54 protein-coding genes and 2 pseudogenes (2 of these 56 cut by a window edge) are annotated in these 56,603 nt (G+C 66.7%); 38 read left to right on the forward strand and 18 right to left on the reverse strand.

Annotation, left to right across the window (positions count from 1 at the left end):
• Positions 1-935, reverse strand: partial view of an Rne/Rng family ribonuclease gene (locus tag RM531_RS00270; RefSeq protein ID WP_311656405.1) — the 5' portion only. Its footprint begins 2,107 nt before the window's first position; only the first 935 of its 3,042 coding nucleotides appear in the window; it begins with the start codon at positions 933-935; its stop codon lies beyond the left edge, outside the window.
• 371 nt (positions 936-1,306) lie between these two features.
• Between RM531_RS00270 and RM531_RS00275 the strand changes: the two genes are divergently transcribed.
• A complete protein-coding gene (locus RM531_RS00275; RefSeq protein ID WP_311656407.1) occupies positions 1,307-2,194 on the forward strand; it encodes an RluA family pseudouridine synthase in 888 nt (295 codons plus the stop codon).
• Positions 2,181-2,873 (forward strand): HAD family hydrolase, encoded by a 693-nt coding sequence (locus RM531_RS00280; RefSeq protein ID WP_311656409.1) that lies wholly within the window; start codon positions 2,181-2,183, stop codon positions 2,871-2,873. Before RM531_RS00275 ends, RM531_RS00280 begins: the two co-directional genes overlap by 14 nt.
• Here the strand turns inward: RM531_RS00280 and RM531_RS00285 are convergent.
• On the reverse strand, positions 2,837-3,436 hold the full coding sequence (locus tag RM531_RS00285; RefSeq protein ID WP_311656410.1) for a Maf family protein: 600 nt from the start codon (positions 3,434-3,436) through the stop codon (positions 2,837-2,839). The genes RM531_RS00280 and RM531_RS00285 overlap by 37 nt on opposite strands.
• Positions 3,437-3,547: 111 nt before the next feature.
• On the opposite strand from RM531_RS00285, the gene RM531_RS00290 reads away from it, so the two are divergent.
• The 5 genes from RM531_RS00290 to clpA all read left to right on the forward strand — a co-directional run bounded on the left by RM531_RS00290 (position 3,548) and on the right by clpA (position 8,361).
• Positions 3,548-4,075, forward strand: a complete 528-nt coding sequence (locus tag RM531_RS00290) for a YceD family protein (RefSeq protein WP_311656412.1) — start codon at positions 3,548-3,550, stop codon at positions 4,073-4,075.
• A 17-nt stretch (positions 4,076-4,092) separates the two neighbouring features.
• Positions 4,093-4,275: a 50S ribosomal protein L32 gene (gene rpmF, locus RM531_RS00295; RefSeq protein WP_311656413.1), complete on the forward strand. Its 183-nt coding sequence runs from the start codon at positions 4,093-4,095 to the stop codon at positions 4,273-4,275.
• Positions 4,276-4,590: 315 nt separating this feature from the next.
• Positions 4,591-5,619 carry a phosphate acyltransferase PlsX gene (gene plsX / locus RM531_RS00300; RefSeq protein WP_311656415.1) on the forward strand — a complete coding sequence of 343 codons (1,029 nt, stop codon included), beginning with the start codon at positions 4,591-4,593 and terminating at the stop codon, positions 5,617-5,619.
• A 119-nt stretch (positions 5,620-5,738) separates the two neighbouring features.
• Positions 5,739-6,065 (forward strand): ATP-dependent Clp protease adapter ClpS, encoded by a 327-nt coding sequence (clpS, locus tag RM531_RS00305; protein ID WP_311656416.1) that lies wholly within the window; start codon positions 5,739-5,741, stop codon positions 6,063-6,065.
• Positions 6,066-6,099: 34 nt separating this feature from the next.
• Positions 6,100-8,361 (forward strand): ATP-dependent Clp protease ATP-binding subunit ClpA, encoded by a 2,262-nt coding sequence (clpA, locus tag RM531_RS00310; RefSeq protein ID WP_311656417.1) that lies wholly within the window; start codon positions 6,100-6,102, stop codon positions 8,359-8,361.
• A 30-nt stretch (positions 8,362-8,391) separates the two neighbouring features.
• Here clpA and infA read toward each other — a convergent pair whose 3' ends face one another.
• Genes infA through RM531_RS00330 form a run of 4 tightly spaced genes read right to left on the reverse strand, consistent with a single transcriptional unit; the run spans position 8,392 to position 10,962 of the window.
• The gene (gene infA, locus RM531_RS00315; protein WP_311654063.1) at positions 8,392-8,610 is read right to left on the reverse strand and encodes a translation initiation factor IF-1; all 219 of its coding nucleotides are present in this window, start codon (positions 8,608-8,610) and stop codon (positions 8,392-8,394) included.
• A 58-nt stretch (positions 8,611-8,668) separates the two neighbouring features.
• The gene (aat, locus tag RM531_RS00320) at positions 8,669-9,424 is read right to left on the reverse strand and encodes a leucyl/phenylalanyl-tRNA--protein transferase (protein WP_311656419.1); all 756 of its coding nucleotides are present in this window, start codon (positions 9,422-9,424) and stop codon (positions 8,669-8,671) included.
• On the reverse strand, positions 9,421-10,575 hold the full coding sequence (locus tag RM531_RS00325; RefSeq protein ID WP_311656421.1) for a GNAT family N-acetyltransferase: 1,155 nt from the start codon (positions 10,573-10,575) through the stop codon (positions 9,421-9,423). Before RM531_RS00325 ends, aat begins: the two co-directional genes overlap by 4 nt.
• 51 nt (positions 10,576-10,626) lie before the next feature.
• Complete coding sequence (locus RM531_RS00330) at positions 10,627-10,962, reverse strand: hypothetical protein (RefSeq protein WP_311656423.1); 336 nt, start codon at positions 10,960-10,962, stop codon at positions 10,627-10,629.
• A 160-nt stretch (positions 10,963-11,122) separates the two neighbouring features.
• Between RM531_RS00330 and RM531_RS00335 the strand changes: the two are divergent.
• The 6 genes and pseudogenes from RM531_RS00335 to RM531_RS00360 all read left to right on the forward strand — a co-directional run bounded on the left by RM531_RS00335 (position 11,123) and on the right by RM531_RS00360 (position 17,443).
• A pseudogene (locus tag RM531_RS00335) lies at positions 11,123-13,462 on the forward strand (DNA translocase FtsK).
• Between the two features lie 71 nt (positions 13,463-13,533).
• Positions 13,534-14,166: an outer membrane lipoprotein periplasmic chaperone LolA gene (gene lolA / locus RM531_RS00340; RefSeq protein ID WP_311656425.1), complete on the forward strand. Its 633-nt coding sequence runs from the start codon at positions 13,534-13,536 to the stop codon at positions 14,164-14,166.
• Positions 14,163-14,552: a VanZ family protein gene (locus RM531_RS00345; RefSeq protein ID WP_311656427.1), complete on the forward strand. Its 390-nt coding sequence runs from the start codon at positions 14,163-14,165 to the stop codon at positions 14,550-14,552. The genes lolA and RM531_RS00345 overlap by 4 nt, the downstream gene beginning before the upstream one ends.
• Positions 14,553-14,580: 28 nt before the next feature.
• Positions 14,581-15,861 carry a replication-associated recombination protein A gene (locus RM531_RS00350; protein WP_311656879.1) on the forward strand — a complete coding sequence of 427 codons (1,281 nt, stop codon included), beginning with the start codon at positions 14,581-14,583 and terminating at the stop codon, positions 15,859-15,861.
• Positions 15,862-15,947: 86 nt separating this feature from the next.
• Positions 15,948-17,315: an L-lactate MFS transporter gene (locus tag RM531_RS00355; RefSeq protein ID WP_349255363.1), complete on the forward strand. Its 1,368-nt coding sequence runs from the start codon at positions 15,948-15,950 to the stop codon at positions 17,313-17,315.
• Entirely contained in the window at positions 17,312-17,443 is a 132-nt protein-coding gene (locus tag RM531_RS00360) for an MFS transporter small subunit (RefSeq protein ID WP_311656430.1), read from the forward strand. The genes RM531_RS00355 and RM531_RS00360 overlap by 4 nt, the downstream gene beginning before the upstream one ends.
• Here the strand turns inward: RM531_RS00360 and RM531_RS00365 are convergent.
• Positions 17,436-18,107 carry a haloacid dehalogenase type II gene (locus RM531_RS00365; protein ID WP_311656432.1) on the reverse strand — a complete coding sequence of 224 codons (672 nt, stop codon included), beginning with the start codon at positions 18,105-18,107 and terminating at the stop codon, positions 17,436-17,438. The genes RM531_RS00360 and RM531_RS00365 overlap by 8 nt on opposite strands.
• Before the next feature lie 97 nt (positions 18,108-18,204).
• Between RM531_RS00365 and serS the strand changes: the two genes are divergently transcribed.
• Positions 18,205-19,491 carry a serine--tRNA ligase gene (gene serS / locus RM531_RS00370; RefSeq protein ID WP_311656434.1) on the forward strand — a complete coding sequence of 429 codons (1,287 nt, stop codon included), beginning with the start codon at positions 18,205-18,207 and terminating at the stop codon, positions 19,489-19,491.
• Between the two features lie 6 nt (positions 19,492-19,497).
• Here serS and cysB read toward each other — a convergent pair whose 3' ends face one another.
• Complete coding sequence (cysB, locus tag RM531_RS00375) at positions 19,498-20,478, reverse strand: HTH-type transcriptional regulator CysB (RefSeq protein WP_311656436.1); 981 nt, start codon at positions 20,476-20,478, stop codon at positions 19,498-19,500.
• A gap of 110 nt (positions 20,479-20,588) precedes the next feature.
• Here cysB and cobA point away from each other — a divergent pair.
• Positions 20,589-21,356, forward strand: a pseudogene (cobA, locus tag RM531_RS00380) (uroporphyrinogen-III C-methyltransferase); the annotation flags it as partial.
• Between the two features lie 174 nt (positions 21,357-21,530).
• Here cobA and RM531_RS00385 read toward each other — a convergent pair.
• Entirely contained in the window at positions 21,531-22,202 is a 672-nt protein-coding gene (locus RM531_RS00385) for a Bax inhibitor-1/YccA family protein (protein ID WP_311656440.1), read from the reverse strand.
• Positions 22,203-22,262: 60 nt separating this feature from the next.
• Here RM531_RS00385 and RM531_RS00390 point away from each other — a divergent pair, with 60 nt between their 5' ends.
• Positions 22,263-23,168 carry a DNA/RNA non-specific endonuclease gene (locus tag RM531_RS00390; protein ID WP_311656881.1) on the forward strand — a complete coding sequence of 302 codons (906 nt, stop codon included), beginning with the start codon at positions 22,263-22,265 and terminating at the stop codon, positions 23,166-23,168.
• Between the two features lie 10 nt (positions 23,169-23,178).
• On the opposite strand, the gene RM531_RS00395 is transcribed toward RM531_RS00390, so the two are convergent.
• Both RM531_RS00395 and RM531_RS00400 read right to left on the reverse strand, forming a co-directional pair.
• Entirely contained in the window at positions 23,179-24,060 is an 882-nt protein-coding gene (locus tag RM531_RS00395; RefSeq protein WP_311656441.1) for a polyprenyl synthetase family protein, read from the reverse strand.
• Complete coding sequence (locus RM531_RS00400; RefSeq protein WP_311656443.1) at positions 24,060-24,317, reverse strand: exodeoxyribonuclease VII small subunit; 258 nt, start codon at positions 24,315-24,317, stop codon at positions 24,060-24,062. The genes RM531_RS00395 and RM531_RS00400 overlap by 1 nt, the downstream gene beginning before the upstream one ends.
• Positions 24,318-24,442: 125 nt before the next feature.
• Here RM531_RS00400 and parE point away from each other — a divergent pair, with 125 nt between their 5' ends.
• The 3 genes from parE (at position 24,443) to RM531_RS00415 (ending at position 28,847) form a co-directional block, all read left to right on the forward strand.
• On the forward strand, positions 24,443-26,332 hold the full coding sequence (gene parE, locus RM531_RS00405; RefSeq protein ID WP_311656444.1) for a DNA topoisomerase IV subunit B: 1,890 nt from the start codon (positions 24,443-24,445) through the stop codon (positions 26,330-26,332).
• Positions 26,333-26,349: 17 nt separating this feature from the next.
• Positions 26,350-28,581 carry a DNA topoisomerase IV subunit A gene (parC, locus tag RM531_RS00410; protein WP_311656445.1) on the forward strand — a complete coding sequence of 744 codons (2,232 nt, stop codon included), beginning with the start codon at positions 26,350-26,352 and terminating at the stop codon, positions 28,579-28,581.
• Positions 28,582-28,706: 125 nt separating this feature from the next.
• Positions 28,707-28,847, forward strand: coding sequence for a hypothetical protein (locus RM531_RS00415; protein ID WP_311656446.1), 141 nt, complete (start codon positions 28,707-28,709; stop codon positions 28,845-28,847).
• A 192-nt stretch (positions 28,848-29,039) separates the two neighbouring features.
• Here the strand turns inward: RM531_RS00415 and RM531_RS00420 are convergent, their stop codons facing one another.
• From RM531_RS00420 to relB, 3 genes are read right to left on the reverse strand one after another with little or no spacing between them, the layout of a single operon-like run.
• A complete protein-coding gene (locus tag RM531_RS00420; protein WP_311656447.1) occupies positions 29,040-30,302 on the reverse strand; it encodes an acyl-CoA dehydrogenase family protein in 1,263 nt (420 codons plus the stop codon).
• A gap of 54 nt (positions 30,303-30,356) precedes the next feature.
• The gene (locus RM531_RS00425) at positions 30,357-30,623 is read right to left on the reverse strand and encodes a type II toxin-antitoxin system RelE family toxin (protein ID WP_349255364.1); all 267 of its coding nucleotides are present in this window, start codon (positions 30,621-30,623) and stop codon (positions 30,357-30,359) included.
• Positions 30,607-30,840, reverse strand: coding sequence for a type II toxin-antitoxin system RelB family antitoxin (gene relB, locus RM531_RS00430; RefSeq protein WP_311656449.1), 234 nt, complete (start codon positions 30,838-30,840; stop codon positions 30,607-30,609). Before relB ends, RM531_RS00425 begins: the two co-directional genes overlap by 17 nt.
• A 168-nt stretch (positions 30,841-31,008) precedes the next feature.
• Between relB and htpX the strand changes: the two genes are divergently transcribed.
• Positions 31,009-31,875: a protease HtpX gene (gene htpX / locus RM531_RS00435; RefSeq protein WP_311656450.1), complete on the forward strand. Its 867-nt coding sequence runs from the start codon at positions 31,009-31,011 to the stop codon at positions 31,873-31,875.
• Between the two features lie 22 nt (positions 31,876-31,897).
• Here htpX and RM531_RS00440 read toward each other — a convergent pair whose 3' ends face one another.
• Complete coding sequence (locus RM531_RS00440) at positions 31,898-33,922, reverse strand: EAL domain-containing protein (protein WP_311656451.1); 2,025 nt, start codon at positions 33,920-33,922, stop codon at positions 31,898-31,900.
• Complete coding sequence (epmB, locus tag RM531_RS00445) at positions 33,919-34,983, reverse strand: EF-P beta-lysylation protein EpmB (protein ID WP_349255370.1); 1,065 nt, start codon at positions 34,981-34,983, stop codon at positions 33,919-33,921. The genes RM531_RS00440 and epmB overlap by 4 nt, the downstream gene beginning before the upstream one ends.
• Before the next feature lie 61 nt (positions 34,984-35,044).
• Here epmB and efp point away from each other — a divergent pair, with 61 nt between their 5' ends.
• Both efp and epmA read left to right on the forward strand, forming a co-directional pair.
• A complete protein-coding gene (gene efp, locus RM531_RS00450; protein WP_311656453.1) occupies positions 35,045-35,608 on the forward strand; it encodes an elongation factor P in 564 nt (187 codons plus the stop codon).
• A 42-nt stretch (positions 35,609-35,650) separates the two neighbouring features.
• Positions 35,651-36,610 (forward strand): EF-P lysine aminoacylase EpmA, encoded by a 960-nt coding sequence (epmA, locus tag RM531_RS00455; RefSeq protein WP_311656454.1) that lies wholly within the window; start codon positions 35,651-35,653, stop codon positions 36,608-36,610.
• Here epmA and asd read toward each other — a convergent pair.
• Positions 36,607-37,464 (reverse strand): archaetidylserine decarboxylase, encoded by an 858-nt coding sequence (gene asd, locus RM531_RS00460; RefSeq protein ID WP_311656456.1) that lies wholly within the window; start codon positions 37,462-37,464, stop codon positions 36,607-36,609. The genes epmA and asd overlap by 4 nt on opposite strands.
• A gap of 199 nt (positions 37,465-37,663) precedes the next feature.
• On the opposite strand from asd, the gene prmB reads away from it, so the two are divergent.
• From prmB to RM531_RS00475, 3 genes are all read left to right on the forward strand, one after another.
• Positions 37,664-38,608, forward strand: a complete 945-nt coding sequence (prmB, locus tag RM531_RS00465) for a 50S ribosomal protein L3 N(5)-glutamine methyltransferase (RefSeq protein ID WP_311656457.1) — start codon at positions 37,664-37,666, stop codon at positions 38,606-38,608.
• Positions 38,609-38,611: 3 nt separating this feature from the next.
• Positions 38,612-39,709, forward strand: a complete 1,098-nt coding sequence (gene aroC / locus RM531_RS00470; protein WP_311656458.1) for a chorismate synthase — start codon at positions 38,612-38,614, stop codon at positions 39,707-39,709.
• Positions 39,710-39,939: 230 nt separating this feature from the next.
• On the forward strand, positions 39,940-41,148 hold the full coding sequence (locus tag RM531_RS00475; RefSeq protein WP_311656460.1) for an MFS transporter: 1,209 nt from the start codon (positions 39,940-39,942) through the stop codon (positions 41,146-41,148).
• Here RM531_RS00475 and RM531_RS00480 read toward each other — a convergent pair.
• A complete protein-coding gene (locus tag RM531_RS00480; protein WP_311656461.1) occupies positions 41,100-41,966 on the reverse strand; it encodes a LysR family transcriptional regulator in 867 nt (288 codons plus the stop codon). The genes RM531_RS00475 and RM531_RS00480 overlap by 49 nt on opposite strands.
• A 133-nt stretch (positions 41,967-42,099) precedes the next feature.
• Here RM531_RS00480 and leuC point away from each other — a divergent pair, with 133 nt between their 5' ends.
• The 13 genes from leuC to RM531_RS00545 all read left to right on the forward strand — a co-directional run.
• A complete protein-coding gene (gene leuC / locus RM531_RS00485) occupies positions 42,100-43,503 on the forward strand; it encodes a 3-isopropylmalate dehydratase large subunit (RefSeq protein WP_311656463.1) in 1,404 nt (467 codons plus the stop codon).
• 65 nt (positions 43,504-43,568) lie between these two features.
• Positions 43,569-44,210 (forward strand): 3-isopropylmalate dehydratase small subunit, encoded by a 642-nt coding sequence (leuD, locus tag RM531_RS00490; protein WP_311656465.1) that lies wholly within the window; start codon positions 43,569-43,571, stop codon positions 44,208-44,210.
• A gap of 34 nt (positions 44,211-44,244) precedes the next feature.
• On the forward strand, positions 44,245-45,321 hold the full coding sequence (gene leuB / locus RM531_RS00495; RefSeq protein ID WP_311656467.1) for a 3-isopropylmalate dehydrogenase: 1,077 nt from the start codon (positions 44,245-44,247) through the stop codon (positions 45,319-45,321).
• A 30-nt stretch (positions 45,322-45,351) separates the two neighbouring features.
• Entirely contained in the window at positions 45,352-46,377 is a 1,026-nt protein-coding gene (locus tag RM531_RS00500) for an aspartate-semialdehyde dehydrogenase (RefSeq protein ID WP_311656469.1), read from the forward strand.
• A gap of 171 nt (positions 46,378-46,548) precedes the next feature.
• A complete protein-coding gene (locus RM531_RS00505) occupies positions 46,549-50,046 on the forward strand; it encodes a FimV/HubP family polar landmark protein (protein ID WP_311656470.1) in 3,498 nt (1,165 codons plus the stop codon).
• Between the two features lie 24 nt (positions 50,047-50,070).
• The gene (gene truA / locus RM531_RS00510; protein WP_311656471.1) at positions 50,071-50,871 is read left to right on the forward strand and encodes a tRNA pseudouridine(38-40) synthase TruA; all 801 of its coding nucleotides are present in this window, start codon (positions 50,071-50,073) and stop codon (positions 50,869-50,871) included.
• A gap of 52 nt (positions 50,872-50,923) precedes the next feature.
• Complete coding sequence (locus tag RM531_RS00515) at positions 50,924-51,550, forward strand: phosphoribosylanthranilate isomerase (protein WP_311656472.1); 627 nt, start codon at positions 50,924-50,926, stop codon at positions 51,548-51,550.
• A gap of 1 nt (position 51,551) precedes the next feature.
• Positions 51,552-52,763 carry a tryptophan synthase subunit beta gene (gene trpB / locus RM531_RS00520; protein WP_311656473.1) on the forward strand — a complete coding sequence of 404 codons (1,212 nt, stop codon included), beginning with the start codon at positions 51,552-51,554 and terminating at the stop codon, positions 52,761-52,763.
• A complete protein-coding gene (gene trpA / locus RM531_RS00525) occupies positions 52,760-53,590 on the forward strand; it encodes a tryptophan synthase subunit alpha (protein WP_311656475.1) in 831 nt (276 codons plus the stop codon). The genes trpB and trpA overlap by 4 nt, the downstream gene beginning before the upstream one ends.
• Entirely contained in the window at positions 53,587-54,462 is an 876-nt protein-coding gene (accD, locus tag RM531_RS00530) for an acetyl-CoA carboxylase, carboxyltransferase subunit beta (protein WP_311656477.1), read from the forward strand. Before trpA ends, accD begins: the two co-directional genes overlap by 4 nt.
• Positions 54,459-55,718 carry a bifunctional tetrahydrofolate synthase/dihydrofolate synthase gene (gene folC, locus RM531_RS00535; protein ID WP_311656479.1) on the forward strand — a complete coding sequence of 420 codons (1,260 nt, stop codon included), beginning with the start codon at positions 54,459-54,461 and terminating at the stop codon, positions 55,716-55,718. The genes accD and folC overlap by 4 nt, the downstream gene beginning before the upstream one ends.
• Positions 55,706-56,392 (forward strand): SPOR domain-containing protein, encoded by a 687-nt coding sequence (locus RM531_RS00540; RefSeq protein WP_311656481.1) that lies wholly within the window; start codon positions 55,706-55,708, stop codon positions 56,390-56,392. Before folC ends, RM531_RS00540 begins: the two co-directional genes overlap by 13 nt.
• 62 nt (positions 56,393-56,454) lie before the next feature.
• A protein-coding gene (locus RM531_RS00545; RefSeq protein ID WP_311656482.1) for a CvpA family protein crosses the window boundary here: on the forward strand, positions 56,455-56,603 show its start. Its footprint extends 397 nt past the window's final position; 149 of the gene's 546 nt are visible here — the first part of the coding sequence; its start codon is at positions 56,455-56,457; its stop codon lies off the right edge, out of view.

The raw sequence follows: 56,603 nt of genomic DNA on the forward strand, positions 1-56,603 counted from the left end.
CCGGCGCCGCCGGTGGAGCGGGCCGAGTTGATATCGATGCTGGTCAGCGCTTCGGTGTGGTCGATGATCAGCGCGCCGCCGGAGGGCAGCCGCACTTCCCGCTGGAAGGCGGATTCGATCTGGGATTCCACCTGGAAGCGGGAAAACAGCGGCGTTTCGTCGCTGTAGAGCTTGAGCTTGGGCAGCGCCTGGGGCATGACCTGCTCCATGAACTCGCGCCCGCTCTCGTAGATTTCCGGCTGATCGACGATCACCTCGCCGATGTCGTCGCGCAGGTAATCGCGCAGTGCCCGGATGATGACGTTGGATTCCTGGTAGATCAGGAATGGCGCCTTTTTTTCCTCGGCAGCCTTGCCGATGGCTTCCCACAACTGCGCCAGGTAGTCCAGGTCCCACTGCAGTTCCTCGGGGGACCGGCCAACGCCGGCGGTGCGCACGATCACGCCCATGCCGCTGGGCAGTTCCAGTTCCGAAAGGGCCTCGCGCAGGTCGGTGCGGTCGTCGCCGGCAATGCGGCGGGACACGCCCCCGGCGCGCGGGTTGTTGGGCATCAAGACCAGGTAGCGGCCGGCCAGGCTGACGAAGGTGGTTAGCGCAGCGCCCTTGTTGCCGCGTTCCTCCTTCTCGACCTGGACGATGAGCTCCTGCCCCTCGCTGAGCACCTGCTTGATGTCGACCCGGCCGCTGCCGGGGTCGTTCTTGAAGTAGCCCCGGGCCACTTCCTTCAGCGGGAGAAAGCCGTGACGGTCGCCGCCGTAATCGACAAAGGCGGCCTCCAGGCTGGGCTCGACGCGGGTGATGCGGCCCTTGTAGACGTTGGCCTTGCGCTGTTCGCGCGAGCCTACTTCAATATCAAGGTCACGAAGTTGCTGGCCATCCACGATGGCCACGCGCAGCTCTTCGGGCTGCGTGGCGTTGATCAGAATACGTTTCATGAAAGCGGATCTCGGTCGGCGCTCGACCCCGAGTCGGATAATCGGCCGCCCGGCCGACCACGATGCCCTCGGGGGCGGCGGCCAGGCGTTTTGGTGCACAGGGGGAGCGCATGAAAATTACGTTCGTTGTCTTTCGTTTGAGCACGAGACGCGACTGAGTCAGCAGCGCGCCATGCTAATCTTGCGGGACTGCGGCGCCAGTGCGCGGCAGCGGCGCTTGATCGAATCACGGTCACCTGGCCGAACCTCTTCACGGCAGCCGTTGGCGGCGTGCCAGCGGCGCGAGGCAGGGCGGTTGACCGGGGGAGTGTAATCTGCAAGCGACAACCCCTCAAGTACGACATGCTCGGGTCGATTCCGAAGACGCCGGCATGCGGCTCGACAACTTCCTGATGCGCAGCCTGCGCGACGTGCCCCGATCGCATATCTACCGCATCATTCGCAGCGGCGAGGTGCGGGTCAATCGCGGCCGGGCCAAGCCCGCCACCCGCTTGAATGACGGCGATGACGTGCGCATTCCGCCGGTTCGCGTGCCGGAGCGAAGCGACCCCGGACGCCCGCCGGACCGGCTGATGCAGGCCGCGGTCGCGTCGATCGCCGAGGAAACCGAGGATCTGTTGCTCCTCAACAAGCCGGCGGGCCTGAGCGTGCATGCCGGCACCGGCATCCGCTTCGGCCTGGTGGAGTTGCTGCGCACCGCCCGCGACGAACCGCGGCTGGAGCTGATTCACCGTCTCGACCGGGATACCAGCGGCTGCCTGTTGCTGGCCCGGAACCGGCGGGCACTCAACGACTGGCGGGCCGCCTGGCGCGACCATGCCGTCGACAAGGCCTATCTGGCCCTGTTGACCGGGGTCTGGCGGGGCGGCGAGCGAGTCGTGGATGCGCCGCTGGTGCGGGACCGGGAGCAGGGCGGCGAACGCATGAGCGCGGTTGATGCGGCCGGCCGCAGTGCCCACAGCCGGTTCGTGCCGCAGCAGCACTTCGCCGATGCCACGCTGGCAGCCGTATACATCCGCACCGGCCGCACCCATCAGATCCGGGTACATGGGGCCCACATCGGGCATCCGGTGGCCGGCGACGACAAGTACGGCGATCGGCCCGCCAACCGGGTCCTGCGCGCGGCCGGGCTACCGCGGCTTTGTCTGCATGCCTGGCAATTGCAGCGGCCGGATACCGGTCATGCATGGACGCTATCGCCGCCCGAGGATCTGGCCGTCTTCCTTCAGCAATTGAGTGCCCGCGATGACGCCTCCTGAACTCATCATTTTCGATTGGGACGGCACGGTCATGGATTCGGCCGCCGAAATCGTGATGTCAATGCAGCGGGCGATTCAGGACATCGGCCTGCCCGAACGCGATGCCGACCGGATGCGGGAACTGATCGGGTTGGGATTGAACGATGTGCTGGCGCGCCTGTTTCCTGAGATGGAGGTCGACCGGGTCAAGGCATTGCTGACCGCTTACCGCCGGCGATACACCGCGCCTGGCGGAGAGTCGCGGCCGTTTGCCGGTGCCGAGGCGGCGATTGCCGACCTGCATGGCCGTGGCCACTGGTTGGCGGTAGCCACCGGCAAGAGCCGCCGCGGACTGGATCGCAACTTCCGGGAGACCGGCCTCGGGCAGTATTTCCGCTTTTCCCGCTGTGCCGACGAAACCACGCCCAAGCCGGCGCCCGACATGCTCGAGGACATTCTGCTGCAATCCGCCACCATGCCGGATGCGGCGCTGATGGTGGGTGATACCGAATACGACATGCGCATGGCGCGCGATGCCGGGGTCGCCGCGGTCGGGGTGGCCTGCGGCGTACACGACACGGACCGGCTGATGACGGCCGGCGCGCTGGCGGTGATTCCCGATGTGGCGGCGCTGCCGGCGTGGCTGACAGCGCGTGCCGATGGTCAGGCGATGGCGGTCGGGTCCGCACCGGGTGAGTAGCCCGCCGCCCGCAGCATGCGGCAGAGCGTGATCAGCGGCAGGCCGATCAGCGCGGTGGGGTCGTCACTGCGAATATGCTCCACCAGGCTGATGCCCAGGCCCTCGGCCTTGATGCTGCCGGCGGTGGCCGTCACCGCTTCCAGGTCGACGTAGCGGGTGATTTCCGCGTCATCCAGGGCGCGGAAACGGGTTTCCACATTGATCACGGCAGTCTGCGGTGTGGTATCGGGTGCCAGCAGGCAGAGCCCGGTGCGGAAGATCACGGTCCGGCCCGCCTGCTGGCGGAGCTGGGCAATCGCCTGTTCGCGGCTGCCGGGCTTGCCGAGTACCAGGCCGTCCAGGTCCGCTACCTGATCGGAACCGATTACCGCCGCACCGGGACGTCGCGTGTACACGGTCTCCGCCTTCTCCCGCGCCAGCCGTGCCACCAGGTCGGTGGGTGCCTCGTCCGGCTGTGCGGTTTCGTCGATATCTGCCGGCTCCACCGAGAACGTCAGCCGTAGCCGGGCCAGCAGTTCGCGGCGGAACGGAGAAGCGGATGCCAGGATCAGCGGCGCCGTCATATCGGTGTCGGGAGCAGTGTGTGGGGTGGCGTAGTCAACGGCGCGGTGGCGAGCCTGTCAAGCGGTGCATGTCTTTGACTTCGGGTGGTTGGACGTCTATTATCGCGCGCCATGACGACCTCCTCGCGCCTGCCGGACCGCGTGGACCCGCGGCGACTGGCCGCCACTCAGGCCCGGCTCGAGGGGCACTGGCCGCTGGCGGATCTGCCGCGACTGGCGTCATCCCTGTACTGGCTCCGGGATTCGGCTGTCACGGCCGACGCCCGGCTGGTGCTGGATTTTGGCGAGGACGAACAACGGCGCGTGGTCATGGATGGCCAGCTTTCCGCCACGGTGCCGCTGGTTTGCCAGCGATGCCTGGCGAGCGTGGCATGGCCGATTCATGTCACCGTACGGCTGACGATGGTGCGTGACGATGAGGCGGCGGCCGAGGTGCCGCGTGATCGTGAGCCGCTGGTGCTGGACGACGACAGTCTGGCGGTGGGCGCGCTGGTCGACGACGAACTGATTCTGGCGTTGCCATTGGCAGCGCATTGCAACAACAACGACTGCTCGCGCAGCGAGCCGGCGCCCCGCGAAGGCGGCAAGCGCCCGGACAACCCGTTCGCCGGACTGGCGGACTGGAAACGCGGCAACTGAATTCGGGAGATAGAGCCATGGCCGTCCAACAGAACCGAAAGACCCGCTCGAAGCGGGGCATGCGGCGCGCCCACGACGCGCTGACCAACCCGACCCTGTCGGTGGATCCCACCAGCGGCGAGACCCATCGCCGTCATCACATCACCAAGGACGGCTTCTATCGCGGCCGCCAGGTGATCCAGCGCAGCGACGAGGCCTGAGCCGCGGATCGCGTGTGCCGGCGTACCTGCCGGCGACCTGAATCATGAGCGCCGGCAGAAGCCATCTCAAGCACCCGCGTGAGCCGCGTTGCTGCCCAAAATCGCGCCAGGCAAGGCGCGTGGCGCCGGCCCTAGCACTCCTAGGGCCAAGCCGCGCAACGCCGCATGGCGTGATTTTGGGCGCAACCCTTCGGGACGGGGCCATTGGGCCGCACTGCGGCGTTGCGGCTCGCTCATGTGGTAGGACCACACGTCGCTCCCCGCGCCTTGCATTGCAGCCCAATGGCAGCCGTCGCGGCCACGGGGGTGTTTGAGATGGCTTCTACGATCGCAGTGGATACGATGAGCGGGGACCAGGGCTACAAGGCCGCGGTCCCGGCCGCACTGCGCAGTCTCGATAAGCATCCGGACCTGTCCCTGATTCTGGTCGGGGACCAGGCGCTGCTCGAGCGCGCCCTGGCGGAACACAAGGTCAAGACCTCCGATCGACTGGTAATCCAGCATGCGTCGCAGGTGGTCGACATGTGGGAGGCTCCTTCCAAGGCGCTGCGCAGCAAGAAGGACTCGTCGATGCGCGTGGCGGTGGATCTGGTCCACACCGGGCGTGCCTGCGCCTGCGTGTCGGCCGGCAATACCGGGGCGCTGATGGCCACGGCACGCTTCGTGCTCAAGACGCTGCCCGGCATCGACCGGCCGGCCATCATCTCGCCGATTCCCTCGCGCAACGGGCACACCCTGATGCTCGATCTGGGCGCCAACTCCGAGTGCACCCCCGAACAGCTGTTCCAGTTCGCCGTCATGGGGTCGGTGCTGGCCTCCGCGGTTCACGGCATCGACAACCCGCGTGTCGGTCTGCTCAATATCGGTGCCGAGGAAATCAAGGGCAATCCCCAGATCCAGTGGGCTGGTCGGCTGCTCAGCGGCAGCAAGCTCAACTACATCGGTTATGTCGAGGGCAACGACATCTACGTCGGTGATGTCGACGTCGTAGTGTGCGACGGCTTTATCGGCAACGTGGCGCTGAAGACCAGTGAAGGCCTCGGCAAGCTCATCGCCCAGTTCCTGCGGGAGGAGTTCTCCCGTCACTGGGGCACGCGGCTGGCGGGCCTAGCGGCAATGCCGGTGCTCAAGTCCTTCCGCAAGCGGGTTGACCCCCGCAACTACAATGGGGCGAGTTTCCTGGGCCTGCAGGGCATCGTGATCAAGTCGCATGGTGATGCCGATGCGATCGCCTTCCACAGCGCGCTGGAAACGGCCCTGCTCGAGGTGAAGAACTCGGTACCGCGGCGTATCAGCAACCTGCTGGCCTCGGTGCTGGGCGAGGACGCGGAAGCCATTCAGTAGCGGCCCGGAACGTTTGCGCCCGCGGCGCGTCCAATACCGCGTGATCACGCCCGACCGCGCCACCGCGATTGATACAATACGGGCCTGTTCCGTAGCCGCCAGAATCCCGCCATCTGCCCATGAGCAACAGCACGCCGAAGCAACCCGACGGCGACGTCGGTGCCGACGTCGAGGAAGCGCCGCCGGAAACCCGGCAGCCGCCGCTTTACAAGGTGGTGATGCACAACGACGACTTCACCCCGATGGAATTCGTGGTGGAAGTCCTGCAGGGCTTCTTCAAGCTCTCGCGCGATCAGGCGATGCAGGTCATGCTGACCGTGCATACTCGCGGCAAGGCGGTGGCAGGCACCTTTTCGGCCCAGATCGCCGAGACCAAGACCGCCCAGGTCAACGACTACGCCCGTGCCCACCAGCACCCGCTGTTGTGTACTATGGAAAAGGCTTGAACCGGATGCGCCAACCGCGCAAGGATTCCCCGCAATGCTGAGCCAGGAGTTACAAACCGCCCTCGACGCGGCCTTCATGACCGCGCGGCGCGCCAGCCACGAGATGCTCACCATCGAGCACCTGCTGCTGTCGCTGCTGGACAACCCGGGTGTGGTCGAGGTGTTGCAGGCCTGCAGCGTGGACATGACCCGTCTCGAGCAGGAACTGCGCGCCTACATCGACACCCACGTGCCGGTGGTCAGCGACGCCGAGGATCACGAGGTTCAGCCCACCCTCGGTTTCCAGCGGGTACTGCAGCGAGCCGTGTATCACGTGCAGTCTTCCGGCAAGAAGGAAGTCAGCGCGGTCAACGTGCTGGTAGCGATGTTCTCCGAGCAGGACTCGCATGCGGTGTATCTGCTCAACGAGCAGGGCATCACGCGGCTGGATGTGGTCAATTTCATCTCCCACGGCATTTCCAAGATCGGTTCCGAAAGCGACGGCGACGAAGCCGCGGCCGAGAAGGAAGGCGAGGGCGCCGAGGAAGACGGCAAGAGTCCGCTGGAGCAGTACACCACCAATCTCAACCGCAAGGCCGCGGAAGGTCGCATCGACCCGCTGATCGGCCGCGAGAACGAGATCGAGCGGGTGATCCAGACACTGTGCCGGCGCCGCAAGAACAATCCGCTGCTGGTGGGCGAGGCCGGCGTGGGCAAGACCGCCATCGCCGAAGGCCTGGCACGCCTGATCATTGAAGACCGGGTGCCGCCGATCCTGGCGGACGGCACCATCTATTCGCTGGACCTGGGCGCATTGATCGCCGGCACCAAGTACCGCGGCGATTTCGAGAAGCGCCTCAAGGGCGTGCTGGCGCAGCTGGGCCGCAAGAAGGGCTCGATGCTGTTCATCGACGAGATCCACACCGTGATCGGGGCCGGCGCGGCCTCCGGCGGGGTGATGGACGCCTCCAATCTGATCAAGCCGCTGCTGGCCTCGGGCGAGCTGCGCTGCATTGGCGCCACCACCTATCAGGAATTCCGCGGCATCTTCGAAAAGGACCGGGCTCTGGCCCGGCGCTTCCAGAAGGTGGACGTGCCCGAGCCCAGCGTACCCGACACGGTGCAGATCCTGCGCGGGCTCAAACCCCGGTTCGAGGAACACCACCAGGTCCGCTACACCCACACCGCGCTGGAAGCGGCCGCCGAACTGGCCTCGCGCCACATCAACGACCGCCATCTGCCGGACAAGGCGATTGACGTGATCGACGAGGCCGGTGCGCGTCTGCGTCTGCGCCCGAGCACACGCCGCCGCAAGACCGTGCAGGTGCACGATATCGAGGACATGGTCGCCCGCATCGCGCGTATCCCGCCGAAGAGCGTATCCCGCTCCGACCGCGACGTGCTCAAGACCCTGGATCGCGACCTCAAGCTGGTGATCTTCGGTCAGGACGAGGCCGTGGATACCCTGTCCGGCGCGATCAAGATGGCCCGTTCCGGGCTGGACAATCCGGACAAACCGATTGGCTCGTTCCTGTTCGCCGGCCCCACCGGCGTGGGCAAGACCGAGGTCACCCGGCAGCTGGCCCTGCATCTCGGTGTGGAGCTGATCCGCTTCGACATGTCCGAGTACATGGAGCGGCACACGGTGTCGCGCCTGATCGGTGCGCCGCCCGGCTATGTCGGATTCGATCAGGGTGGCCTGTTAACCGAAGCCGTCACCAAGCAGCCGCACTCGCTTGTTCTGCTTGACGAAATTGAAAAGGCGCACCCGGATGTCTTCAACCTGCTGCTGCAGGTAATGGACCACGGCAAGCTCACTGACAACAACGGCCGGGAAGCGGATTTCCGCAACGTGATCCTGGTGATGACCACCAATGCCGGGGCCGAGGACATGGCCCGCCGGTCGATCGGGTTTGCCGAGCAGGATCACTCCACCGATTCGATGGAAGTGATCCGCCGCGCCTTCTCGCCCGAGTTCCGCAACCGGCTGGATTCGATCATCCAGTTCCGCGCGCTGGGCGACGACGTGATCGGCCGGGTGGTGGACAAGTTCATCCTCCAGTTGGAGGCCCAGCTGGAGAGCCGCGGGGTCACGCTGGAAGTCGATGCCGACGCCCGGGCATGGCTCGGCCGGCGCGGTTACGATCCCAAGATGGGTGCCCGCCCGATGGCGCGCGTGATCCAGGACAACATCAAGAAACCACTGGCCGAGGAACTGCTGTTCGGTCAGCTCACCGGTGGTGGCAGGGTGGTCGTGCACGAGCGTGACGACCAGCTGGATCTGGAGGTGATTCCCCGGGAGACGGTCAGCGCCTGAGAGTGCTGTAATCCCCGGGGGTGGCGCGTGTCAGCGCCCGCGGTAGGTAATGCGACCCTTGCTCAGGTCGTAGGGCGTGAGCTGAACGGTGACGCTGTCGCCACGCAGGATGCGGATGTAATGCTTGCGCATCTTGCCGGAGATGTGCGCGGTCACCACGTGACCATTCTCCAGCTTCACCCGAAAGGTGGTGTTCGGCAGGGTCTCGACGACCGTGCCTTCCATTTCAATGTGTTCTTCCTTGGCCATTGCCTCGTTTGATTCATGCCGGGAAAGCGCGCGATTATCCGGCAAAGCGCGCCGCGGTTCAATCATTTACGGCATGATCGGGCAGGTGGACGCGGCCAGCGGGCACGCTAAGGTCGAATTGCCAGGGTCCGGCCGGCATCGGCTGACTGCCATAGCGCCGAACCAGATCGAGAAATTCCGTGCGCGGCATATCGAACGCGCCCATTCGGTACAGGTGCGGTGATCCCACCTGGCCGTCGATGATCGGAAAGCCCCAGCGGGCCAGTTGCCGCGCCAGCAGCGTCAGGCAGATGCGCGAGGCATTGGGCTGGCGCGAAAACATCGATTCGCCGTAGAACACCCGCCCCAGCGCTACCCCGTAAAGCCCGCCGGCCAGCTGACCGTGGCGCCAGAACTCGATGGAATGGGCCAGCCCTCGCTGGTGCAGGGCGCGGTAGGCGGCGCGCATGTCCGAGCCCAGCCAGGTGCCGGGGTTGTGACCGCGAGGCGCGGCGCAACCGTCCAGCACGGCGCTGAAATCGGTATCCAGCGTGACCGCGAAGTCGGCCTGGCGAATAATGCGGGCCAGACGCCGGCTGACGTGAACCGCGTCGGTGGCGAAGACCGCGCGCGGATCGGGTGACCACCAGAGGATGGACTCCTCCGGGTTGTACCAGGGAAAAATGCCGCGCCGATAGGCGTTGACCAGCCGCGTGGGTGACAGGTCGCCGCCCATGGCTAGCAGGCCGTTGGGCTGATGCAGCGCCAGCGCGGGGTCCGGGAAACCGGCGTCCGGGTCGGCGGGATCCAGCCAGTACAGGCGCAGGTTGGTCATGCCGCGGGCTGCCCGGCATCGGGAAAGGCGCAGCGGCGGCGCTGTTCATCCTGGTAATCCGCCATCATCCGGCGTTCCCGCTGCAGGAAATCGGCAATCGCCTGGCGCAGCCGCGGTTCACGGATCAGATGGGCGGAATAGGTTGCCACCGGTTCGAAGCCGCGCCGGATCTTGTGCTCGCCCTGCGCGCCGGCGTCGAACCGCGCCAGGCCGTCGCGGATGCAGGTGTCGATGCCATGGTAATAGCAGGTCTCGAAATGCAGGCCGTCGATATCCTCGACGCAGCCCCAGTGACGACCGTAGAGCGTGTCGCCGCCTCGCATCATGAAGGCCATGCCCAGCGGCTGATTGCCGAGCCGGGCGATGGCGTAGTGCACCTGATCCGGCATGGCGACGGCGAGCTGACGAAAGAAGACGGGTGTGAGGTAGGGCAGCTGCCCGCGAATGCGATAGGTGCGGGCGTAGGCCGCGTAGAGCCAGTCCCACAGGTCTTCATCGATATCACGCGGGTGCCAGTGCTCCACCACCACGCCGGCGTCGTGCAGTTTGCGTCGTTCCCGACGGATTTCCTTGCGCCGCCGGGCGGGCAGCGTAGCGAGGAATGCGTCGAAATCGGCGTAGTCGCGGTTGAACCACTGGAACTGGCAGTCACGACGCAGCAGGCCGCCGGCGGCTTCCAGCGCGCGGATATCGGCGTGATCAGCGAACAGCAGGTGCAGTGACGAGGCCTCCTGCGGGCCCGGCTGGATATGGTCATCCAGGGTCGCCGCCAGTTCCGCGCGATCGGCCTCGTGACGGGCGAGTAGCCGGGGGCCTTCCACTGGCGCGAAGGGAATCGCGCAGACCAGCTTGGGATAATAGTCGAGACCGCACTGGCGGTAGGCCTGCGCCCAGGCGAAGTCGAACACGAATTCGCCGTAGGAATGCGCCTTGCGATAGGCCGGCGCGGCCGCCACCAGCCCGCTGTCGTCTTCCAGAATGATGTGCTCGGGTGCCCAGCCAGTGCCGGCACCGACGCTGCCGGAATCTTCCAGCGCCCGCAGGTATTCGTGCTGGATGAAGGGATAGTCACCGTGGCCGGCCGCCCGGACCAGCCCGTTCCAGGTGTCGGCATCGACGTCGCGAATGGAAGTGAGGCGTCGCAGGGACACGGGGGCATGGCAGGACATGCCCCCGTTTCTAACCCCGACCGGTGACCGAAATCAATTCAGCACGTACTGACCGGGCACCTGATGGCGCAGCGCGAACTGCACGCAGGCTTCGTGTTCAAAGGCGCTGACGCGGTGGGTATCGTTGTCCAGCGCGTCGGCTTCGGTCATGCGCCCATCGCCATCGAACCGGATCAGCGCGCCGGTGGTGTACACCCGCAGTTCGCCCTGCGCGGGCTGATTGTCGTCATACGCCACCTGCAGATAACGCAGGGCCTTGTCGGCGTACTGAGGCAGTGGCGTGAGGCCGCTGGCCACGCGTGCCGCCTCCTGCTCTGAGAACTCGTCCACTCGGCCGTCCGGGTCCAGTAGATAATGTCGGGTTGCCATGGTCGATTCACCTTGGTTTGTGACCATACTCATGCCCTGAATATGCGCCCTTCGTACGCCGGTTCAAGGCAAGACCACCGCCGCACGTTATAATTAACGGCATGGGATCGCGCCCTTCAATGCAGCCGGTTCGGCAGGCCGGAAGCCGCCGGGGCACGTGATGGTGGCCCGGTCCCGCAACAGCAAGGCCCCGGCGCCGGCAAAGCCGGCCGATCAGTCCTGGTACCGGCAACGGCTCGGTCGGCTGCTGCGCGAGGCGTCGCTTTTTCTGGCCGCCGCCTGCACCCTGTTCTTGCTCGCCGCGCTGATCAGCCACAGCCCCACCGACCCGGGCTGGTCGCGACTGGCCGGCGATACCGTGGTAAGCAATGTCTTTGGCCGCCCGGGCGCCTGGTTCGCCGATGTGCTGCTCAGCCTGTTCGGCTACCTGGGGTTCGTATTCCCCTGGCTAATTCTCTATGCCGGATGGCTGGCCTATGCCGGCGGCCGCCAGCCGGTGGGCGACGCGCTCAGCATCACGGTGCGCGCGGTGTCCCTGATGCTTTGGCTGACGGCGGGCTGCGGCCTGGCCTCGCTGTCGCTGGCCGGCGGTGCGGGGCTGCCGCAGGGCAGCGGCGGCATTCTCGGCGCCTCGGTCGCCGGCGGTCTGCAGGCGGTTCTGAATACCGCGGGCGCCGCCTGGCTGTTGATCACCCTGTTCATCATCACGCTGTCCACCGGACTGGGCTTTTCCTGGCTGACGGTAACCGAACGGGTGGGGCGCTGGGTGCAGTCGGCGGCGGCACGAGTGGCCACCGCTATGGCGGGCCTGTGGCAGGCCCTGCGCAAGTGGCAGGAAACGCGTCGCCGCAAGCCGCCGGCGCCGCCGGTCACACCACCCGCGCCGACCAAGACCAAGCCCCGGCGCCCGCCGAGTCTGGGTCCATCGAAATCGAAGCCGGACAGCACGCAGCTGGACCTGCCGATGGACGCACAGGACAGCGACGAACCTGCGGTGCGCTTCGATCCCGAGCGCGACGATCCGCTACCCGGCCCCCAGTTGCTGGATCCGGCCCGTGCGGTGGTGTCGGGCTACGACGAGGCGGCTTTGCAGCGCCTGTCCGAGGAACTGGAACAGCATCTGGCCGATTTCGGGGTCCAGGCCAAGGTGGTCGGCGTGCAGCCGGGGCCGGTGATTACCCGCTTCGAACTGGATCCGGCGCCGGGCGTCAAGGTCAATCAGTTCACCAATCTGGCCAAGGATCTGGCGCGGGCGATGTCGACCACCAGTGTGCGCGTGGTGGAGGTGATCCCGGGCAAGTCGGTGGTGGGGCTGGAAATTCCCAATCACGAGCGGGAAATCGTGGCGCTGCGCGAGATTCTGGAATCCACCCGCTACACCGCGTCGGTGTCGGGCGTCACCCTGGCACTGGGTAAGGATATCGGCGGTGGGCCGGTGACCGCCGATCTGGGCAAGATGCCGCATCTGCTGGTGGCGGGCACCACCGGGTCAGGGAAGTCGGTGGCGATCAACGTGATGATCCTGTCGATTCTCTACAAGGCGTCGCCCGAGCAGGTTCGCCTGATCATGATCGATCCCAAGATGCTGGAGCTGTCGGTCTACGAGGGCATTCCGCACCTGCTGGCGCCGGTGGTCACCGACATGAAGGAGGCCGCCAACGCCTTGCGTTGGTGTGTGGCGGAAATGGAACGCCGCTACAAGCTGATGGCGGCGCTGGGCGTGCGCAATATCGCCGGCTTCAACCGCAAACTGGAAGAGGCGCGCAAGCAGGGCAGGCCCATTATTGATCCGCTTTTCAACGGCGGCGAAGGAGAGGAGGCACCGGAACTGGAGGCGATGCCGGCGATCGTAGTGATTGTCGACGAACTGGCTGATCTGATGATGGTGGTCGGCAAGAAGGTGGAAGAGCTCATCGCCCGCCTGGCCCAGAAGGCCCGTGCCGCCGGCCTGCACATGATTCTGGCCACGCAGCGCCCGTCAGTGGACGTGATCACCGGCCTGATCAAGGCCAACATCCCCACCCGCATCGCCTTCCAGGTGGCCTCCCGGGTGGATTCCCGCACCATTCTCGACCAGCAGGGGGCGGAAAGCCTGCTCGGTCACGGCGACATGCTGTTCCTGCCCCCTGGCACCGGCCTGCCGACCCGCGTCCACGGGGCCTTCGTGGACGACCACGAGGTGCACAAGGTGGTGGAATTTCTCAAGCAGACGGGTGATCCCGACTACAACGAGGCGATCCTCAGCGGTGCCGCCGACGGTGACGATAACGGCGGTGGCATCGACGGCGGCGACGCGGAAGAGGATCCGCTCTACGATCAGGCCGTGGCGGTGGTCACCGAGAGCCGCAAGGCCTCGATCTCCTACGTGCAGCGGCGCCTGCGAGTGGGTTACAACCGCGCCGCGCGGCTGGTGGAGCAGATGGAAGTGGCCGGCATCGTGGGTCCGGTGGAGGGCGGCGGCAGTCGCGAGGTCCTGGCCCCGCCACCGCCAAAGGATTGAGGTTGTTGTTCAGGATTGGTTCAGATCATCGGCGTACGCTGGGCGCCATCGAGTTATCCCGGAGTCAGTTGATGCGATATCTGCGCCTTGTTTTTCTGGTAGTTATGGCCGTGGCCATGCCCGCCCACGCCGGCGAGGGCGAGGACGCGCTCCAGGCGTTCTATCAGAACGTCGACACCCTGCGGGCGGACTTCGAGCAGGTTCAGGTCGACGAGGACGGCGCGACGATCCAGCGCACCGCCGGCGAATTCCTGCTGGCACGCCCGGATCGTTTCCGCTGGAGCTACCGCGAGCCTTACGAACAGATCATCGTCAGCGATGGCGACGCGTTCTACTTTCATGATGTGGACCTGTCGCAGGTGACAGTGCGTGATGTGGACCGCAGCCTGCGCGCCACGCCGGCCCAATTGCTGGCGGGCGGCAAGGCGCTGGAATCGGCGTTCCGGATCGAGGAGGCGGGCCGCCGCGACGGACTGGCGTGGGTGACTCTCACGCCGCGCGAGGGCGACGGCGATTTCACCGAAATCCGGATCGGGTTCGATGGCAGCCGTCCGGCCCGCATGGAACTCGACGATCAACTGGGCCAGACCACGCAAATAAAGTTCACCGATGTCGTGGTGGATGCCGAGATTGCGCCGGCTAGGTTCACGCTCGAGATTCCCGATGACGCAACCGTGGTGGACGGGCGCGGCGAGGGTCAGTGAACGATACCGACCGACCTGGCGCTTTCTGGTGGTGGCTGGGGCTCGCCGGCTGCGGCCTGCTTCTTGTGCTGGCCCTTGCGCCCGGTACCCCGGGGCCGTCTTTCACCTACGGCGACAAGGTCGGTCACCTCGCGGCGTTCGCGTTGCTCGGCGGGTGGTTCGGGGCCTTGCGGCGTGACGCGCTGCCCTGGATCGGCCTGGCACTGCTGGCCTATGGTGGCCTGATCGAACTGCTGCAGGGCCTGACCCCCAGCCGTCTTCCCGAATGGGGGGATCTATTGGCGGATCTGGCCGGCATCGTGCTGGGCATTCTGTTATTGAGCACCGGCATGCAGCGCGTGATGGTCGGGCTGGAAAGAGGTCTTAGTGAGCGCCGCCGCCGATAACACGGCCGGCCGGCCGCTGGCGGACCGTATGCGTCCGCGCGAACTGGCGGACATGGTCGGTCAGGCGCATGTGCTGGGGGAGGGAAAGCCCCTGCGTCGGGCATTGGCCGCCGGTCGTCTGCACTCCATGATTCTCTGGGGTCCCCCGGGTACCGGCAAGACCACGCTGGCCAGACTGCTGGCGGGCGAGGCCGGTTACCGTTTCCGGCAGATTTCGGCCGTGATGGCCGGGGTCAAGGACATTCGTGCGGCGGTTGCCGATGCCCGGGCAGCGCTGGATGACGGTGACGCGCCCACGCTGCTGTTCATCGACGAGGTCCATCGCTTCAACAAGGCCCAGCAGGATGGTCTGCTGCCGTTCGTGGAGGACGGCACGCTGGTGCTGGTGGGCGCGACCACGGAAAATCCGTCGTTCGAGGTCAATAACGCGCTGTTGTCCCGGTCCCGTACCTACGTGCTGCGATCGCTGACTGCCGCGGATCTGCGCCAGCTAATCGATCGGGCGCTGACGGACGACCAGCAGGGACTCGGTGCGCGCGGGGTGGCGATGACACCGGCGCTGCGTGATCAGCTGGCCGAGCGTGCCGACGGCGATGCCCGGCGTGCCCTGAATCTGCTGGAACTCGCCGCCGATATCGCCACGGACGTGGATGGCCGAATCACGATCGCCGAGGCCGATCTGGCAGAAGTTCTTCGCGAAGGCCTGCGGCGTTTCGACAAGGGCGGCGACGCTTTCTACGACCAGATATCGGCCCTGCACAAATCGGTGCGGGGCACCGATCCGGATGCCGCCATATACTGGTTCTGCCGCATGATCGATGGTGGTTGCGATCCCCGCTATCTCGCCCGCCGGATAGTTCGCATGGCCAGCGAGGATATCGGCAATGCCGATCCGCGCGGCCTGCGGCTGGCGCTGGACGCCTGCGAGACTTACGAACGGCTCGGCAGCCCGGAAGGCGAACTGGCGATTGCCCAGGCGGTGATCTTTCTGGCCTGCGCGGCCAAGAGCAACGCCGTCTACAACGCCTACAAGGCGGGGCTGCGCGCCGCCAGCGAGCACGGCAGCCTGGAAGTGCCCATGCATCTGCGGAATGCGCCGACCGGCCTGATGAAGGATCTGGGTCACGGTGCCGGGTACCGGTATGCCCACAACGAACCTGGCGCCTACGCGGCGGATGAAACCTACCTGCCGGACGCGTTGATCGGCAACCGTTACTACGAACCGGTAGACCGCGGCCTCGAGGGCCGCATCCGGGCCAAGCTGGCGACATTGCGCGGCGAGGGCGGAAACAGCGAGGATAGCCCTTAGTAACGACCGGCGGCGTTACCGCCGGAGCAGTCATGCGCGTGGGGTAGCCGGCCGCGGCAGACAAGAACCGACAGGGGGAGCAGCTGATGGCAGGTTTTCTGGATCGCGAGCGAACGGTGGCCGGGCCCGGTTTCAATCGCTGGATGGTGCCGCCGGCCGCGCTTTGCATTCATCTGTGCATTGGTCAGGTCTACGCCTTCAGTGTCTTCAATCTGCCGATGACGCGGCTGATTGGAGTAACCGAATCCGCCCCGGGTGACTGGAAACTGACCACGCTGGGGTGGATTTTCAGCATTTCGATAGTCTGTCTGGGCCTGGCCGCCGCGTTTGCGGGGAGCTGGCTCGAACGAGTGGGGCCGCGCAAGGCCATGTTGCTGTCGGCAACCTGTTTCGGTGGTGGCTTCCTGGTATCCGCCCTTGGCATCTGGCTGCACGTCATCTGGCTGGTTTACCTGGGGTACGGCGTGCTTGGCGGTATCGGCCTGGGAATCGGTTACATTTCCCCGGTTTCCACGCTGATCAAGTGGTTTCCCGATCGTCCCGGGATGGCCACCGGCATGGCCATCATGGGTTTCGGCGGTGGCGCCATGATCGGCTCGCCGCTGGCGGTTGGACTCATGGCGTTTTTCTCCGGGCCTGAATCGGTGGGCGTGGCGCCGACCTTTGTGACGATGGGGCTGATCTACTTCACCTTCATGACGATCGGTGCGCTGCTGGTTCGCTTGCCGCCGGAAGGCTGGCTGCCCGCGGGATATCAGCCGCCGGCCGAGTCCGGCAAGCTGATCACGACCGCTCATGTGCACGTGGACGAAGCGCTAAAGACGCCGCAGTTCTACCTGGTCTGGATGGTGCTGTTCCTTAACGTGAGTGCCGGCATCGGGGTGCTCGGGCAAGCTTCGGCGATGTCGCAGGAAATGATGCCCGGCAAGATCGAGGCAGCGGCGGCGGCAGGCTTTGTCGGTTTGCTCAGCATCTTCAACATGGCCGGTCGCTTCATCTGGGCATCGGCCTCGGATTATCTCGGACGCAAGAATACTTATCTGGTTTTCTTCGCCCTCGGCATGGCGCTTTACGCGGCGGTGCCGCCAGCCGCGGCCATGGGCAGCGTCGTGCTGTACGTGCTCTGCTATTGCGTGATCATGAGCATGTACGGGGGAGGCTTTGCCACGGTGCCGGCCTACCTGAAGGATCTGTTCGGCACGATGCATGTGGGTGCGATTCATGGCCGCCTGCTTACGGCCTGGGCTGCAGCTGGCGTGATGGGCCCGGTATTGATCAACTATATCCGCGAGTTCCAGATAGAGGCCGGAGTACCCAAGGCGCAGGCCTATACCGTGACCATGTACATCATGGTGGGGCTGCTGTTCCTGGGATTGATCTGCAATGCTTTGATTCGTGCGGTGGACAGCCGCCATCACCATAGCGAGCCCGACACCGGTGGGAGCCGCTTATGAGTTCGCGAAAGGCCGATTCGACGACAACACCGACCTGGCAGTTGGTGGCAGTGTGGACGCTCGTGCTGGTGCCGATGGGCTGGGGAGTCCTGGAGACGCTGGCCAAGGCGGCCCAGCTCTTCAGTTGATCCCAAGCAACTGCTCAGCCAGGTGATCGAGATCCCGGGCGACCAGGTCGGGGGTCTCTCCGGCGCGGTGACAGACCGTCTCCTGCCGGCTGATGTATGCGCCCGCAAAGCCGGCTCGCATGGCGCCGGTGATGTCCCAGTCGTGGGCTGCCACCATGCACAGATCGGCCGGCGCCGCCGCCAGGGTTTCGACCGCATGGGCATAGACGGCCGGGTGCGGCTTGAAGCGCTGCACCGCGTCCACCGAGAGAATGTGCTCGAAGTACCGGTCCAGACCGGCACGCCGCAACTGCTCGTCGACGGTGGCCTGGGCCGAGTTGGTCAGCGCCGTCAGCCGCAAGCCGGCGTCAGCCAGGCGCGCCAGTCCTGGCGCCACGTCGGGGTGGGGCGGTAGCTCACGGATAGCGGTCGACACCGCACGGTAGTCGTCGGCCGACAGGGTGCGGCCGTGGCTCGCGGCAAGCGTTGCCAGACTCGCGGCCCCCAGCGCGGTGAAGTCGCGAAAGGCTCCGGTCAACGACGTCACCATCGACCAGCGCAGCAGCAGCGCGAACCACTCGCGGCGGACGCCGGCGTCGCCGAACAGGTCCGCGAACAGCGGGTCCAGCGCTGCCAGATCCAGCAGCGTTTCGTTGACGTCGAAGACCAGCATGCGGGGTGTCATGCCGTCAGCCTAAGCCCGTGAGCCCGGCAGGTCCACACTGCAGCGCGCAGTCTGTGCCCCTATAATGCGCGCCGATCCCGCAACCGCCCGAACGATCATGCTCGATGCCCGTCTGCTGCGCCAGGAACCCGATCAGGTGGCCGCCGGCCTGGCCCGTCGCGGCTTCACTCTGGACGTAGCCCGGCTCGCATCGCTGGAAGACACGCGCCGCGAGCTGCAAACCCGGACCGAAGAACTGCAGGCCGAACGCAATCGGCGCTCCAAAGCGATCGGGCAGGCCAAGGCCGCGGGCGAGGATATCGCGCCCCTGAAGGCCGAGGTCGCTGGGCTGGGTGATCAGCTCGACGCCGCCAAGGCCGAGCTTGAAACCCTGATGGCCGAGCTCGACGAGCTGCGCTGGTCGCTGCCGAACCTGCCGCATGAAAGCGTGCCCGCGGGCGACTCGGAGGACGACAATGTCGAGCAGCGCCGCTGGGGCGAGCCCCGCCAGTTCGATTTCACGCCACGCGATCACGTCGATCTGGGCGCCGGGCTGGCGATGATGGATTTCGAGGCCGCCGCCAAGGTAACCGGCGCGCGCTTCGTGGTGCTGCAGGCCGATCTGGCCCGTCTGCACCGCGGGCTGATCCAGTTCATGCTGGACAAGCACACGCGTGAGCACGGCTACCGTGAGGTCTACGTGCCCTACATCGTGTCGGCGGAAAGTCTGCGCGGCACCGGCCAGCTGCCCAAGTTCGGGGATGACCTGTTCCGGCTGACCGATCCCGAGGATTACTACCTGATTCCCACGGCGGAAGTGCCGGTGACCAACCTGGTGCGGGACCGCATTCTGGATACCGAGACGATGCCGCTGCGCTTCGTCGCCCACACCCCCTGTTTCCGGGCCGAAGCCGGCGCGCACGGCAAGGACGTGCGCGGCATGATCCGCCAGCATCAGTTCGAGAAGGTGGAGCTGGTGCAGGTTGTCGATCCCGCCAGCTCCTACGACGCCCTGGAACAGCTCACCGGCCACGCGGAAGCAGTGCTGCAGGCGCTGGAACTGCCCTACCGGGTGGTCGCGTTGTGCGGCGGCGATCTCGGCGCGTCGGCCGCCAAGACCTACGATCTGGAAGTCTGGCTGCCGAGCCAGGAGACCTATCGCGAAATTTCCTCCTGCAGCAATTTCGAGGCTTTCCAGGCTCGCCGCATGCAGGCCCGTTACCGCGATCCCGAGACAGGCAAGCCGGCACTGGTGCACACGCTGAACGGCTCCGGGGTGGCCATCGGCCGGGCGCTGGTGGCGCTGCTGGAAAATCACCAGCAGGCGGACGGCAGCATCGCCATTCCGGCAGCGCTACAGCCCTACATGGGCGGTGATACGCAGCTGGCCCCGGCGGCTGACTGAGTCCGCCTACTCGCGCGGCAGCTCCGGCTGTAGTTCTTGGACCAGGCGGCGGTAGCGGTCGCCGGGGTGATACTCGATGGCGCGTTCCACGACATCCGGCGTCAGATGCGGCGCGAACATACCGATGAAACGGGTCATGTAGGCGCGCAGATAGGTATTGCGCCGGAAGCCGATGTGGGTGGTGCTGTATTCGAACAGGTGACTGGCGTCCAGGCGGACCAGGTCGCTGTCTTCCTCCGGGTCATAGGCCATGTTGGCCACGATGCCGATGCCCAGTCCCAGCCGCACATAGGTCTTGATCACGTCCGCGTCTACCGCCGTCAGCACCACATCCGGTGACACCCCGCGGGTGATGAAGGCCCGGTCGAGTTGCGACCGCCCGGTAAAGCCGAAGGTATAGGTGATCAACGGGTGCTCGGCCAGCGCCGGAATGGTGAGCTTTTCCACCGACGCTAGCGGGTGATCCGGCGGCACCAGTACGCAACGGTTCCAGTGGTAGCAGGGGAGCATGATCAGCTCTTCGAAATGCTCCATGGCTTCCGTGGCGATAGCGAAATCCACCTCGCCATCGGCGGCCCATTGGGCGATCTGCGGTGGTGACCCCTGGTTCAGATGCAGTGACACCCGCGGATAGCGCTTCTTGAAGCCCTGGATGGTGGCCGGCAGGGCGTAACGTGCCTGCGTGTGGGTGGTGCCGATCGACAGGTCGCCACTGTCCGCTGACTGGAACTCGTCAGCGGCCCGGTGGATGTTGTCTGCCTCGTGCAGCATGCGGCGGGCCACTTTCAGGATTTCCTCGCCGGCCGGGGTGATCCGGTCCAGATGCTTGCCGTTGCGCGCGAAGATTTCCACGCCCAGTTCTTCCTCCAGTAGCCGTATCTGCTTGCTGATGCCGGGCTGGGAAGTATTCAGATACTCGGCTGCTGCCGTGATATTGAGGTTGCGGCGGGCCACCTCGTGGATGAATTGGAGCTGACGCAGTTTCATGACGGTATAATATACCCGCAGGTTATCTGGACGAAAATGGTTATTCTCTTTTTGATTGACGTCGCGACATCCCGCACGGGCTCTCCGGCTGCTTGTGATGCATGAACGAGATGGGTGAAGTCTGGCTGGTGGGTGCCGGTCCCGGCGATCCCGATTTGCTGACCCGCAAGGCCGCGCGGCTGCTCTCGCAGGCGGATGTCGTGCTGTATGACAGCCTGATCCAGCCCGAGCTCCTGGCCGAGATACCGGCGCATGTCGAGCGGATCCACGTGGGCAAGCGGGCCAGTCGCCACACCCTGCCGCAGGACCGTATCAACGGCCTGATGGTGGAACTGGCCCTGGCCGGCAAGCGGGTGCTGCGCCTCAAGGGCGGGGATCCGTTCGTGTTCGGCCGCGGCGGCGAGGAAATCGCCGAATTGGCTGCCGCCGGTATTCCGTTCGAAGTGGTCCCCGGCGTGACCGCGGCCCAGGGCTGCGCGGCCTATGCCGGTATTCCGCTGACCCATCGTGACTGTGCCCAGCGGGTGCAGTTCATTACTGCTCATCAGCAGAGCGGCGGCGAGCTGCCGCTGGATTGGCCTTGCCTCGCCGGGCCGGATCAGACCCTGGTGTTCTACATGGCGCGCAACACGTTGCCGACAATCTGTGCCCGGCTGATCGAACACGGGTTGCCGGGCGACTGGCCGGCGGCATTGATCGAGGACGGTTCAACCGCGGCCCAGCGCGTGATCGAGGCCGACCTGACCCGGCTGCCGGCGGCGGTGGAAGCCGCCGGTGTCAGCGGCGCCAGTCTGTTGATCGTGGGGCAGGTGGTGCGCCTGAGGGCGCAGCTGGACTGGTTCGATCGGAATCGCGGGTCAACCGCCGGGACCGCATAGTGACTGGCATTGCCGTGGCTCGGGCCGGCGTCATAAATGGCGCGTTACAACGAAGCGCCATTTTCGCAGGATCCGCGGAAGCGGTCGTGGCGATCCTCTCGACACCGAACACAAACAAAAAAGGCCGGCGCGTTGGCGCCGGCCCTTTGTTGGCAACGTGACGCGTGCGTCGGTCTATTCTTCGCCCATGAACGCACCCAGCAGATGCAGCAGGCTGAGGAACAGGTTGTAGATGGATACGAACAGCGTGACTGTGGCGCTGATGTAATTGGTCTCGCCACCGTTCACGATCTCACCGGTCTGGTAGAGAATCAGCCCGGACATGAGCAGCACGAACAGTGCGGACACCGCCATCGACAGCGCGGGAATCTGGAAGAATACCGCGCCCAGACCGAGCACGAATGCCACCAGGATGCCTACGAACAGCGCCCCGGCCCACTGGTTGAAGCGGCGACCGGAGACGATCGCGTAGCCGGACAGGCCCAGGAAGATGGCGCCGGTGCCGCCCATGGCCGTCATGACGATCTCGCCGCCGTTGGCGAACGCGCCCATGTAGGCGTTGAGAATCGGCCCGATGGTGTAGCCCATGAAACCGGTCAGGGCGAATACGGTGACCAGGCCCCAGCCGCTGTTCTTGGTCTTTTCGACGGCAAACAGCAGGCCGAAGTAGCCCACCAGGGTGATGATCAGGCCCGGATGCGGCGCGTTGATCGCCATTGCCGTGCCGGCCACCGCCGCCGAGAACAGCAGCGTCAGCGACAGCAGCCAGTAGGTATTGCGCAGGACCTTCGCGGCTTCCGGGGAAGCCTGTACCTGTCCGAGTGACGCCAAGCGCTCGTTAGCCATTGTTTCCAGTTCCTCGTCGTATTGCGTTGCACCCGAGGATACCATTACCGGGTGCACGCGATGGTAACTTCATTACGCCGTCTGACCGCGCTTGCCCGCGGGGGTTCACGGCGGCTTCTGGGCGTCGGCCTGCTGGTGTCCGCCATCGGCTGCGGCCAGGGTGGGGAGGCGCTGGCGGGTCCCGGGTTGCCGGGTGGACTGCCCGAGGCACCGGGCGTTACCGGCGGCGTCGAGATTCTCAACAATCGCGGATTCGTGGTCGGGTATGCCGGTCACCGGGGCGCGCCGGTGTGGGTGGTCTACCAGGCCCGACCGATCGGCGAGCGGCGGCATCTTGACCGGCCGCGGTTCGAGACCGATCCGCGCGTGCGCCGCACCGTCGAGTACCGGGATTTCACCGATACCGGCTTCGACCGCGGGCACATGGCGCCGAACTACCTGATCAGCAATCTCCACGGTCCGGCGGCGCAGCGGCAATCGTTCCTGATGACCAACATCGTTCTGCAACGCCCCCGGCTCAATCAACTGGTGTGGCAGCGGCTGGAGGAAATCGAGGCCGATCATCTGGCGCCACGCTGGGACGAATTGAACGTTGCCGTGGGTCCGGTGTTCGATGCTGACCGGGCCTGGACCGATTCCGGCGTGGATGTACCGGATGCCTTCTACCGCATCTGGCTGGATCGCACCGCCGACGGGTTGCGTGCCCTGGCGCTGCTGGTGCCGCAGGATGTTCGGGGCGATGAACGGCTCGACCGTTTCGTGACCAGCGTGGACAAGGTCGAGTCGCGGACCGGACTGGATTTCTTCCCGGGCCTGCCGGATGCGGTGGAAAAGGAACTGGAAGCGTCTGCGGCGGACCCCGAGAACTGGGGATTTGCATCGCTGGCCTGTTTCCCCGCCCGCTATGCGAACAACTGGCAGGGCAAGAATGGCATTCGGCTGGAATTCGATCGCTGCGACGACTGACCCGCTGCGGTCAGTGCTCCCGCTCGATCACCCTTTGCGCCAGCCAGTGCAGGCCGTCCGCTCGCTCGTCGAGACCGGCCAGCGACGCCCGCGCCTCCGAGATCAGCTCCGCCGCCCGTTGACGGGCCGCCGACAGGCCGATCACTGAGGGGTAGGTCGGTTTCTGTCGCGCGCGGTCGGCGCCGCTCTGCTTGCCCAGGGTGCTGGTATCGCCAAGCTCGTCAAGCACGTCATCCTGGATCTGGAACGCGAGGCCCAGGCACTTGGCATAGTGATCCAGGCCGGAAAACTGTTCCGGTGGCAGCGCGGCGCCTTCGCAGGCCAGCAGCACGCACACCCGGATCAGCGCGCCGGTCTTGTGGATGTGCATAGCCTCGACTTCGGCCAGATTCAGGCTTCGGCCGGTCGCAGCCAGGTCCATGGCCTGGCCGCCGGCCATCCCGCGGGAACCCGAGGCCACGGCCAGGCGCGCCACGCGGGCGGCACGCACCGCGGAATCTGCGGTTGCGTCCTGCGCCAGCAGCTGGAAGGCTAGGGTCAGCAGGCTGTCGCCCGCGAGGATGGCGGTGGCCTCGTCGAACGCCCGATGGCACGTGGGTTTGCCCCGGCGCAGGTCGTCGTCGTCCATCGCCGGCAGATCGTCGTGAACCAGCGAGTAGGCATGGACCATCTCCACCGCCGCGGCGGCGGCATCCACGCGGTCGTCCGGCGCCCCGACGGCCCGGGCCGTGGCGTAGACCAGCAGCGGCCGGAGGCGCTTGCCGCCGCCCTGCATGGCGTAACGCATGGCCTCGTGCAGGCGCGCGGGATGCTGTCTGGCCGGCGGGAGACAGCCATCGACCACCTGATCCAGCCGCTGGCGGTAGTCGGCGACCGCGTCCGCGAACGACATCAGGCGTCGGGGTCCTCGAACGCGCCCAGCCGGCCGCCCTGGTCGTCCTCGAGCAACTGCTCTACCCGCAACTCGGCGCTTTTCAGCGCGGCCTGGCAACGGCGCGCCAGCGCCACGCCCTTTTCGAACCGCGCCAGGGATTCCTCCAGCCCGATCTCGCCGGATTCCAGTGACTCCACCAGCGATTCGAGCTCGTTCATTGCGGTCTCGAAGGCGGCGAGTTCGTCGTTCTGGTCCGGGCTTTCGGGGTCGGTCATGCGCAGCAGCGGTGGGGGTGGTATCGGACGAATTGTAACGGTTGCGGGTCGAGCGGGGGAGGGCGAGCTTGCCGCGCGGTCGGGCTTGGCTTAACGTCCCGCGCCAGTCAACCCACGCGCCTGTCATGACCAACAGCTACGACGCCGCCGCCATCGAAGTCCTGTCCGGCCTGGATCCGGTGCGCAAGCGGCCCGGCATGTTCACCGACACCGCCCGGCCCAACCATCTGGCCGCCGAGGTGGTGGACAACAGCGTGGACGAGGCCCTGGCCGGCCACGCCAAACGCGTCGACGTGGTGCTGCATGGCGACGGTTCGATGTCGGTGACCGATGACGGGCGCGGCATGCCGGTGGACCTGCACCCCGACCACGGCGTGCCCGGCGTGGAGCTGATCCTCACCCGGCTGCACGCGGGCGGAAAGTTCTCGCACAAGCAGTATCGCTTTGCCGGCGGTCTGCACGGGGTGGGGGTGTCGGTGGTCAACGCCCTGTCCACCCGGCTGGAGGTGCAGGTATGGCGTTACGGCAAGGCCTACGCCATCGGTTTCGCCGGCGGCGAACCGGCCAGCCCGCTGACCGAGACCGGCACCGTCTCCCGCAACCGGCGTGGTACCGCGCTTCGTTTCTGGCCGGACCCGAACTATTTCGACAGCCCGCGTTTCGCGATCCCGCGCCTTACTCATCTCCTGCGGGCCAAGGCGGTGCTGTGCCCCGGCCTGACCGTCACCTTCACCGACGAGTCGGCCGGCGACACCCAGACCTGGTGCTATCAACAGGGTCTGGCCGAGTACCTCACCAGCGAGCTGGGCGAGGCGGTGCGCCTGCCGGATGAACCCTTCGGCGGCAGTTTCGAGGCCGAACGCGAAGCGGTGGACTGGTCCCTTACCTGGCTGCCCGAAGGCGGCGAAGGGCTGTTCGAGAGCTACGTCAACCTGATTCCCACCGCCGGCGGCGGCACCCACGTCAATGGCCTGCGCGCCGGGCTCACCGAGGCGCTGCGCGAATTCTGCGAGTTCCGCAGCCTCACCCCGCGCGGGCTCAAGATCACGCCCGAGGACGTCTGGGACGGCTGCAGCTACGTGCTGTCGGTGAAACTGGCCGACCCGCAGTTTGCGGGCCAGACCAAGGAAAGACTGGGCTCGCGCGCCTGCGCGGCATTCGTGTCCGGCGTGGTCAAGGACGCCTTCTCGCTGTGGCTCAACCGGCATTCCGAAACCGGCGAGGCCCTGGCCCAGCTGGTGATCGGCAATGCCCAGCGGCGGGTGAAATCGGCCAGGAAGGTTACCCGCAAGCGCGTGGTGTCCGGCCCGGCATTGCCCGGGAAGCTCACCGACTGCGTGTCCGATGATCCGGCCCGCACCGAACTGTTCCTGGTGGAGGGCGACTCCGCCGGCGGCTCGGCCAAGCAGGCGCGGGACCGCGATTTCCAGGCGGTGATGCCGTTGCGCGGCAAGATCCTCAACGCCTGGGAGGTGGACCCCGGCGACATCCTCGCATCGAACGAAATCCACGATATCACCGTGGCCCTGGGCGTGGACCCCGGCGCCCAGGATCTTACCGGCCTGCGCTACGGCAAGGTCTGCATCCTGGCTGACGCCGATTCCGATGGCTTGCACATCGCCACCCTGTTGTGTGCGCTGTTTCTCAAGCATTTCCGGCCGCTGGTGGAAAAGGGCCATGTGTTCGTGGCGATGCCCCCGCTGTATCGCATCGACGTCGGCAAGGACGTGTTCTACGCCCTGGACGACGAGGAACGCGAGGGCCGGCTGGACCAGATCCGCGCGGAAAAACGCAAGGGCAAGGTCAGTGTCACTCGCTTCAAGGGCCTGGGCGAGATGAGCGCGCTGCAGCTGCGCGAAACCACCATGGCGCGGGAAACCCGCCGGCTGGTGCAGTTGACGGTGGAATCCGCGGATGTGGACGAACTGATGGACATGCTGCTGGCCAAGAAGCGCGCCGGCGATCGCCGCGCCTGGCTGGAAGCCAAGGGCCACGAAGCCGAACTGCTCGACTGAGGCAATCAACCGACCCCATGACCGACCAGAGCGAGTACGAAGCCGAACGCCAGGCCCTGAAGGCCTTTGCCGAGAAGGCGTACCTGAATTATTCCATGTACGTGATTCTCGACCGGGCCCTGCCGCACGTCGGCGACGGCCTGAAGCCGGTGCAGCGGCGCATCATCTATTCAATGTCCGAACTGGGCCTGTCGGCCGCCTCCAAGCCCAAGAAGGCGGCGCGCACCGTGGGCGACGTGATCGGCAAGTTCCATCCCCATGGCGACGCCGCCTGCTACGAGGCCATGGTGATCATGGCCCAGCCGTTCACCTACCGGTATCCGCTGGTCGACGGGCACGGCAACTGGGGCACGGCGGACGATCCCAAGTCGTTCGCGGCCATGCGCTACACGGAATCGCGGCTGTCGGGTTACGCCAGCCTGCTGCTGTCCGAGCTGGGACAGGGGACGGTGGACTGGGCGCCGAATTTCGACGGCACCCTGGACGAACCCATGACCCTGCCGGCGCAGCTGCCCAACGTGCTGCTCAACGGGGGCACCGGTATCGCCGTGGGCATGGCCACCGACGTGCCGCCGCACAACCTGCGCGAAGTGGCGGCGGCCTGTGTACATCTGATTCGCGAGCCCAAGGCCGACCTCGACACCCTGTGTCAGTACATCCAGGGCCCGGATTTTCCGACCGGCGCGGAACTGATTTCCCCGCCCGAGGAAATCCGCGAGGTGTATCGCACCGGCAACGGCAATCTGCGCCTGCGGGCGGTGTGGGAGTCCAATGAACACGGCGAGATCGTGATCACCGCGTTGCCGTATCAGGTGTCCGGCGCCCGGGTGCTGGAACAGATCGCCGGGCAGATGGCGGCCAGGAAGTTGCCCATGGTCACTGACCTTCGCGACGAGTCCGATCACGAAAACCCCACCCGCCTGGTCATCGTGCCCCGTTCCAGACGAGTGGATGCCGAGCAGCTGATGGCGCACCTGTTCGCCACCACGGCGCTGGAAAAGGGGTTTCGCACCAATCTCAACATGATCGGCCTGGACGGCCGCCCGCAGGTGAAAAATCTGCGCGACGTACTCACGGAATGGCTGACCTACCGCACCGAAACCGTCCGCCGGCGTCTGCAGTACCGGCTGGACCAGGTGATCGACCGCCTGCACGTGCTGGAAGGTCTGCTGGTCGCCTATCTCAACATCGACGAAGTCATTGCCATCATCCGCTACGAGGATGACCCGAAAAAAGCGCTGATGGATCGCTTCAACCTCACCGGCGTGCAGGCCGATGCCATCCTCGACCTGCGCCTGCGTCACCTCATGCGCCTGGAGGAACAGAAGATCCAGGGCGAACGCGATGAACTCGAACGCGAGCGCAAGAAACTCGAGGCCACGCTCGGGTCGAAAGCAAAGCTCAACAAGCTGATTGCCGGCGAAATCGAGGCGGCGGCCGAGAAGTACGGCGACGACCGCCGCACGCAACTGGTCGAACGCGGCGAAGCCCGGGCCCTGGATGAATCCGATCTGCTGCCCAGCGAGGCGATTACCGTCGTGCTGTCTCACCAGGGCTGGATCCGTTCGGCCAAGGGGCATGAGACCGATCCCGAATCGCTGAGCTACAAGAGCGGCGACGAATTCCTGGCCGCGGCGCGCGGGAAGTCCAATCAACTGCTGTCCGTGCTCGACTCCACCGGCCGCAGCTACAGCCTGGCCGCCCACAAGCTGCCCTCGGCCCGTGGGCAGGGCGAACCCCTGACCGGTCGGCTAAGCCCCGCGGACAGCGCCACCTTCGTGGGCGTGATGATGGGCGACGCCGAGCAACGCTTCGTGCTGGGTTCGAATGCCGGCTTCGGCTTCGTCACCAGGCTGGGTGAACTGGCCTCGCGCAACCGCGCCGGCAAGGCCGCGCTTTCCGTGCCCAAGGGGGCTGTCGTCCTGCCCCCGTTAGGCCCCATCGATGCCGGCGATCAGGAACTCTGCCTGATCACCGCTGAAGGCCGCATGCTCTGCGTCGGCCTGGATGAACTGCCCGAACTGGCCAAGGGCAAGGGCAACAAACTGATCGGGGTGAAAGGCGACGACGCCGTCACTGCCTGGTGCGCGCTACCCGCCGACGCCACGCTGGTGCTCTACAGCGGCAAGCGGCATCTGAACGTCAAGCCGGGCGACCGGGACAACTACCGCGGTGCGCGAGCCAGTCGCGGCCGTTTCCTGCCACGCGGCTTCAGGCAGGTTCACGCCGCAGAGTCCGGGATTCCCTAGGACGGTTACCTGGCATCGCCGCGCGCCCGTTCCTCCCCGGCGACCTGCCCACCGGCTTTATTTTTCCCGGCCCGGTTTCCGACTCGCGATTAGGACTAGACTGACCCGAACCACAGGAGGTGGTCATGGCCAGGGTCAATTACAAGTTCAACAAGCAGCAGCGCGTCGCCGACAAGCAACGCGTGCAGGAAGAGAAACGCAACAAACGGCTCGAACGGCGGCAGGCGCCGGCGAGTGCGCCTGACACAACCGGGGAGTCGTCATGAGCAAGGGTCTGGACCGCAAGAAGGGCGAGAAGAAGAAACCGACACGCACGCTGAAGGAAAAGCGGGCGGCCAAGGCGGCCGCGCGTGGCAAGGACGGCAAGAGCTTTCTCGACTGATCTCGTCCGGTTGCCGCCAGGTGCGGCGGCCGTTCGTGTATCAGCTGCATTGCCCTGACGCCCCGAAACCCGTGCGTCAGGCTTCGCCCAGCACGGTTGCCATCGGGTCGTAGCCGTCCCGCCGCATGAGTTCGTGCAGGCGCCGGCGACGGATGCCCATGTTGCCGCCGTCGTAGACCGGAAAGCAAAGGGCGTCCTGCAGCAGGCCGGCCAGCGGGGTGGTATCGGTATAGCTGTCCACGCCGACCAGGCGCATGGCGTCGTAGACCACCTGCACGCAGGTTTCAGACGCGAAGATCTTGGTCATGGTGGGCAGTTCCTCGGCCGCGCCGTGGGTGCGGTCGAGTTCCACGCAGGCTTTCCAGGCCATGTAGCGGCAGGCTTCCAGCCGGGTCTTCATGTCCACCAGCATGTAGCCGGCGTTCTGGTGGTCGATTACCGGCACGGCGCCGCCGCGTTTCTGGGTGGTGCAGAAGTCGTGGGCGAACTCGAAGGCCGCCCGCATGACCCCGACGCAGGCGGCGCCGATCAGGCCAGCGGTCCAGGAAAAAGTCTTGTACTTGATCTCGATGCCGTCACCGGGCTGGCCCAGGATGTGTCCCAGCGGAACCCGCACGTTGTTGAAATGCATGATCGGCGAGACCACGCCGCGGTGGCCGGGGGAGTCGTGGTAGCCGACGATCTCGATGCCGGGGGTGTTGCCCGGCACCATGATGATGGCCAGGGATTCCTGGGGCGGCACGTCCCGGTTGCCGGCTTCATCCGCCCGGCAGACCACCGAAAACAGGTGGGCGCCCTTACCGTCCCACCCGCTGCCGTTGGTGGTGTACTGCTTCCTGCCGTTTATAACCCATTCGTCGCCCTCGCGGTGGGCGAAGGTCTGCATGCCCGCGCCGGGGTCGGGGCAGTCGAAGTTGGCGGCGCCGCCGACGTCCGAGAAGGCCAGGGCAGCCAGCCGGTTGGCCGGATCGGCGACGATGTCGGGCAGGAAACGCTGCTTCTGCTCGTGAGTGCCGTGCAGCAGCAGCGGCTGCAGGCCCAGACCCACCGCGAGCATGGTGGAGGGCACGCTCACGTCCACCGCCATCAGTTCCTCGGCGGCAATGGCAAGGTCGATGTTGGAGAATCCGGCGCCGCCGTATTCGGTGGGCAGCAGGGCATGGATGAACCCGGCCTCGGCCACCTGATCGAAGAAGGGCTTGGTGGCGAAGAAGCGCTGCTCCGGTCGATCGTGCCCAGCCATGGCCGGGCGTACGCCGGATAGCACGTTCTGCGCGAAGGCCCGCGCGTCGGCCTGCAGCTTGAGTTGTTCGGGGGTGAGGGTGAAGTCGATTGCCACGTGCGAAGCCTTGCGTTTGCCTGAGGTTGGCCCAGCTTAGCGCGCCGGCAGCGGTTAGCGGTAAATCTCCCGGCGATGGCCGATCCGGACCACCAGCACCCGCAGGATATCGTCTTCGATATGGCAGATGACGCGGTAGGCACCGACCCGGTACCGCCAGTATTCGCGGTGCTCGCCCTGCAGCGGTTTGCCGTATTGGCGGGGATCGTCAACGGTTGCCAGCTTTCGGGCCAGGTACCGAGTGATGCGGCGCGCGTGCTGGGGGTCCAGTTTTTTCAATGCTTTTGTCGCACTGCTGGAAAGCTCAATCCGCCAGGCCAAGCTCCCGCTCCAGCTCATCGAGGCTATACGTGGTTTCGGCGCCGCTTTCCAGTCGGTCCATGACCTGATCGGCCAGATAGATATCTTCCAGATCGTCCATGTAGTTCACGACTGCTTCGCGGACATAGAAAGTCTTGGTGCGGCCAGTCAGTGTGGCAAGCCGTTCCAGTCGGGCGTGCAGTTCGTCCTCGGCCCGGAAGTTGATCATGCGACTCATGGTAAGACAGCATAAATGATTGACGTGTAAATCATAGTGTGTCGATCGAGTCTGTCAAGCCGCCTTGGTGGGCGTGATGCGACGACCGGGCGAATGCTGGGCGTCTTGAAACTGTTATCCGTCGCCGCTATCTAAACCTCAGTTCGTCCTCCCGGAGACTTCCTCACGATGAAACGCATTCTCCTGTTCCTGGGCACCAATCTGGCCATCCTGCTGGTGCTGTCGGCCTTCATTCAGATTTTCGGGCTGGATCAGTGGCTGGCCGAGAAGGGCGTCGGCAATACCACCGGCCTGTTCGTGCTGGCAGCCGTGTTCGGCATGGGTGGTTCGTTCATTTCGCTGGCCATCTCCAAATGGATGGCCAAGCGCATGATGGGCGTGCGCATTATCGAGAATCCGGCCAATGCCGCCGAGCAGTGGCTGGTGCAGACGGTGCAGCGCCAGGCCCGGGCCGCCGGCATCGGCATGCCGGAGGTGGGCGTGTTCGAGTCACCGGTGATGAATGCGTTTGCCACCGGCATGAGCCGCAACGACGCCCTGGTGGCGGTCAGTACCGGCCTGTTGCAGAACATGGACCGTGACGGCGTGGAGGCGGTACTGGCCCACGAGGTTAGCCATATCGCTAATGGCGACATGGTGACCATGGGGCTACTGCAGGGCGTTCTGAACACCTTCGTGATTTTCTTCGCCCACATCGTGGCGCGCATGCTGATGCGCGACGAACGCGGCGGCGGTCTGGCCTATTTCGGCGTGGTGATTGCGCTCGAGATCGTGTTCGGGCTGCTGGCCAGTATCATCGTGGCGGCGTTCTCGCGCTACCGCGAATACCGGGCCGACGCGGGCGGTGCCCATCTGGCCAGCCGGCGCAAGATGATCAGCGCGCTGGAATCGCTGCAGAAGACCTACGGCCAGAGCGACATGCCCAAGGAAATGGCCGCGTTCGGCATCTCCGGCACGCTCGGTCATGGCCTGAAGAAGCTGTTCGCCAGCCATCCGCCGCTGGAGCAGCGGATTGCGGCCTTGAAGCAGGGCTAGGCCGGCCGGTTCTCGCCGGCGATCAGGCCTCGGCGGTATCGGGTTCGTGAACGCGACGACCCTGGATGAAGTTGATGCCGTGCTGCCACAGCCGGGCCATGCTGTTGGCGTCCTGCACATGGCCGGCCACGATCCGCATGCTGGCGGCCCGGGCGGCAGCGACGGCCTGGGTCAGCGCCTCGTCGCCGTCGCCGACCAGGATTTCAGTCTGATCGGCGTCCAGGCGAACGAAACCCGCCCGTAGATCGGCCGCGAGCCGGCTTGCGTCGGGATGGTTGGCGTAACCGTCAATGGCCACACCGAGCCCCAGGGACTGGCAGGCGCTGGCCAGCGTCTGGGCCTGACGCGGCGCGGCCGCCACGTCGGTTTCCTGCAGCACGAACCAGACCTTGCCGGACGCGTCCTTGCGGCCGCGTGCCTGGGTGCCAAGCCATTTGGCGAAGGCCTCCGCCTGCTGCACCGACGCCGCGGATAGCGGCAGGAAAATCTCGCCCCCCGCCTCGCCTTGTGTGCGAGCCAGGACCTGCGTCGTTGCCCAGCGATCGATGTCGGAAAGCAGTCCGGCGGCTTCCGCCTGTTCGCGAAACTCGTCAAAGCGCAGCGGCCGCCCGTCGCCGCGGTTCCAGCGAAGCAGGGCGTCGTAATGGGGGCCGGTATCACCTTCCAGACTGGTGATTTCCAGGTAGGCCAGGGCCAGTTGGTCGTTCGCGATCGCTGCGCCAAGGGCTTCGGCGCGATCCGTGGTGGACGTCGGTTGCTCGGATTCGACACCGGTGGCCGGCGCGGCATCGCGCTTGCCCAGCCGGTCCACCTGATTGCCGGTGCGGTCGGATAGCTGAAGTGCCAGCCGCGCGGTTCGAAGGAAGCGCTTGGCATCGTCGCCGTCGGCGGCCAGCGCGGCCACCGCGATGCTTGCCGTCACTGAGGCGGTCTGTTGATCCTCGCCGAAGGCTTCCCGGGCGATGGCTTCGCGGATGGTTTCCGCCTGTTCGGTCAGCGCATCGGCGTTCTCGCGGTGCATCAGCAACGCCAGGCCCGGTGCCGCCAGCCGGAAGCCGTGGTCGGAATCGCCGAGCAGGCTGAGGGTGAAAGCGAACACCTCGTCGGCGATGCGATCGGCGGCAGCCGGTCCCAGACGATCCTGCAGGCCGGCGAAGTCGTCCAGATGCAGGCAAAGCAGCCCCGGGCTGCCGGCATCGTGAGGCCGCAAGGACTGGAGCGCCTGGTATAGCGCCTGCCGTCCGGTGGTGATCGGATCGCGCGGAACCGGGGCGGTTTCATCCGGCGGCGTGACCAGCAATTCCACCCGGCCCGGCTGATCCCCGGTGGCGGGGCGACAGCGCACGGACAGGGTGACCGGGCTGTCGTCCATGCGCTGGCCGGTAATCGTGAGCAGCGGCGGGGCGCTGGTGCCCTGCGCGCAATCCTTTAATGTTTGTTTGACGGTGGGACGGTCATCCGGGTGCACCAGGTCCATCAGCGGCACACCCGCCAATTCCTCGGTGTCGGGAAAGCCGAACAGGCTTGCGAACTCGTCGTTGACCTGCTCGAAGATGCCGTCGTCGATCACCGCCCGGGCCTCGCGGCTGTCCGCGATCAGCGCATCCAGGCGCCCGCGGCAGTCCGCCAGCTGGGCCTGCAGCACACTGGCCTGGCGCATCCGTTCGGCCTCGCGAAGATGGCGGGTCAGCACCAGTTCCAGTAGATCCGGGTCGGCGGGGTCGACCGCATCGCGGGCGCCGGCGCGCAGCAGCTCGGTCCGGCGTCTGGCATCGGCCAGGGCGATCAACGGCACGCGGGGTGCGGCATTCACGCATAGCCCGAGAATCCGGTCCAGCGCGGCCGAATCGTCGGCGGCGCAGGCGATCAGCGCGGGGTCGTGATGGGTGAGCTGATCACCCAGCGCGCCGGCCTGCTCGAGCCAGGCCACGGTGACGTTCTCGCCGGCCGCCCGCAGGGCGTTGCGCAGGGTTTCCGCGCTGTTTTCCCGCGGGGCGATCACCAGAATGGTGGCCGATGACGGGGCGGCGGACGGCGCGGCACTCACGTTGCAGTATCTCCCGGAGCGGCATCCATGCCGATGATTGTCTTGCTGGCCCGGCCGGCTTCTTCCAGCGCCAGATGCGGCACCAGGTAGCCCGGCAGGCGGGCGGAAAGCTCGCGGTAGAGGCGCTGCGCCCGTTCGCGCGGTACGTCGAAATGGGCGGCACCCCGAACCCGGTCGAGCAGGTGCAGATAGTAGGGGATCACGCCCTGCGCGAACAGCCGTTCGCTCAACGCCGCCAGCACCTCGGCATCATCGTTGACGCCGGCCAGCAGGACCGCCTGGTTGAACAGCGTGGCGCCCGTTCCCTGTAACCGGCGCAGGGCCAGGCCGGTATCGGTGTCGAGTTCCTGCGGATGATTGACGTGCACCACGACTACCGTCTGCAGCCGGGTGTCACCCAGCCAGGCCAGCAGCGCATCGTCCACGCGCCCCGGGATCACGATTGGCTGCCGGGTGTGCAGACGCAGTCGCTCAATGTGGGGGATGCGGTCCAGAGCCCGGACCAGTTCCGCCAGTTTGTGATCGGCCAGGGACAGCGGATCGCCGCCGGACAGGATCACCTCGCGGATGCTGGCGTCCGCGCGCAGCTGCTGCAGCGCCCCCCGCCACTGCTGGCGTGCCGCATTCTCGTCGGCGTACGGGAAATGCCGGCGGAAGCAGTACCGGCAGTGCACGCCGCAGGCACCGGTGGCGATCAGCAGGGCCCGGCCGGCGTACTTGTGGATGATGCCGTCGCCTCTCAGGCTGGCCAGATCGCCGACGGCGTCGAGATCGTAGCCGGGTACGTCGTCGCCTTCCGCGCCCCGCGGCCAGATCTGGCGCAGCAGCGGGTCGTCCGGGTCGCCCCGGCGCATTCGGGCCACGAACGGTCGGGGCACGCGCAGCCGGAACAGCTGGTTCCCGGTCGCGGCCCCCGCGAGCCCGGACGCGGGCAGGTCCAGCATCGTCAGCAACTCCCGCGGATCGGTCACCGCGTCAGCCATTTCCCGCTGCCAGGCGGGCGGGCTTTGGGATAGACTACGCGGCCGGCTGCCGGCGGGCGGGGCGTCTTGCGTGAGCATGACGGCAGTGTAGAGCGCCGGCCGGCGTGTCTCCAAAACTTTTGTCAACGGACTACCCAAGATGGCGACTTTCAGCACCAACCAGTTCAAGGGCGGCCTCAAGATTCTGCTCGACGGCGATCCCTTCACGATTCTGGAAAACGAGTTCGTCAAGCCGGGCAAGGGGCAGGCCTTCAACCGTGTCAAGGTGCGAAACCTCAAGACCGGGCGCACCATCGAACGTACCTTCAAGTCGGGCGACACGGTCGAGGCCGCCGACGTGATGGAACTGGATCTGCAATTCCTCTACTCGGACGGCGAGTTCTGGCACTTCATGGAGCCCAACAGCTTCGAACAGCACCAGGCCCCCGATGCGGTGGTGGGCGAGGCCGGCCAGTGGCTGCGCCCGCAGGATGAATGCAAGGTCATCCTCTGGAACAACGAGCCGCTGTCGATCGAGGCGCCGAACTTCGTGAGCCTGGCCGTGAGCCAGACCGATCCGGGCGTGCGCGGCGACACCTCCAGCGGCGGCAGCAAGCCGGCCACCCTGGAAACCGGCGCCGTGATCCGCGTGCCGCTGTTCATCGAGGAAGGCGAGGTGCTCAAGGTGGACACCCGCAAGGGCGAATACGTCTCCCGCGCCTGATTGCCGGGCACCGCCTCCGGTGCCCGCCACCCCGACTCCGTCGTGACCGAGCCGACCTGGCAGCCCTCCGCCACCCCGGAAACGCTGCGTCGGCGCGCCCGGCTGCTGGCCGACATCCGCGCGTTCTTCGCACGCCGGGACGTGCTTGAAGCCGACGTGCCGGCGCTATCGGCCGCGGCGGCCCAGGAACCGCAACTGGACAGCCTGGCCTGCGGCGACGCCGGCTGGCTGCATACCTCGCCGGAATTCGGTCTCAAGCGCCTGCTGGCAGCCGGCATCGGGCCCGTCTATCAGTTATCTCACGTATTCCGGGCGGGCGAGACCGGTCGCTGGCACAACCCCGAATTCAGCATGCTGGAATGGTACCGGCCGGGCTGGGGCTATCCGGCCGTTCTGGCGGAGACCGAGGCATTGCTGGTCGAACTCGGGGCGCCGCCGCTGGCGCGAGTCGGTTTCGACGAGGTATTCACGCGGCTGACCGGCCTCGACTGGCGCCGGGCTGGCGCCGACGAACTGCAGCAGCGGGCCGCCGGGGCCGGTCTGGCCCCGGAATCCGAGCCCGCGGGCCTGGATGACGCCCGGCGGTTCGAGTTCTGGCTAGATGCCCTGGTCGGGCTGGTGCTGGGGCCGGATCTTGGCCGGTCGGCACCTTGCGCCGTCTGCGACTGGCCGCCGTCACTGGCCGGACTCACGCGGATTCGGCCGGGGGCGATGCCGGTGGCGGAACGTTTCGAGATCTACTGGCAGGGCGTGGAGCTGGCCAATGGCGGCACCGAACTCACTGACGCCGCCACGCTGCGCGAGCGATTCGACCGGGATGCCGCCACGCGCCGGGCGCTCGGCAAGCCCTGTCTGCCGGTCGACCGGGCGCTGCCGGCCGCGATGGATGCCGGGTTACCGGACTGCGCCGGCGTGGCGCTGGGCGTGGACCGGCTGCTGGCACTCCTGCTCGGCTTCGACTCGCTTGCGCCCGCGTTGCCCTTCGCGGCCGATCGCTCTTAGGCGCCCGGGGTCAAGTGACCCAGTGACTGTCCCATGCGCACCGGCGCGTCGGGCTTCAGATGCGACGCCCAGTCGGCGGCGCCGGCACCCAGCAGCAGGATCACGGTCGATCCCAGGTTGAACTGGCCCATTTCATCGCCGCGGCCCAGGCGGGTGGCGGTGTTTTCCACCGGCCAGTCGGTCACGCCGCCGCTGCGCCGGTGTGGCGGTGTGACCGTGCCCGACCACACGGTCTCCATGCCGCCCACGCAGAACGCGCCTACCAGCACCACGGCCATCGGTCCGGCGGCGGTATCGAACAGGCACACCAGGCGCTCGTTACGGGTGAACAGGCGGCTGATGCCGCGCACGCTCATCGGATTGACGCCGAACAGCCGGCCGGGGACGTAGCGGGTCTGCCGCAGGGTGCCGGTCAGCGGCATGTGCACGCGATGGTAGTTGGTGGGCGCGAGGTAGATGGTGGCAAATCGACCGCCCAGAAACGGGGCCGCGGCGTCGGCGTCGCCGAGCAGTTCGGCGGCCGAATAGGTCATGCCCTTGGCCTGCAGCAGCCGATCGCGCTCCAGCTCGCCGAACTGGCCGAGAGTGCCGTCCACCGGGCTGGCCACGCCGGCCGGGTCCTCGGGCAACGGCCGGGCAGCGGGCTTTAACGCTCGGGTAAAGAAGGCGTTGAAACTCTCGTAGGCCAGCGGATCCCGCATCACCGCCTCACTCAGGTCGATCCGGAACAGCTTCATGAAGGCCCGGATCAACAGATTCTTGAGCGGTCGGTAGCGGCTGCTGGCAATACTGTGCATCAGCCGCGAGAGCAGGCGAGTAGGAAGCAGTTGCTGGAGCAGGGCGAACGGGTGCATGGCGTGGATCGGAGTGCGAGGAAGATGACTTGCCGGCGGCGGCGAAACGAGCAGGCGCAACCGCCGAAAAGCAAGCGAAATCGGTGCATTGTGGGCGAGTTTAGCCCATAATGTGACGCCTCTGTCGCCCGCCGTCCGCGGCCTCACCGGCCCGGCGATACGGCCGGGCGGCGTTCCATTCTCCGGCCGGAAAGCATCCATGGACCCGTCTCGGCTCGCCGCGCACCTGACCACCATCCGCGATCTCATCCGCTGGGGTGGCTCGGCCTTCAATCGTGCCGGGCTGGCCTTCGGTCACGGCAGCGACAACGCGATGGACGAGGCGCGCCATCTAGTGCTGCATTCCCTGGCGCTGCCGGTCGACGTGGCCGACGATTATCTGTCCGCCCACGTGACGCCCGAGGAAGCCGAGGTGGCGCTGAATCTGCTGCAGCGGCGTATCGACGAACGCCAGCCGGCGCCTTATCTCACCGGCGAAGCCTGGTTCGCCGGGCTGCCGTTCTTCGTCGATCAGCGCGTGCTGGTGCCCCGGTCGCCGATTGCCGAGATCATCGAGGCGGAATTTCAGCCCTGGCTGGACGATCGCGAACCGCTGCGCATTCTGGACGTGGGCACCGGCAGCGGCGCCATCGCCATTGCCTGCGCGATGGCATTTCCGGATGCCGAGGTGGTGGGCACGGATGTCAGCGAGGACGCGCTGGCGGTGGCGCGCCGCAATGCCGAGCGCCACGGGGTGTCGCCGCGCATGCGCTGGCGCATTGCCGATCTCTACGACGGGCTGGACGATGAGGCGCCGTTCGATCTGATCGTGACCAACCCGCCGTACGTCAGCGGCGAGGAGATGGACACGCTCGACCCGGAGTATCGCCACGAGCCCACGATCGCGTTCTCCGGCGGCGGTGACGGGCTGGATCTGGTCGAACGGCTGATCTTCGCCACCCCGCCGCATCTGGCGCCGGGTGGATTGTTCGTGCTGGAAGTTGGACACACCTGCTTCGCGCTGGAGCAGCGCTGGCCCGAAATGCCGATCGAATGGGTGGAACTGGAGCGCGGCGGCCTCGGCGTGGGCGTGCTCGAAGCCGACGATCTGGACGCCTGGGTGGCGCATTGCCACGAATGTGCGGCCAGCGCAACGGGGGAATAGCCCATGGCCGGAAATACCTGGGGACGTCAATTCACGGTGACCAGCTTCGGCGAGAGCCACGGCCCGGCGATCGGCTGCGTGGTGGACGGTTGTCCGCCGGGACTGGCGCTGACGGAAAGCGATCTGCAGACCGACCTGGATCGTCGCCGGCCGGGGCAGTCCCGCTACGTCACTCAGCGCCGCGAGCCCGATCAGGCCCGCATTCTGTCCGGGGTGTTCGAGGGCGAGACCACCGGCACCCCCATTGCGGTACTGATCGAGAACGAGGATCAGCGCTCCCGCGATTACGGCAAGATCCAGCAGGTGTTCCGCCCCAATCATGCGGACTACGCCTACATCCAGAAATACGGCCGGCGCGATCATCGCGGCGGCGGCCGCTCCTCGGCCCGGGAAACCGCCGTGCGGGTGGCGGCCGGGGCGATTGCCCGCAAGTATCTGCGCGAGCGCCTGGGCATCGAGATCCGCGGCTGGCTGGCCCAGATGGGCGATATCCACCTGGACTGCGTGGCGCCGGACACGGTCAACGACAACCCCTTCTTCTGTCCCGACCCGGACCGGGTCGCCGAGCTGGAAGCCGCGATCAACGTGCTGCGCCGCGACGGCGATTCGATCGGCGCACGTATCGTGGTGGAAGCCACCGGGGTGCCGCCCGGCCTGGGCGAACCGGTATTCGAGCGGCTGGACTCGGACCTGGCCGCGGCGCTGATGAGCATCAACGCGGTCAAGGGTGTGGAAATCGGCGACGGCTTCGACTGCGTGCGCCAGCGCGGCTCCGAGCATCGCGACGAACTCAGCCCGGAGGGCTTTCTCGCCAACCATTCCGGCGGCGTGGCCGGCGGCATCAGCACCGGCCAGCCGGTACGGGCGGCGCTGGCACTCAAGCCCACCTCGAGCATCACCATCCCCGGCCGCACCGTGGATATCGCGGGCGAGGCGACCGAAATGCGCACCACCGGCCGGCACGACCCCTGTGTGGGCCTGCGGGCCACGCCCATCGCCGAGGCGATGCTGGCGCTGGTATTGATGGATCATTGGCTGCGTCACAGGGCACAGAACGCCGACGTGACACCGCCACTGTCGCCGATTCCGGGCGACCTATGAGGGCTGCAACCGCCAATGGCGTCGGTCGTCCGGGCGAGCCGCGGCTGACGCCGCTGTCGCGTGACTCCCGACGCTACAGGCTGCGCAATAGGGCACAGAACGCGGATGTAACACCGCCACTCGCGCCGGTTCCGGGCGACGCATGAGGGCTGCACCTGCCAATGGCGTCGGTCGTCGGGATGAATCGCGTCTGACGCCAGCCGTCAGTTCCTGAAGACCGCAGGTCAGGCGTGACCGATCTCCTGCCGCGTCGCCGGCTGTCCGGATTCTATTTCTTCTGGTTCGCCGGGCTCGGGGCGCTGCTGCCCTACTGGAGCCTGTACATGCGCGACCGCGGTTTCTCCGCCGCGGCCATCGGGCTGATCTTCGGGATTCTGCTGGGCACCAAGGTGGTGGCCCCCAACGTCTGGGGCTGGCTGGTGGACCGTTATGGCGGCCGGGTGGTGGTGATTCGCCTGGCCACGGCGGGCGCCGCGTTGATGTTTCTATGGGTGCCCTTCGTCGACGGTTTTCTCGCCCTGGCGCTGTTGATGGCCGGATACGGTTTCTTTTCCAACGCCTCCATTCCGCAGTTCGAAGCGCTCACGTTCAATCATCTCGGCAGCCGCTCGGCCGGCTACAGCCGCATCCGGTTGTGGGGGTCGGTGGGGTTCATTGCCTCGGTGGCCGCACTCGGGCCCCTGGTGGATACCGGCGGCACAGGCTGGGTGGTGTGGTGGATGATGGCCACGCTGGTGACGCTGTTCGTGGTCAGTCTGTCGGTACCGGATGCGCCCGGCAGCCGGGAAACGGCTCATGGCGAGGCATTGTGGACGGTGCTGCGCCGGCCGCAGGTGGCCAGCCTGCTGGCGGTCTGCTTTCTGGTGCAGTTCAGCCACGGGCCCTACTACAGCTTCTTTTCCATCTATCTGGAGGATCACGGCTACGGGCGCAGCCTGATCGGCGGCCTGTGGGCGCTGGGGGTGATGGCGGAGGTGCTGGTATTCGCGTTTCTACCCGCGGTGGTCACCCGTACTACCTTGCGTCAACTCATGCTGACGGCGGTGGCGCTGGCGGCGCTGCGCTGGTCCCTGCTGGCGGCGGCGCCGGACCGGATGGCAATCGTGGTGCTGGTCCAGGTGCTGCACATGGCCAGTTTCGGGCTGTACCACGCAGTGGCGGTCAGCCTGGTCCACCGACTGTTCCGCGGACCGCTGCAGGGGCGGGGCCAGGCCCTTTACAGCAGTCTCGGTTTCGGCGCGGGCGGGGCGGCCGGGGCGCTTAGCAGCGGTTTCCTGTGGGACGTGCTGCCGCACCACTGGGTGTTCGTGATGGCCGCGTCCGCCGCGGCGCTGGGCTGGGTGATTGCCTGGCTGGGGCTGCGCGGCGTGGGGATGGTGTCGGCGCCGGACTACAACGCCAGCAGTGACAGCAGGGCGGCCGCCGCGGCGGACAGATGACGTTCCGGGTGCCGCACGGTGCCCAGCGACCGGGTCAGCGACACGCCGGGCAGGCGCAGCTCGCACAGCCGGCTGCCGGCCAGCATCGCCGGCGGCAGGGCGGTCCAGCCCAGGCCCACTTCCGCCAGCATCTTCAGGGTGTCGAGATTGTTGCTGTGCTGGCGGACGGTCAGATCGGCATCGTGACCGCCCACGGCCCGGCTCACGATGGCATGGGTCTGGGTGTCCGGCTCGGGCAGTAGCGCCGGCACCTCGCGAAGCTGCGCGACAGTGACCTCGGTCTGTTGCGCCAGTGGATGATCCTCGGCCACGGCGATCACCATCGGGTCGGCCCACACGCGCTGCTGATCCAGCCCGGCGATGGGCGGATCGGGCAAGGTAACGATGGCCAGTTCCACATGGCCGCGGGCCACCGCATTGCAGGCGTCTTCCGAACCCAGGAAATGGATGTCCAGGTCCACGCCGGGGAAGGTCTTGACGTACTGCCGCAGCACCGGCGGCATCCGGTGCATGGCCACGTGGTGGGACAACGCCAGTGCCAGATGACCGATCACCCGGTCGGACAGTTCATCCAGCGCCCGGCGGCCGTCCTCCAGTGCCGCCAGCAAGCGCCGCGCATGGGGCAGGAACTGCCGCCCGGCATCGGTGAGAATCACCCGGCGGCCGACCCGGTCGAACAGCGCGAAGCCCAGACGCGCCTCGGCGTTGGCCAGTCGCTTGCTCACCGCCGGCTGGCTGACATGCAGCCGCTGCGCCGCCGCCCGGAAGCTGCCGGTGTCGCAGATGGTCACGAAGGCTTCGATGGCGGCCAGTTGCATGCGGACGGTAGGTGAGTGTGGTGACCGAATAATACATTCCATATGCGACTTGTAAATATAAAAACAATTCATTGGAGTTATTAAACGGTCATCCCTATAGTTGCGTTCATACAAAAGACGCGGCGAGGGCGTGATGAGCGGCAGAACCCTGTACGACAAGATCTGGGATGAGCACGTGGTGCGCGACAACGGCGACGGCACCGCGCTGATCTACATCGACCGGCAGATGGTCCACGAAGTGACCTCGCCGCAGGCATTCGAGGGCCTGCGGCTGGCCGGGCGTGACGTGTGGCGCCGCAGTGCCAACCTGGCGGTGCCGGATCACAACGTGCCGACCATCGACCGGCTGCGTGGCATCGCCGACCCGATCTCCCGTGCCCAGGTGGAGGCGCTGCAGACCAACTGCGCGGACTTCGGCATCCGGTTGTTCGCGATGAACGACCCGCGCCAGGGCATCGTCCACGTGATCGGCCCCGAGCAGGGGGCGACCCAGCCGGGCATGACCATCGTCTGCGGTGATTCCCATACCTCCACGCACGGCGCCTTTGGCGCGCTGGCGTTCGGCATCGGCACCTCCGAGGTCGAGCACGCCCTGGCCACACAGACGCTGATTCAGGCCAAGGCGAAGACCATGCTCATCCGGGTGGACGGTCAGGCCGGTCCCGGCGTGACGGCCAAGGACATCATGCTGGCCATCATCGGGAAGATCGGCACCGCCGGTGGCACCGGCCACGTACTGGAGTACGGCGGGCAGGCGATTCGCGACCTGTCGATGGAAGGCCGCATGACCCTGTGCAACATGTCGATCGAGGCCGGCGCCCGGGCCGGCATGATCGCGGTGGACGACAAGACCGTCGAATATGTGCGCGGCCGGACCTATGCGCCCGAGGGCGAGCATCAGGCGGAGGCCGAGACCTACTGGCGCACGCTGACAAGCGACGAGGGCGCGGTGTTCGATCAGACCGTGGTACTGGATGCCGCGGCGATCCGTCCGCAGGTTACCTGGGGTACCTCACCGGAGATGGTGGTGCCGGTGGACGGCGCGGTGCCCGATCCCGCGACCTGCGATGACGCCACGCGAGCCGAGTCCTGGCGCCATGCGCTGACCTACATGGATCTGGCGCCCGGCATGCCGATCACCGATATCCACCTGGACAAGGTGTTCCTGGGCTCCTGTACCAACGCCCGGATCGAGGATCTGCGCGCGGCCGCGGCCGTACTGAAGGGGCGCCGGGTGGCGGACAACATCAAGCTGGCCATGGTGGTGCCCGGTTCCGGCCTGGTGAAGCTGCAGGCGGAAAAGGAAGGGCTGGACCAGGTGTTCATCGACGCCGGCTTCGAATGGCGTGATGCGGGCTGCTCGATGTGTCTGGGCATGAACCCCGACCAGCTTTCGCCGGGCGAGCGCTGCGCCTCGACTTCGAATCGCAACTTCGAGGGTCGGCAGGGGCAGGGTGGTCGCACCCATCTGGTCAGCCCGGCGATGGCCGCTGCGGCGGCGGTGGCGGGGCATTTTGTGGACGTCCGAGACATTTGAACGGAAGCCGCGTCAGCATTTCCGTTTGCGACCGTCGCCGTTTGATTCTGCCAGGATAGAGACTCATGCAAGCATTCACGACACACGAAGGCATCATGGCGCCACTGGATCGCGGCAACGTGGACACCGACGCCATCATTCCCAAGCAGTATCTGAAATCGATCAAGCGCACCGGTTTCGGGCCGCATCTGTTCGATGACTGGCGTTACCGGGATCCGGGTGGGCTGGACGTGGACCCGGCCACACGCCGGCCCAATCCGGATTTCCTGCTCAATCAGCCGGCCTACCGCGACGCCACCATCCTGCTGGCACGCGACAACTTCGGCTGCGGCTCCTCGCGCGAGCATGCGGTGTGGGCGCTGTCGGATGCCGGTTTCCGGGTGGTGATCGCCCCGAGCTTTGCCGATATATTCTTCAATAACTGCTTCAAGAATGGCGTTTTACCCATTGTTCTGGATCATCAGAACATGGATGCGCTGTTCGAGGTGGCCACCCGGGACGCGCCCGCGGTGGCTCGGGTGGATCTGTTGGCGCAGACCGTGCGCGCCGGCGGCGTCGAGTACCCGTTCGAGATCGACGCCTACCGTCGCCACAACATGCTGGAAGGGCTGGACGATATCGGCCTCACCCTGAAGCATGCCGAGACCATCCGCGGCTATGAACAGGCCCGGCGCGACGCCAAACCCTGGTTGTTCCGCGAACTTTGAGCGGCAACCAAGCTTTCACGACCAAGGACGAACAATGACTGCAAGAATACTGGTGCTGCCCGGCGATGGTGTCGGGCCGGAAATCTGCCGCGAAGCCACACGCGTGCTGGAAGCGTTACAGCGGGACCATGGTCTCGATGTCGAACTCGAGGAGGATCTGGTCGGCGGCGCGGCCTACGAGGCCACCGGCGAGCCACTCCCCGCCGCCACCCTGGAAAAGGCGCGGTCGGCGGACGCCGTCCTGTTCGGCGCCGTCGGCGGCGCCCAGTGGGATGAACTGCCGCGGGAGCTGCGCCCGGAAAGCGGGCTGCTGCAGCTGCGCTCGGAACTGGGCCTGTTCGCCAACCTGCGTCCGGCAATGCTTTATTCGCAGCTGGCCCACGCCTCGACCCTGCGCCACGACGTGGTGGCCGGGCTGGATCTGATGATCGTGCGCGAGCTCACCGGCGGCATCTATTTCGGCCAGCCGCGCAGCACCCGCACCGATACCCACGGCCGGCGCCAGGCGGTGAACACCATGCTCTACACCGAGGGCGAGATCGAGCGTATCGCCCGGGTCGGCTTCGATATTGCCCGTCGACGCAACAAGCGGCTCTGCTCGGTCGACAAGGCCAACGTGCTGGAGGTCTCGCAGCTCTGGCGTGACGTGGTCAACGAGGTGGGCCAGGAATACCCGGATGTCGAGCTGAGCCACATGTACGTGGACAACGCCGCCATGCAGCTGGTGCGCGCGCCCAAGCAGTTCGACACCATCGTCACCGGCAATCTGTTCGGCGACATCCTGTCCGATATCGCGGCCATGCTCACCGGCTCCATCGGCATGCTGCCCTCGGCGGCGCTGGACGAGCAGGGCCGCGGCATGTACGAGCCGGTGCACGGTTCCGCCCCCGATATCGCTGGCCAGGGCGTGGTCAACCCCCTGGCCACCATCCTGTCGGTGGCGATGATGCTGCGGCACAGCCTGCACCGGCAGGATCTGGCCGAGCGGGTGGAGCACGCGGTGGGCGATGCCCTGGACCGCGGCTTGCGCACCCGCGATATCATGGACGACGAAAAGCAGGTGGCCAGTACCGGCGAAATGGGCGGTGCGGTCATCGACATGCTCCAGTGACACTTCAATAAGCTAGGCAAAACGCCCGTCATGACAAAAGAATTCGATGTAGCCGTTGTGGGCGCCACGGGCGCCGTCGGCGAGACCATGCTGCGTATCCTGGAACAGCGCAGATTCCCGGTGCGAAACCTCTATCCGCTGGCCAGCGAGCGCTCGGCGGGCAAGGAGATTCTGTTCCGCAACCGCAAGATCCGGATCGAGAACCTCGCCGAGTTCGATTTCAGCAAGGCGCAGATCGGGCTGTTCTCGGCCGGCGGCTCCATTTCCGAGGTCCATGCGCCACGTGCCGCCGAGGCCGGCTGCGTGGTGATCGACAACACCTCGCAGTTCCGGCGTGAGCCGGATATTCCCCTGGTCGTGCCCGAGGTCAACGCCCACGCGATGGCGGGGTACACCACGCGGGGCATCATCGCGAACCCCAACTGCTCCACCATCCAGATGATCGTGGCGCTCAAGCCGCTGCACGATGCCGCCTATATCCAGCGCATCAACGTGGCGACCTATCAGGCGGTGTCCGGGTCGGGCGCCTCGGCCATCCAGGAGCTGGCCAACCAGACGGCCAAGCTGCTGAACGGCAAGGACATTGATCCGCCCAAGGCCTATCCGAAACAGATCGCCTTCAATGCGCTGCCGCACATCGACGTCTTCCTGGACAACGGCTATACCAAGGAAGAAATGAAGATGGTGTGGGAGACCCGCAAGATCCTGGAAGACGACAATATCCAGGTGAACCCGACCGCCGCGCGCGTGCCGGTATTCTTTGGCCATTCCGAAGCGGTGCATATCGAGACCCGCGACAAGCTCACGGCCGAACAGGCTCGGGACATTCTGCGCAAGGCGCCCGGCGTGACCGTCATCGATGAACGCAAGGATGGCGGCTACGCCACCGCGGTAACCGACGGCGCCAACAACGATGCCGTGTTCGTCAGCCGCATCCGCGAGGATATCTCCCACGAGCGCGGGCTCGACCTCTGGGTGGTGGCGGATAACGTACGCAAGGGGGCGGCGCTCAACAGCATCCAGATCGCCGAACGGCTGATCAGCGACTATCTCTAGGCCGCACATTCCGGCGGGCACTGCAGCTGAGCCTATGGTGCTCGCCGGGTATCGGTCGATAACGGTGAAAAGCCCTGATGCCGGGCGTCCGGCCCGGCGCCACGCATTGATGCACCCGGATGGCTGACGTATAACGGTCGGCACGTGCCGAGGCGGGAGACACGGATTTTCATGAGATGCAAGCTGGCCATTGCGGCCGTTCTGGTCATGCTGGCCGGTGTTGTCGGCCCGGCGCATGCGCTGGGTTTCGGTGACATTCGTGTCGAGTCGGCTCTCAACCAGCCCCTGCGTGCGTCCTTCCCGCTGCTCGGCGTCAAACCCGAGGAGCAGGACGAAATCGTCGTGCGGGTCGCCTCGCGGGCAGCCTTCGAGCGTTTCGGCATCGAGCGGGTCGGCCTTCTGGACGAGGTCGAGCTGGCGCTGTCGGAAGGCGCGGAAACCGGCCGCCTGCTGGTTCGCATGCGGTCCACCCGCAGCGTCCGCGAACCGTTCCTGACCTTCCTGGTGGAAGCCACCTGGTCGGGGCGCCGGGCACTGCGCGAGTACACCATCCTGCTGGACCCCCCGACGTCCGCGCCCGCCGCCCGGGCGCCAGCGGAGGCTGCGCCGTCGGTGCCGGCGGGTGCGGAGTTCGACACCGCGGCGACACCTCAGCCGGAATCGCAACCCGAGGTCGACACCGGGCCGTCGCAACCGGCAGATGACGAACCCGTCGCCAGGGTGGAACCCGAGGCACCGACCGACGGCGAGCCGGCCGGCGATAGCGATGCCGGGCCAGCAGCGGACGGACCGCGCCGGATAGGTCCGGTTCAGGCCGATCAGACGCTCTGGCGCCTGGCCAGCAACAACCGGCCGGCCGGGTCGGTGACCATGGATCAGATGCTGGTGGCGCTCTACCGGAGCAATCCGCAGGCCTTCGACGGCAACATGAATCTGATGCTCAAGGGCGCGACGCTGCTGGTGCCGTCGCTCGAGGATATCCGCGCGATCAGTCGCCGCGAAGCCACGCAACTGGTGGCCGACCAGCGTCGTGCGTTCGAGCAGCTGGGGGGCTCCTCGAGCCAGACGCGAGTGGCCGACAGCGGGGGGCAGACCAGCAACGGCGGGAGTGCCGGCGAACTGAGACTGGAAGCTGCCGAGGAATCCGCGGGTGATGATGCGAGTGCCACTCGTGTCGCGACGTCGAACGACGACGGCGCTGGTGACACGGGTGAAGCGCTTGGCGCTTTGGCCGCGAATGCGGCCGCCGACGATAACGGTGACGCCGCGCGGGACGAGTCAGCCGCTGGGAACGACGATGCGGCGACCAACCAAAAAACCAACGCGACGGATGATGCCGCGCCGGCACAGCGCGCGGTGAATGGTGACGTCACGGCGAATGGCGCCGAAGCCGGCGACAGCCGGAACAGCGATGGCACCGCGGATGCGGTTGCTGATGACAAGACGGCCGATGGCGAGGCCGATACAGCGAATCCTTCGACCACCGAGTCGGACAACGGCGAGGCCACGGATGAGCCCGCCGACGGTGACATGGTGGCGGGGCTGGATGCCGGCGCGGACGACGCAACGGGTGGCGAAGCCGCATCGGCCGCTGACGGGCGCAATGAAACCGGCGCGGACGGCAATGCCGATCCCGGTGCGACGGTAACGAACGCGGAAACCGGGAACGACACGACCGGGGATGCCACCGCCGAAGCCGACGACGGGTCGGAATCCGATGCTGCCAAGCCAATCACGCCGGTGGAATCGGTGGTGCCGGATTCGGCCGCCGGCCTGTTCACCGCGCGGCAGTTGCTGCTGGCGCTGGCCGGTTTGCTACTGGTCGTGGCGCTGTTTGCCTATCTTCGCCGGCGGCAGTACAAGCCCGTGCCGGCCGATTTCAGCGGCCTCGATCAGGACGAGCCAGCGGTCGCGACGGCCGCCACGCCGGCCCCAGCGACCGCCGCCGCAGCGCCCGTACCCGAGTCGGTGCCGGAACCCGCGCCCGACGTCGAGGAGGTGCTGGCCGATGCCCGCTTCCACGAGGAAAACGAACTCTACGACGAGGCCCTGTCGGTGCTGGCGATGGGCCGCGAGCATCACCCCCACGATCCCCGACTGCAGGATCGCACGCTGGCCGTGCTGCACGCGGCCGGCGAGCGGGATACCTTCATTGCCGAGGCGCGCAACATCTTTCCCCGGCCCGATCCGGACGACGAGCGTTGGCGCGAAGCCGCAGCCATGGGCCGTGAACTGGCGCCCGACGAGGATTTGTTCGTCGATGTGCCGCTGCCGGCGTCGCAGCAAGTGCCCGCAACCGTCGAAACCGATCTTGCTGCTAACACCCGGGTGGCCGGCGAGCCGGCAGACGGCCTGTCCGAGCCGGTCGATTCCCCGCAGTCCTGGCTGACGCCGGCTGCGGCGGCCGCCCCGGAACCCGCCGCGGCAGATGACCGCACTGACGATGACCTGACTCCGTCGACCGACGAGGAGTTCGAAGCGATGCTGGCATCCTTCGATGCCGGCGACGCCCCCGGGTCGGCGGCGGAACCGGCGCGCCGTGAGCCGGAATCCGTGCCGGCGCCCCACACCGGTGAAGCCGGCATTGACCTCGACCCTGACCAGTTCGATTTCGAGGTCGAGTCCGGCAGTACGGTTCAGCCCGCGGCCGGCGATGACGCGATGTCCTCGGATCCGCTGGCGTTCGATATCGGCGACCTTTCGGTCGGCGATGCCGGGCAGGATGAGATTGCCACGAGCAGCGACGAGCCCTGGCTCGGCGAGACCGGTGAGACCGACCGTGAGGCGCCGGAGGCAGCCGAGGGCGGCCTGGACGAGCTTGCCGATCCCTTTGCCGACAGCGACGTGGCTTCCCCGGCGGCTGCCGATCGCGACCGTCTGGATGATGGCCTAGGTGCGACGGCTGGTTCGGCGTCGGCCTTTGATGACGGCGGGCTGTCGTTCGAGGCACCGGATGTGGCCGGGGAACAGCCGGACGTTGCCCCCCGGGAACCGGATCAGCCGGCGGCGGACGACCCGGCGGCCCTGGATATCGATCTGGACGAGGACTGGCGTCCGGCGGCGACGCCGGTACCAGGCGGGGCATCGGGTGCCGCGGATGGCGGTGATGCGCCGACGTGGTCGGGGGATGACGATCTCTCGCTGTCCGAGGAGCCGGCGTGGCCCGAATCCGCGACGCCCGACACGACCGCCGGTCAGTTGGATGCCCCGACAGCCGATTCGGACACGGTTCCGGGTGACGAGAGTTTCCGGCTGGATGACGAATTCGACCTCGATACGCCCACGGACGGAACCGGCGCCGAGGCCGCGTTTGACGAGGATGCCACGCCGACAGGCTTCGATGACGAAACCCCGGATCCGGCCGACGGCGCGGAGGATCCCTTCGCGACAGCACCAGCGACGGAAACCGAATCGCCGGCGACGCTCACACCCGATTTCGGCGATACGGTGTCACCCGACGACACCGCGGGTCCGATCGACGATGACATGGGTCTGGATGCGCCGGCCGACGAGTCCGGTGGCGAGGACCTCGCGATTCAGCTGGATCTGGCCCGGGCCTACCTCGACATGGGCGAGCCCGACATGGCCGGATCACTGCTCGAAGAGGTGCGCGACCAGGGCACGGCCGATCAGCGCCGCGAGGCGGAAGACCTGCTCAAACGCCTGTAAGGCCCGTCCGGCGACTGTCCCGCCATGCCGCGCTACGCCGCCTGCGTTCAGTATCTGGGCAGCGCCTATGCCGGATGGCAGGCGCAGCCCCATGCGGATTCGGTTCAGGTACGGGTCGAATCCGCCCTGAGCCGGGTGGCGGATGCGCCGGTGCGGGTGGTTTGTGCCGGCCGTACCGACACCGGGGTTCACGCGGCGGGGCAGGTGGTGCATTTCGATGTGCCATCGCCGCGGCCGCCGCGGGCCTGGGTGTTTGGTGGCAACACCCGCCTGCCGGCGGATATCAGCCTGCACTGGGCGCGCCTGGTGCCCGATGATTTTCATGCCCGTTACGCCGCAGAGTGGCGGGCCTATCGCTACCTGCTGTTCGATCATCCCGCCCGCGATGCCCTGACCGCGGGGCGCGTCACTCACAGCCGTTACCGGCTGAATGCGGATGTCATGCATGCGGCCGCCCAGCCCCTGCTCGGCGAGCATGATTTCAGCGCCTTTCGCGCCGCGGGCTGTCAGTCCCGCACGCCGTGGCGGCGTCTGCAGCAGTTGCGTGTCGAGCGCCGCCAGGGATTGATCGTGATCGAGGTGCGGGCCAACGCCTTCCTGCACCACATGGTGCGCAATCTGGTTGGAACCCTGATCCAGGTGGGCCGCGGTCAGCGGGATGCCGGCTGGCCGGCGCGGCTGCTGGCCGGTGGCGATCGCACGGTGGCGGGGCCGACGGCGCCGGCGGACGGGCTCTATCTGCGGGCGGTCGGATACCCGAAAGCTTACGGATTGCCGGATGCGCCGGCCGAGTCGGCGCTGATTGCCGGGGGCGGCGGCTGGTAAACTGTCGGTCACGTCGGCAACTCCGGCCGGCGCGATTACCGAGGGAGTCGCTGTGCGAACGCGCGTGAAGATCTGCGGGATCACCCGCGCCGAGGATGCCCGGGCCGCCGCCATGGCCGGCGCCGACGCGATCGGCCTGGTGTTCTATGATCAGAGCCCCCGTTTCGTGACCATCGAGCAGGCCCGCGAGGTCTGCCGGGCGCTGCCGCCGTTCGTGGCGGTCACCGCGCTGTTCCTGGATGCGGCCGCGGCCTCCGTGCAAACGGTGATCGACGCGCTGCGCCCGGATATTCTGCAGTTTCACGGCAATGAAGCCCCGGCGTTCTGTCAGGCCTTCGGGGTGTCTTACATCCGCGCGGTGCCCATGGGCGGTGACGCCGACCCGGGGGAATGGGCCGAGCGCTTCCCCGATGCCGCCGCGTTGCTGCTGGACAGCCATCGTGCGGGCGAGGCGGGCGGCCGCGGCGAAACCTTCGACTGGCAGCGCGGCGTGTTGCCGGACGGCCCGGCGGTGATTGCGGCCGGCGGGCTGCAGCCGGACAATGTCGGTGCGGCAGTGCGGGATATGCGACCCTATGGTGTCGATGTAAGCAGCGGCGTCGAGATCGCGCCCGGCATCAAGGATCATCAACTCATGCAGCAATTCATCGAGGCGATTTACCGTGTCGACCGCGACTGATATGACCAACCTTCACGCCTGGCGTGACATGCCCGACGCCCGGGGCCATTTCGGGCCATATGGCGGGCGCTTTGTCGCCGAAACCCTGATGGCGCCGCTCGAGGAACTGCGCGAGGCCTACGATCGCCTGCGCAACGACCCCGAATTCCAGGCTGAACTGGATGCCGACCTGCAGCATTACGTGGGCCGGCCCTCGCCGGTGTACCACGCGGAACGGCTGTCCCGGAAGGTCGGCGGTGCCCAGCTTTGGTTCAAGCGCGAGGATCTCAACCACACCGGCGCCCACAAGGTGAATAACACCATCGGCCAGGGCTTGCTGGCCGCCCGCATGGGCAAGCGCCGGGTGATTGCCGAAACCGGCGCCGGTCAGCACGGGGTGGCCAGTGCCACCGTGGCCGCCAGGCTGGGCATGCAGTGCGTGGTCTACATGGGCAGCGAGGATGTGAGACGCCAGGCCCCGAACGTCTACCGCATGAAGCTGCTCGGGGCCGAGGTGCGGCCGGTGGAATCCGGCTCCCGCACCCTCAAGGACGCCATGAACGAGGCCCTGCGCGACTGGGTCACCAACGTGGATGACACCTTCTACATCATCGGCACCGTGGCCGGACCCCACCCGTATCCGGCGATGGTGCGGGATTTCCAGTCCGTGATCGGCCGCGAGGCCCGGGGCCAGATGCAGGAGCGCATCGGCCGCTTGCCGGATGCGCTGGTGGCCTGCGTGGGCGGCGGCTCCAATGCCATCGGTCTGTTTCATCCGTTCCTGGATGATGAACAGGTGGCGCTGCACGGGGTGGAAGCCGGGGGCGACGGCATCGAAACCGGCCGCCACGCGGCGCCCCTGACCGGCGGGCGCAGCGGTGTGCTGCACGGCAACCGCACCTATCTGATGCAGGACGACAACGGCCAGATTTCGGCCACCCACTCGATTTCCGCCGGGCTGGACTATCCCGGCGTCGGGCCCGAGCACTCCTGGCTGAAGGATATCGGCCGTGCCCACTACGGCAGCGTCACCGATCGCGAGGCCCTGGCCGCCTTCCACGAGCTGACTCGCGTTGAAGGCATCATGCCGGCACTGGAAACCGCGCACGCCGTGGCCTATGCGATGCAGCTGGCTGCGGACATGGATACCGATCAGCATGTGCTGATCAACCTGTCCGGCCGTGGCGACAAGGATGTGGCGACCGTGGCCGAATTCGACGGAGCCGACCTTTGAGCCGAATCCGCACCCGCTTCGAGGCCCTGGCCGCCGCCGGCCGCACCGCGCTGATTCCGTATATAACCGCCGGCGATCCGGATGCGGACAGCACCGTGGCGTTGCTGCACGGTCTGGTCGGGGCCGGGGCGGACATTCTGGAGCTGGGGGTGCCGTTCTCCGATCCGATGGCCGATGGTCCGGTGATCCAGGCGGCCTGTGAACGGGCGCTGGCCGGCGGCACGTCGTTGCGCGACGTGCTCGAGATGGTCCGGGCCTTTCGCCGCGATGACACCGACACCCCGATCGTGCTGATGGGCTACCTCAACCCGCTCGAGTCGATGGGGATCGAGCCGTTCGCCAGCGCGGCCGCGGAGGCGGGCGTGGACGGCATTCTCGCCGTGGACCTGGGGGCCGACGAGGCCGGCGACGTGGCCCCGCTGTTCACCGCCGCTGGCTTGGACACGGTCTGCCTGGTCGCCCCGACCACCATCGAATCGCGGCTGGCCCGGGTGGCCGAACATGCCAGTGGCTTCCTGTATTACGTGTCGCTCAAGGGCGTGACAGGTGCGGCGTCACTGGATGTGGCCGCGCTGGACGACCGGCTGGCGATGATTCGCCGGCATGCGAACCAGCCCCTGGCCGTGGGCTTTGGTATCAGCACCCCGGAAGCTGCGGCCGCCGTGGCCCGGGTGGCGGACGGGGTGGTTGTGGGCAGCGCCCTGGTTGGCCAGATCGGCGAGATCGGCGCGGATCGCGACCGGCTCTGCACCGAGGTGCCGGCCACCCTCGCGGCCATGCGCCGGGCCATGGATGAAACCACTGCCGCGGCCGGAGCAAGCGCATGAGTTGGCTCGAGAAGATCATGCCCTCGCAGATGAACCGCGACGCCGAGGGCAAGAAGAACGTCCCCGAGGGAGTCTGGACCAAGTGCGACGACTGCGGCGCGGTGCTCTACCGCGCGGAAATGGAGCGCACCATCCAGGTCTGCCCCAAGTGCGGCGCGCATCAGGTGCTCACCGGCCGCCAGCGGCTGGATACGTTTCTCGACCACGAGCCACGTGAAGAGCTTTTCGCTGGCATTGAGCCGCGCGACCCGCTCAAATTCCGTGACAGCCGCAAGTACCGCGAGCGCCTGCAGCAGGCCCAGCGTGATACCGAGGAACGCGAGGCGATCATCGTCATGGACGGGGCGGTCAAGGGGCTGGCCATGGTCGCCGGCGCCATGGACTTCCGTTTCATGGGCGGCTCGATGGGTAGCGTGGTAGGCGAGAAGTTCGCCCGCGCCGCGCTGCACGCCGCGGAACGCAAGCGTCCGCTGGTGTGCTTTTCCGCCAGCGGCGGCGCCCGCATGCAGGAAGGTCTGTTCTCGCTTCTGCAGATGGCCAAGACCAGTTCGGCCCTCGGCCGGCTGAGCGCGGCCGGGCAGCCGTTCGTGTCGGTGCTCACCCATCCGACCATGGGCGGCGTCGCCGCCAGTTTTTCCATGCTGGGCGACATCAACATGGCCGAGCCGGGCGCCCTGATCGGTTTTGCCGGCCCGCGCGTGATCGAGCAGACGGTGCAGCAGACGCTGCCGGAAGGCTTCCAGCGCAGCGAATTCCTGCTGGAGCACGGTGCCATCGACATGATCGTGGACCGCCGCGAACTGCGTGACCGCGTGCACAATCTGCTGGCGATGATGACCCACCAGAAAGCCCGCGCTACCGAGATTCAATGAGCGCGGTCCTGTCGCCGACCCCGGTTACCGTCGACGACTGGCTGCGCTGGCAGGAAACGCTTCACCCGCGGGAAATCGATCTCGATCTGGCCCGCGTGGTGGCAGTCGGGGGCCGCATGGGACTGCAGCCGTTTCCGGCCCCGATCCTGGCGGTGGGGGGCACCAACGGCAAGGGCAGCTGCGCGCTGGCGCTGGAGTGCCTGCTTACTGGGCGTACCGGCGTGTATACCTCGCCGCACCTGGTGCGTTACAACGAGCGCATCCGCATCGACGGCGAGCCGATCGATGACGCCGATCTGGTCGCCGCGTTCCGCGCCGTGTCCGATGCCCGCGGCGACATTTCGCTGACCTATTTCGAATTCGGCACGCTCACGGCCATGCACTGCTTCGCGCAGGCCGGGGTGGATCAGGTGGTACTCGAAGTCGGCATGGGCGGGCGGCTGGATGCGGTGAATGCATTTGACGCGACGGCCTCGGTGATCACCAGCATCGGTCTGGATCACGTCGACTGGCTGGGCGACAACCGCGAGGCCATCGGCCGCGAGAAGGCCGGCATCTTTCGAGCCGGCCGGGATGCCATCTGTGCAGACCGTGATCCGCCCGCCAGCATCGCCGCCGCCGCCTCGACAATCGGCGCGGTGCTGCGCCGGATCGGGATCGATTACGACCTGGCGGCCGGGGAGCAACACTGGCACTGGCATGACTGGACCGGGGCCGAATTCACGCTGCAACCGGTCCCGGGTCTGCTGCCCGATAATCTGGCGGCGGCTCTTGCCACGCTTCGCGCCGCCGGCTATCCATTGGATGCGTCGGTCATCGATGCCCGGCTTGCCGGGTTCGCGGTGCCGGGCCGCCGCCAGCGACTGGCCGGTTCAGTGGACCTGGTGCTGGATGTGGGCCACAACGTCGAGGCCATGGCGGTCCTGCGCGAATGGCTCGGGGCGCACCCGGTGTCCGGCCGGACACTGGCCGTCACCGGCATGCTCGCGAACAAACCGATCGCCGATGCGACCGCCCGTCTGGCCGATGTCGTGACGGCCTGGTTTGCCGGCGGTCTGACGGGTTCGCGGGGCCTGGCCGGCGAGGCGCTGGCCGCGCAACTACCGGGGCCGGCTTCGGCCCATGACGATATCGGGTCGGCATTCGCTGCCGCCCGCGCCCGGGCCGAGCCCGGTGATCGCATCCTAGTCTGCGGGTCGTTCTATACCGTGGGCGAGGTCATGACGCTGTTGGAGGATAGCCCGTGGAAGATGTGACCAAACTGCGCCTGCTGGGCGCGGCCGTGCTGCTGGCCATTGGGGTGCTGATTCCGGCGACGCTGGTCTGGCTGGCCCAGCCCGACGGCCCGGGCGAGGGTGAAGAGGTGCGGGTGTTCGAGATCCGCCCGTCAGGCGAAGCCGTACCGGTGGACGAGGATGAGACGGCTTCGGCGACAGGCACTTCGTCCGGAACGGAACAGACGGACACGCCGCCGGCGCAGGTGTCGCAGCCCGCGCCTGCCCGGGACCAGTCTGGCGAGACAGAGCCACCGGCATCGCAACCGAAGCAGGAAACGCCCGACGCACCCGAGCCCGAGCCGCAACCGGCACCCGAGCCGGAACCCGAGCCAGATCCGGAACCCGAGCCCGAGCCCGAGCCCGAAAGCGAGCCCGCCGAGGCGCCTCCGGCCGCAACCAGCTTGCGTCGCGAGCAGACACCCGCGGGAGACTGGGTTGTCCAGGTCGGCAGCTTCGGCGACGAGGCCAATGCGCGCAGCCTGGCGGCGGAACTGAATCCCGACTTTCCGGCGTTCTATCAGCCGGCCGCGGTGGGTGAGCGTACGTTCTACCGGGTGCGGGTCGGTCCGTTTGGCAGTGAGGCCGAGGCCGAGCACGCCGCGGTCAAGCTGCGCGGGGCGGGACACCAGCCGCAGGTACAGTCGGCCGAATAGGCCGGCTGTGTCTCCGGTCTGGTAACATCCGCGTCATGACGCCCTCGCAGCGGTAGCCGCCGGTGATCTGGATCGACTACGCGATTCTGGCCGTGATCGCCGTTTCGGCCATGGTCGGGTTCTTCCGTGGCTTCTTTCGCGAGGCGATTGGTCTGGCCACGTGGATCGTGGCCTTCTGGCTGGCATTCCGCTTTGCCACGCCGGCCGCCGG

It is taken from the genome of Spectribacter acetivorans (assembly GCF_031846305.1).
Classification (GTDB): Bacteria; Pseudomonadota; Gammaproteobacteria; order Nevskiales; family Salinisphaeraceae; genus Spectribacter; species Spectribacter acetivorans.

Excerpts from the sequence above, each read along its gene's own strand:
- RM531_RS00275 (WP_311656407.1), top strand. The coding sequence starts at position 1,307 with ATGCGGCTCGACAACTTCCTGATGCGCAGCCTGCGCGACGTGCCCCGA.
- RM531_RS00280 (WP_311656409.1), top strand. The coding sequence starts at position 2,181 with ATGACGCCTCCTGAACTCATCATTTTCGATTGGGACGGCACGGTCATG.
- RM531_RS00285 (WP_311656410.1), bottom strand. The coding sequence starts at position 3,436 with ATGACGGCGCCGCTGATCCTGGCATCCGCTTCTCCGTTCCGCCGCGAA.
- RM531_RS00290 (WP_311656412.1), top strand. The coding sequence starts at position 3,548 with ATGACGACCTCCTCGCGCCTGCCGGACCGCGTGGACCCGCGGCGACTG.
- rpmF (WP_311656413.1), top strand. The coding sequence starts at position 4,093 with ATGGCCGTCCAACAGAACCGAAAGACCCGCTCGAAGCGGGGCATGCGG.
- plsX (WP_311656415.1), top strand. The coding sequence starts at position 4,591 with ATGGCTTCTACGATCGCAGTGGATACGATGAGCGGGGACCAGGGCTAC.
- clpS (WP_311656416.1), top strand. The coding sequence starts at position 5,739 with ATGAGCAACAGCACGCCGAAGCAACCCGACGGCGACGTCGGTGCCGAC.
- clpA (WP_311656417.1), top strand. The coding sequence starts at position 6,100 with ATGCTGAGCCAGGAGTTACAAACCGCCCTCGACGCGGCCTTCATGACC.
- infA (WP_311654063.1), bottom strand. The coding sequence starts at position 8,610 with ATGGCCAAGGAAGAACACATTGAAATGGAAGGCACGGTCGTCGAGACC.
- aat (WP_311656419.1), bottom strand. The coding sequence starts at position 9,424 with ATGACCAACCTGCGCCTGTACTGGCTGGATCCCGCCGACCCGGACGCC.
- RM531_RS00330 (WP_311656423.1), bottom strand. The coding sequence starts at position 10,962 with ATGGCAACCCGACATTATCTACTGGACCCGGACGGCCGAGTGGACGAG.
- lolA (WP_311656425.1), top strand. The coding sequence starts at position 13,534 with ATGCGATATCTGCGCCTTGTTTTTCTGGTAGTTATGGCCGTGGCCATG.
- RM531_RS00350 (WP_311656879.1), top strand. The coding sequence starts at position 14,581 with ATGCGTCCGCGCGAACTGGCGGACATGGTCGGTCAGGCGCATGTGCTG.
- RM531_RS00355 (WP_349255363.1), top strand. The coding sequence starts at position 15,948 with ATGGCAGGTTTTCTGGATCGCGAGCGAACGGTGGCCGGGCCCGGTTTC.
- RM531_RS00360 (WP_311656430.1), top strand. The coding sequence starts at position 17,312 with ATGAGTTCGCGAAAGGCCGATTCGACGACAACACCGACCTGGCAGTTG.
- RM531_RS00365 (WP_311656432.1), bottom strand. The coding sequence starts at position 18,107 with ATGACACCCCGCATGCTGGTCTTCGACGTCAACGAAACGCTGCTGGAT.
- serS (WP_311656434.1), top strand. The coding sequence starts at position 18,205 with ATGCTCGATGCCCGTCTGCTGCGCCAGGAACCCGATCAGGTGGCCGCC.
- cysB (WP_311656436.1), bottom strand. The coding sequence starts at position 20,478 with ATGAAACTGCGTCAGCTCCAATTCATCCACGAGGTGGCCCGCCGCAAC.
- RM531_RS00385 (WP_311656440.1), bottom strand. The coding sequence starts at position 22,202 with ATGGCTAACGAGCGCTTGGCGTCACTCGGACAGGTACAGGCTTCCCCG.
- RM531_RS00390 (WP_311656881.1), top strand. The coding sequence starts at position 22,263 with ATGGTAACTTCATTACGCCGTCTGACCGCGCTTGCCCGCGGGGGTTCA.
- RM531_RS00395 (WP_311656441.1), bottom strand. The coding sequence starts at position 24,060 with ATGTCGTTCGCGGACGCGGTCGCCGACTACCGCCAGCGGCTGGATCAG.
- RM531_RS00400 (WP_311656443.1), bottom strand. The coding sequence starts at position 24,317 with ATGACCGACCCCGAAAGCCCGGACCAGAACGACGAACTCGCCGCCTTC.
- parE (WP_311656444.1), top strand. The coding sequence starts at position 24,443 with ATGACCAACAGCTACGACGCCGCCGCCATCGAAGTCCTGTCCGGCCTG.
- parC (WP_311656445.1), top strand. The coding sequence starts at position 26,350 with ATGACCGACCAGAGCGAGTACGAAGCCGAACGCCAGGCCCTGAAGGCC.
- RM531_RS00415 (WP_311656446.1), top strand. The coding sequence starts at position 28,707 with ATGGCCAGGGTCAATTACAAGTTCAACAAGCAGCAGCGCGTCGCCGAC.
- relB (WP_311656449.1), bottom strand. The coding sequence starts at position 30,840 with ATGAGTCGCATGATCAACTTCCGGGCCGAGGACGAACTGCACGCCCGA.
- htpX (WP_311656450.1), top strand. The coding sequence starts at position 31,009 with ATGAAACGCATTCTCCTGTTCCTGGGCACCAATCTGGCCATCCTGCTG.
- epmB (WP_349255370.1), bottom strand. The coding sequence starts at position 34,983 with ATGCTCACGCAAGACGCCCCGCCCGCCGGCAGCCGGCCGCGTAGTCTA.
- efp (WP_311656453.1), top strand. The coding sequence starts at position 35,045 with ATGGCGACTTTCAGCACCAACCAGTTCAAGGGCGGCCTCAAGATTCTG.
- asd (WP_311656456.1), bottom strand. The coding sequence starts at position 37,464 with ATGCACCCGTTCGCCCTGCTCCAGCAACTGCTTCCTACTCGCCTGCTC.
- prmB (WP_311656457.1), top strand. The coding sequence starts at position 37,664 with ATGGACCCGTCTCGGCTCGCCGCGCACCTGACCACCATCCGCGATCTC.
- aroC (WP_311656458.1), top strand. The coding sequence starts at position 38,612 with ATGGCCGGAAATACCTGGGGACGTCAATTCACGGTGACCAGCTTCGGC.
- RM531_RS00480 (WP_311656461.1), bottom strand. The coding sequence starts at position 41,966 with ATGCAACTGGCCGCCATCGAAGCCTTCGTGACCATCTGCGACACCGGC.
- leuC (WP_311656463.1), top strand. The coding sequence starts at position 42,100 with ATGAGCGGCAGAACCCTGTACGACAAGATCTGGGATGAGCACGTGGTG.
- leuD (WP_311656465.1), top strand. The coding sequence starts at position 43,569 with ATGCAAGCATTCACGACACACGAAGGCATCATGGCGCCACTGGATCGC.
- leuB (WP_311656467.1), top strand. The coding sequence starts at position 44,245 with ATGACTGCAAGAATACTGGTGCTGCCCGGCGATGGTGTCGGGCCGGAA.
- RM531_RS00500 (WP_311656469.1), top strand. The coding sequence starts at position 45,352 with ATGACAAAAGAATTCGATGTAGCCGTTGTGGGCGCCACGGGCGCCGTC.
- RM531_RS00505 (WP_311656470.1), top strand. The coding sequence starts at position 46,549 with ATGAGATGCAAGCTGGCCATTGCGGCCGTTCTGGTCATGCTGGCCGGT.
- truA (WP_311656471.1), top strand. The coding sequence starts at position 50,071 with ATGCCGCGCTACGCCGCCTGCGTTCAGTATCTGGGCAGCGCCTATGCC.
- trpB (WP_311656473.1), top strand. The coding sequence starts at position 51,552 with ATGACCAACCTTCACGCCTGGCGTGACATGCCCGACGCCCGGGGCCAT.
- accD (WP_311656477.1), top strand. The coding sequence starts at position 53,587 with ATGAGTTGGCTCGAGAAGATCATGCCCTCGCAGATGAACCGCGACGCC.
- folC (WP_311656479.1), top strand. The coding sequence starts at position 54,459 with ATGAGCGCGGTCCTGTCGCCGACCCCGGTTACCGTCGACGACTGGCTG.